At 72.6% G+C, this 55,414-nt stretch carries 51 protein-coding genes, 3 tRNA genes and 1 riboswitch (1 of these 55 only partly in view); of the genes, 22 read left to right on the top strand and 32 right to left on the bottom strand.

The features are described 5' to 3' along the window. From ABD785_RS14850 to ABD785_RS14840, 3 genes are all read left to right on the top strand, one after another. On the top strand, positions 1-499 hold the 3' portion of the coding sequence (locus ABD785_RS14850; protein WP_344828038.1) for a ParB N-terminal domain-containing protein. The gene continues 404 nt to the left of window position 1, outside the view; 499 of the gene's 903 nt are visible here — the last part of the coding sequence; its start codon lies beyond the left edge, outside the window; it ends in the stop codon at positions 497-499. Between the two features lie 105 nt (positions 500-604). Then, on the top strand, positions 605-1,687 hold the full coding sequence (gene aroF, locus ABD785_RS14845; RefSeq protein WP_344828035.1) for a 3-deoxy-7-phosphoheptulonate synthase: 1,083 nt from the start codon (positions 605-607) through the stop codon (positions 1,685-1,687). Between the two features lie 240 nt (positions 1,688-1,927). Further along, entirely contained in the window at positions 1,928-2,398 is a 471-nt protein-coding gene (locus ABD785_RS14840; protein WP_344828033.1) for a DUF4232 domain-containing protein, read from the top strand. A gap of 20 nt (positions 2,399-2,418) precedes the next feature. On the opposite strand, the gene ABD785_RS14835 is transcribed toward ABD785_RS14840, so the two are convergent. The 4 genes from ABD785_RS14835 to ureA all read right to left on the bottom strand — a co-directional run bounded on the left by ABD785_RS14835 (position 2,419) and on the right by ureA (position 6,166). After that, positions 2,419-2,664, bottom strand: coding sequence for a hypothetical protein (locus ABD785_RS14835; RefSeq protein WP_344828030.1), 246 nt, complete (start codon positions 2,662-2,664; stop codon positions 2,419-2,421). Positions 2,665-2,774: 110 nt separating this feature from the next. Beyond that, positions 2,775-3,791, bottom strand: coding sequence for an agmatine deiminase family protein (locus tag ABD785_RS14830; protein ID WP_344828028.1), 1,017 nt, complete (start codon positions 3,789-3,791; stop codon positions 2,775-2,777). A gap of 9 nt (positions 3,792-3,800) precedes the next feature. Further along, a complete protein-coding gene (locus ABD785_RS14825) occupies positions 3,801-5,486 on the bottom strand; it encodes an urease subunit alpha (RefSeq protein ID WP_344828025.1) in 1,686 nt (561 codons plus the stop codon). After that, a complete protein-coding gene (gene ureA, locus ABD785_RS14820; protein WP_344828022.1) occupies positions 5,483-6,166 on the bottom strand; it encodes an urease subunit gamma in 684 nt (227 codons plus the stop codon). The genes ABD785_RS14825 and ureA overlap by 4 nt, the downstream gene beginning before the upstream one ends. A 69-nt stretch (positions 6,167-6,235) precedes the next feature. Here ureA and ABD785_RS14815 point away from each other — a divergent pair, with 69 nt between their 5' ends. Both ABD785_RS14815 and ABD785_RS14810 read left to right on the top strand, forming a co-directional pair. Continuing rightward, positions 6,236-6,859 carry a TetR/AcrR family transcriptional regulator gene (locus ABD785_RS14815; RefSeq protein WP_344828018.1) on the top strand — a complete coding sequence of 208 codons (624 nt, stop codon included), beginning with the start codon at positions 6,236-6,238 and terminating at the stop codon, positions 6,857-6,859. A gap of 13 nt (positions 6,860-6,872) precedes the next feature. After that, positions 6,873-7,412 (top strand): GNAT family N-acetyltransferase, encoded by a 540-nt coding sequence (locus tag ABD785_RS14810; RefSeq protein WP_425547769.1) that lies wholly within the window; start codon positions 6,873-6,875, stop codon positions 7,410-7,412. On the opposite strand, the gene ABD785_RS14805 is transcribed toward ABD785_RS14810, so the two are convergent. Genes ABD785_RS14805 through ABD785_RS14790 form a run of 4 tightly spaced genes read right to left on the bottom strand, consistent with a single transcriptional unit; the run spans position 7,413 to position 11,006 of the window. Next, entirely contained in the window at positions 7,413-8,645 is a 1,233-nt protein-coding gene (locus ABD785_RS14805) for a sulfotransferase family protein (protein WP_344828008.1), read from the bottom strand. Next, positions 8,642-9,694 carry a DUF1214 domain-containing protein gene (locus ABD785_RS14800; protein ID WP_344828006.1) on the bottom strand — a complete coding sequence of 351 codons (1,053 nt, stop codon included), beginning with the start codon at positions 9,692-9,694 and terminating at the stop codon, positions 8,642-8,644. Before ABD785_RS14800 ends, ABD785_RS14805 begins: the two co-directional genes overlap by 4 nt. A 56-nt stretch (positions 9,695-9,750) precedes the next feature. Beyond that, entirely contained in the window at positions 9,751-10,344 is a 594-nt protein-coding gene (locus ABD785_RS14795) for a TetR/AcrR family transcriptional regulator (RefSeq protein ID WP_344828005.1), read from the bottom strand. Further along, positions 10,341-11,006 (bottom strand): DUF998 domain-containing protein, encoded by a 666-nt coding sequence (locus ABD785_RS14790; RefSeq protein WP_344828002.1) that lies wholly within the window; start codon positions 11,004-11,006, stop codon positions 10,341-10,343. The genes ABD785_RS14795 and ABD785_RS14790 overlap by 4 nt, the downstream gene beginning before the upstream one ends. A gap of 255 nt (positions 11,007-11,261) precedes the next feature. Between ABD785_RS14790 and ABD785_RS14785 the strand changes: the two genes are divergently transcribed. The 3 genes from ABD785_RS14785 (at position 11,262) to ABD785_RS14775 (ending at position 15,361) form a co-directional block, all read left to right on the top strand. Continuing rightward, on the top strand, positions 11,262-11,588 hold the full coding sequence (locus ABD785_RS14785) for a YciI family protein (RefSeq protein WP_344827999.1): 327 nt from the start codon (positions 11,262-11,264) through the stop codon (positions 11,586-11,588). Next, positions 11,588-13,513: a DUF6596 domain-containing protein gene (locus ABD785_RS14780; protein ID WP_344827996.1), complete on the top strand. Its 1,926-nt coding sequence runs from the start codon at positions 11,588-11,590 to the stop codon at positions 13,511-13,513. The genes ABD785_RS14785 and ABD785_RS14780 overlap by 1 nt, the downstream gene beginning before the upstream one ends. A gap of 165 nt (positions 13,514-13,678) precedes the next feature. Beyond that, positions 13,679-15,361, top strand: coding sequence for an alkaline phosphatase D family protein (locus ABD785_RS14775; protein ID WP_344827993.1), 1,683 nt, complete (start codon positions 13,679-13,681; stop codon positions 15,359-15,361). A gap of 354 nt (positions 15,362-15,715) precedes the next feature. On the opposite strand, the gene ABD785_RS14770 is transcribed toward ABD785_RS14775, so the two are convergent. The 6 genes from ABD785_RS14770 to ABD785_RS14745 all read right to left on the bottom strand — a co-directional run bounded on the left by ABD785_RS14770 (position 15,716) and on the right by ABD785_RS14745 (position 18,143). Continuing rightward, positions 15,716-15,787: transfer RNA gene (locus tag ABD785_RS14770), tRNA-Val, on the bottom strand. 18 nt (positions 15,788-15,805) lie between these two features. After that, positions 15,806-15,879: transfer RNA gene (locus ABD785_RS14765), tRNA-Cys, on the bottom strand. A 24-nt stretch (positions 15,880-15,903) separates the two neighbouring features. Continuing rightward, positions 15,904-15,975 (bottom strand) — tRNA-Gly (locus ABD785_RS14760). A 61-nt stretch (positions 15,976-16,036) separates the two neighbouring features. Next, positions 16,037-16,837 carry a TIGR03084 family metal-binding protein gene (locus ABD785_RS14755; RefSeq protein ID WP_344827990.1) on the bottom strand — a complete coding sequence of 267 codons (801 nt, stop codon included), beginning with the start codon at positions 16,835-16,837 and terminating at the stop codon, positions 16,037-16,039. Further along, complete coding sequence (locus tag ABD785_RS14750; protein WP_344827987.1) at positions 16,834-17,787, bottom strand: alpha/beta hydrolase; 954 nt, start codon at positions 17,785-17,787, stop codon at positions 16,834-16,836. The genes ABD785_RS14755 and ABD785_RS14750 overlap by 4 nt, the downstream gene beginning before the upstream one ends. Before the next feature lie 86 nt (positions 17,788-17,873). Continuing rightward, positions 17,874-18,143, bottom strand: a complete 270-nt coding sequence (locus ABD785_RS14745; protein WP_344828523.1) for a lysophospholipid acyltransferase family protein — start codon at positions 18,141-18,143, stop codon at positions 17,874-17,876. Positions 18,144-18,316: 173 nt separating this feature from the next. Here ABD785_RS14745 and ABD785_RS14740 point away from each other — a divergent pair, with 173 nt between their 5' ends. Continuing rightward, on the top strand, positions 18,317-21,181 hold the full coding sequence (locus ABD785_RS14740) for an AMP-binding protein (protein ID WP_344827982.1): 2,865 nt from the start codon (positions 18,317-18,319) through the stop codon (positions 21,179-21,181). A gap of 14 nt (positions 21,182-21,195) precedes the next feature. Here ABD785_RS14740 and ABD785_RS14735 read toward each other — a convergent pair whose 3' ends face one another. Genes ABD785_RS14735 through ABD785_RS14725 form a run of 3 tightly spaced genes read right to left on the bottom strand, consistent with a single transcriptional unit; the run spans position 21,196 to position 26,175 of the window. Continuing rightward, a complete protein-coding gene (locus tag ABD785_RS14735) occupies positions 21,196-24,843 on the bottom strand; it encodes a tetratricopeptide repeat protein (RefSeq protein ID WP_344827978.1) in 3,648 nt (1,215 codons plus the stop codon). 37 nt (positions 24,844-24,880) lie between these two features. Next, complete coding sequence (locus ABD785_RS14730; protein ID WP_344827974.1) at positions 24,881-25,636, bottom strand: SGNH/GDSL hydrolase family protein; 756 nt, start codon at positions 25,634-25,636, stop codon at positions 24,881-24,883. Beyond that, complete coding sequence (locus ABD785_RS14725) at positions 25,633-26,175, bottom strand: TIGR03086 family metal-binding protein (protein ID WP_344827969.1); 543 nt, start codon at positions 26,173-26,175, stop codon at positions 25,633-25,635. Before ABD785_RS14725 ends, ABD785_RS14730 begins: the two co-directional genes overlap by 4 nt. A gap of 81 nt (positions 26,176-26,256) precedes the next feature. Between ABD785_RS14725 and pdxR the strand changes: the two genes are divergently transcribed. Then, complete coding sequence (gene pdxR, locus ABD785_RS14720) at positions 26,257-27,648, top strand: MocR-like pyridoxine biosynthesis transcription factor PdxR (RefSeq protein ID WP_344827966.1); 1,392 nt, start codon at positions 26,257-26,259, stop codon at positions 27,646-27,648. Position 27,649: 1 nt separating this feature from the next. On the opposite strand, the gene ABD785_RS14715 is transcribed toward pdxR, so the two are convergent. The 3 genes from ABD785_RS14715 to ABD785_RS14705 form a co-directional block, all read right to left on the bottom strand. Beyond that, positions 27,650-28,657, bottom strand: coding sequence for an ADP-ribosylglycohydrolase family protein (locus tag ABD785_RS14715; protein ID WP_344827963.1), 1,008 nt, complete (start codon positions 28,655-28,657; stop codon positions 27,650-27,652). A gap of 69 nt (positions 28,658-28,726) precedes the next feature. Further along, positions 28,727-29,299: a class I SAM-dependent methyltransferase gene (locus tag ABD785_RS14710; protein WP_344827959.1), complete on the bottom strand. Its 573-nt coding sequence runs from the start codon at positions 29,297-29,299 to the stop codon at positions 28,727-28,729. A gap of 15 nt (positions 29,300-29,314) precedes the next feature. Next, the gene (locus tag ABD785_RS14705) at positions 29,315-30,220 is read right to left on the bottom strand and encodes a phosphotransferase (protein WP_344827954.1); all 906 of its coding nucleotides are present in this window, start codon (positions 30,218-30,220) and stop codon (positions 29,315-29,317) included. Between the two features lie 143 nt (positions 30,221-30,363). Here ABD785_RS14705 and ABD785_RS14700 point away from each other — a divergent pair, with 143 nt between their 5' ends. Continuing rightward, positions 30,364-31,137 carry an ArsR/SmtB family transcription factor gene (locus ABD785_RS14700; protein WP_344827951.1) on the top strand — a complete coding sequence of 258 codons (774 nt, stop codon included), beginning with the start codon at positions 30,364-30,366 and terminating at the stop codon, positions 31,135-31,137. A 54-nt stretch (positions 31,138-31,191) separates the two neighbouring features. Continuing rightward, complete coding sequence (locus tag ABD785_RS14695) at positions 31,192-32,151, top strand: phosphotransferase family protein (RefSeq protein WP_344827948.1); 960 nt, start codon at positions 31,192-31,194, stop codon at positions 32,149-32,151. Positions 32,152-32,186: 35 nt separating this feature from the next. Here ABD785_RS14695 and ABD785_RS14690 read toward each other — a convergent pair whose 3' ends face one another. The 3 genes from ABD785_RS14690 to ABD785_RS14680 form a co-directional block, all read right to left on the bottom strand. Continuing rightward, positions 32,187-32,867: a bactofilin family protein gene (locus ABD785_RS14690; RefSeq protein WP_344827944.1), complete on the bottom strand. Its 681-nt coding sequence runs from the start codon at positions 32,865-32,867 to the stop codon at positions 32,187-32,189. A gap of 54 nt (positions 32,868-32,921) precedes the next feature. Then, a complete protein-coding gene (locus ABD785_RS14685; protein WP_344827939.1) occupies positions 32,922-33,119 on the bottom strand; it encodes a hypothetical protein in 198 nt (65 codons plus the stop codon). 96 nt (positions 33,120-33,215) lie between these two features. After that, entirely contained in the window at positions 33,216-34,379 is a 1,164-nt protein-coding gene (locus ABD785_RS14680; RefSeq protein ID WP_344827936.1) for an AAA family ATPase, read from the bottom strand. A gap of 63 nt (positions 34,380-34,442) precedes the next feature. Between ABD785_RS14680 and ABD785_RS14675 the strand changes: the two genes are divergently transcribed. Beyond that, positions 34,443-36,047, top strand: a complete 1,605-nt coding sequence (locus ABD785_RS14675; protein WP_344827933.1) for a DHA2 family efflux MFS transporter permease subunit — start codon at positions 34,443-34,445, stop codon at positions 36,045-36,047. 59 nt (positions 36,048-36,106) lie between these two features. Then, on the top strand, positions 36,107-37,468 hold the full coding sequence (locus ABD785_RS14670; protein ID WP_344827930.1) for an SPFH domain-containing protein: 1,362 nt from the start codon (positions 36,107-36,109) through the stop codon (positions 37,466-37,468). Here the strand turns inward: ABD785_RS14670 and ABD785_RS14665 are convergent, their stop codons facing one another. Continuing rightward, complete coding sequence (locus ABD785_RS14665) at positions 37,469-38,254, bottom strand: DUF1206 domain-containing protein (RefSeq protein WP_344827927.1); 786 nt, start codon at positions 38,252-38,254, stop codon at positions 37,469-37,471. A gap of 74 nt (positions 38,255-38,328) precedes the next feature. Further along, positions 38,329-39,246 (bottom strand): anti-sigma factor RsbA family regulatory protein, encoded by a 918-nt coding sequence (locus ABD785_RS14660; RefSeq protein WP_344827924.1) that lies wholly within the window; start codon positions 39,244-39,246, stop codon positions 38,329-38,331. Positions 39,247-39,381: 135 nt separating this feature from the next. Between ABD785_RS14660 and ABD785_RS14655 the strand changes: the two genes are divergently transcribed. Then, the gene (locus ABD785_RS14655) at positions 39,382-39,723 is read left to right on the top strand and encodes an STAS domain-containing protein (protein ID WP_344827920.1); all 342 of its coding nucleotides are present in this window, start codon (positions 39,382-39,384) and stop codon (positions 39,721-39,723) included. Between the two features lie 2 nt (positions 39,724-39,725). Here ABD785_RS14655 and ABD785_RS14650 read toward each other — a convergent pair whose 3' ends face one another. Further along, positions 39,726-40,835 carry an MBL fold metallo-hydrolase gene (locus ABD785_RS14650; RefSeq protein WP_344827917.1) on the bottom strand — a complete coding sequence of 370 codons (1,110 nt, stop codon included), beginning with the start codon at positions 40,833-40,835 and terminating at the stop codon, positions 39,726-39,728. A gap of 64 nt (positions 40,836-40,899) precedes the next feature. Next, positions 40,900-44,475, bottom strand: coding sequence for a cobaltochelatase subunit CobN (gene cobN / locus ABD785_RS14645; protein ID WP_344827914.1), 3,576 nt, complete (start codon positions 44,473-44,475; stop codon positions 40,900-40,902). Between the two features lie 60 nt (positions 44,476-44,535). After that, positions 44,536-44,596: riboswitch (cobalamin riboswitch) on the bottom strand. A 66-nt stretch (positions 44,597-44,662) separates the two neighbouring features. Between cobN and ABD785_RS14640 the strand changes: the two genes are divergently transcribed. From ABD785_RS14640 to ABD785_RS14630, 3 genes are read left to right on the top strand one after another with little or no spacing between them, the layout of a single operon-like run. Further along, positions 44,663-45,916, top strand: a complete 1,254-nt coding sequence (locus ABD785_RS14640) for a precorrin-3B synthase (RefSeq protein WP_344827911.1) — start codon at positions 44,663-44,665, stop codon at positions 45,914-45,916. Beyond that, positions 45,916-46,533, top strand: a complete 618-nt coding sequence (locus ABD785_RS14635) for a precorrin-8X methylmutase (RefSeq protein WP_425547768.1) — start codon at positions 45,916-45,918, stop codon at positions 46,531-46,533. Before ABD785_RS14640 ends, ABD785_RS14635 begins: the two co-directional genes overlap by 1 nt. Next, complete coding sequence (locus tag ABD785_RS14630; RefSeq protein WP_344827903.1) at positions 46,530-48,044, top strand: precorrin-2 C(20)-methyltransferase; 1,515 nt, start codon at positions 46,530-46,532, stop codon at positions 48,042-48,044. The genes ABD785_RS14635 and ABD785_RS14630 overlap by 4 nt, the downstream gene beginning before the upstream one ends. 60 nt (positions 48,045-48,104) lie before the next feature. Here ABD785_RS14630 and ABD785_RS14625 read toward each other — a convergent pair whose 3' ends face one another. After that, positions 48,105-48,860, bottom strand: a complete 756-nt coding sequence (locus tag ABD785_RS14625) for a cobalt-precorrin-6A reductase (protein WP_344827898.1) — start codon at positions 48,858-48,860, stop codon at positions 48,105-48,107. Between ABD785_RS14625 and ABD785_RS14620 the strand changes: the two genes are divergently transcribed. Then, complete coding sequence (locus ABD785_RS14620; RefSeq protein WP_344827893.1) at positions 48,859-50,475, top strand: cobalt-precorrin-5B (C(1))-methyltransferase; 1,617 nt, start codon at positions 48,859-48,861, stop codon at positions 50,473-50,475. The genes ABD785_RS14625 and ABD785_RS14620 overlap by 2 nt on opposite strands. Before the next feature lie 40 nt (positions 50,476-50,515). Here ABD785_RS14620 and cobM read toward each other — a convergent pair whose 3' ends face one another. Further along, the gene (cobM, locus tag ABD785_RS14615; protein WP_344827890.1) at positions 50,516-51,259 is read right to left on the bottom strand and encodes a precorrin-4 C(11)-methyltransferase; all 744 of its coding nucleotides are present in this window, start codon (positions 51,257-51,259) and stop codon (positions 50,516-50,518) included. 37 nt (positions 51,260-51,296) lie between these two features. Then, a complete protein-coding gene (locus tag ABD785_RS14610; RefSeq protein ID WP_344827885.1) occupies positions 51,297-51,671 on the bottom strand; it encodes a PPOX class F420-dependent oxidoreductase in 375 nt (124 codons plus the stop codon). Positions 51,672-51,858: 187 nt separating this feature from the next. On the opposite strand from ABD785_RS14610, the gene ABD785_RS14605 reads away from it, so the two are divergent. Next, a complete protein-coding gene (locus tag ABD785_RS14605) occupies positions 51,859-52,335 on the top strand; it encodes a hypothetical protein (protein ID WP_344827881.1) in 477 nt (158 codons plus the stop codon). 713 nt (positions 52,336-53,048) lie between these two features. On the opposite strand, the gene def is transcribed toward ABD785_RS14605, so the two are convergent. Continuing rightward, entirely contained in the window at positions 53,049-53,582 is a 534-nt protein-coding gene (def, locus tag ABD785_RS14600) for a peptide deformylase (protein WP_344827876.1), read from the bottom strand. A 116-nt stretch (positions 53,583-53,698) separates the two neighbouring features. On the opposite strand from def, the gene ABD785_RS14595 reads away from it, so the two are divergent. Then, the gene (locus ABD785_RS14595; RefSeq protein WP_344827873.1) at positions 53,699-54,262 is read left to right on the top strand and encodes an RNA polymerase sigma factor; all 564 of its coding nucleotides are present in this window, start codon (positions 53,699-53,701) and stop codon (positions 54,260-54,262) included. A gap of 178 nt (positions 54,263-54,440) precedes the next feature. On the opposite strand, the gene ABD785_RS14590 is transcribed toward ABD785_RS14595, so the two are convergent. Continuing rightward, the gene (locus ABD785_RS14590) at positions 54,441-54,563 is read right to left on the bottom strand and encodes a hypothetical protein (RefSeq protein WP_344827868.1); all 123 of its coding nucleotides are present in this window, start codon (positions 54,561-54,563) and stop codon (positions 54,441-54,443) included. 369 nt (positions 54,564-54,932) lie between these two features. Here ABD785_RS14590 and ABD785_RS14585 point away from each other — a divergent pair, with 369 nt between their 5' ends. Continuing rightward, positions 54,933-55,259: a hypothetical protein gene (locus ABD785_RS14585; RefSeq protein WP_344827863.1), complete on the top strand. Its 327-nt coding sequence runs from the start codon at positions 54,933-54,935 to the stop codon at positions 55,257-55,259. The last annotated feature ends 155 nt before the right edge of the window (positions 55,260-55,414 follow it).

Raw genomic sequence — 55,414 nt, 5'->3', positions numbered from 1 at the left:
CCGGCAGCTCGCCTACGCCCTCATCGCCGAGGATCCCAGCCTGTCCCTGCGGCAGGTCGCCCGCGCCGCGGGAATCTCCCCGGAGACGGTCCGCGACGTCAGGAACCGGCTGAGCCGCGGGGAGGGCCCGCTGCCCGAGGGCCGCGCCAGGCGTCCGTTCCGCGCGGGCCGGCCCGGCCGCCCCATGGTGCCGCCGTCGCCCACCATCACCCGGCTCGGCGCGAACGGGAGCACCGCCGAGTCCAGGCCCCCGGTACGGCCGCCGGCGGTGTTCGTCGCCCGGCTGAAGGCCGACCCGGCCCTGCGTTTCAACCAGGACGGCCGTTTCCTTTTGCGGCTGCTCAACATCCACACCATTCGCGCGGAAGACTGGAACGACATCATCGCGAGTGTTCCGCCGCACTGCCGGGAGATCGTCGCCCAGCTCGCCCGCGAGTGCGCCGATTTCTGGAAGGATTTCGGAACCCGGGTCGAACTCAATATGCCCACGATGACCTAGAGATCGCTTCTGGACCGGCGCGTTCATGAGCCGAATATGCGCGGCTGGACGTTTCCGGATCTCATGATGTTCGACGTAGAAGAACGCCGAGAAAGTGGGGAACCCATGGTCGTGGTCATGTCCACCGACGTCACCGAAGCCGAGATCACCGAGGTCGTCGACGTGGTGCGAGCCGTAGGCGGAGACGCCTTCGTCAGCCGCGGGGTGTCGCGGACCATCATCGGGCTGGTCGGCGATGTCGCGGCCTTCGGCATGCTGAACCTGCACAACCGATCGGGGGTGGCGGAGGTCGTCCGGATCTCCGTTCCCTACAAGCTGGTCAGCCGGGAGAACCATCCGGAACGGTCGGTCGTCGAGGTCGGCGGGGTGCCGATCGGCCCGGACCACCTCGTGTTGATCGCGGGTCCCTGCGCGGTGGAGACCCCCGAGCAGACCCTCGCCGCCGCCCTGATGGCGAAGTCCGCGGGGGCGCGGCTGCTGCGCGGCGGCGCCTTCAAACCGCGGACGTCCCCCTACGCCTTCCAGGGCCTGGGCGAGGCGGGACTGCGGATCCTCGCGGATGTCCGGGCCGAGACCGGGATGCCGGTCGTCACGGAGGTCATCGATCCCGAGTCGGTCGAGCTGGTCGCCTCCTACGCCGACATGCTCCAGGTCGGCACCCGGAACATGCAGAACTTCGCGCTGCTCCAGGCGGTCGGAGCCGCACGGAAGCCGGTCCTGCTCAAACGCGGCATGAGCGCGACGATCGAGGAGTGGCTGATGGCCGCCGAGTACATCGCCCAGCGAGGCAACCTCGACATCGTCCTGTGCGAGCGCGGCATCAGGACCTTCGAGCGGGCCGTGCGCAACACCCTGGACATCAGCGCCGTCCCGATCGCCCAGCGGCTGTCGCACCTGCCCGTCATCGTCGACCCGTCGCACTCCGGCGGGCGCAGGGACCTCGTCCTCCCGCTGTCGCGGGCGGCGATAGCCGCCGGCGCCGACGGCCTCATCATCGACGTCCATCCCGAGCCGGGCATCGCCCTGTGCGACGGTGACCAGGCGCTCGTCGACGCCGATCTCGAAGAACTGGGCGTGGTCACCCGCGACCTCGCCGCCCTGATGGGCCGGACGCCCGCCTCCGCGACCGGCCGTACGGCCGCGGAGGCGGCGGAACGAGTGCCGGAAGCCGCCAAGAGCCCGACGTGATCGTGACCGGCGGCGGGTCCGGGTGTCCGGCGCCGCACGTACCCTGTTCCCCGTCGACCGGCGGAGGGGAACGGGCACGTGAGCGATGGACACCTTCACGATCGGCACCTTGACGATAGGCGCCGGGCCGGCCGGAGCCCGGCCGGCCGGCGGCGCGCGGTAGCGGGGCTCCTGGCGGCGGTGCTGGGCGCGTCGGCGGCCGGGTGCGGCGCGGAGCGGCCCGCACCGGTGGCGGTTCCCGTGCCGCCGGTACCCCTGAAGACGCCGACGGCGGCCCCCGCCTGCCCGCCGGAGGGGGTCGTGGTGTCGGCGGACGAGGGCGACGCCGCGATGGGGCTGCGGGTCATCGGCGTGCGGCTGCGGAACTGCGGCACCGAGCCCTACCGGGTGAACGGCTATCCGGGCCTGCGGCTGCGCGACGCCGAGGGAACAGCGCTGAAGGTCGACATCGGGCACGGGTCGGGCGGCGTCTCGCGCGTGGAGAGTCTCGGCCACCCCCCGCGGCCCCTCGTGCTCGGGCCGGGGGAGAGCGCCACCGCCGGGATCATCTGGCGGAATCTGGTGACCGACGCGACCGTCACCGCGACCCTCGTCACCTCCCTCGACGTCGTCCCGGTTCCGGACACCCCCGCCCAGACCGTCGCGGTGCACATCGACCTCGGCAACACCGGGCGGATCGGCGTGAGCGCCTGGCGGCGGCTCCCGGGCTGACCCGCCCGGTCCGCACCGGGTCAGGCGGCCTCCTCGCCCCGGTTGCGGGGATGCCGCGGCGAGCTCCAGGCCGACAGGTCGTCATGGAAGACCTCCGACAGGGTCACCGCGGACCCGGCCCGGTCCAGCCAGGTGCGCAGGCACGACGGCTCCCGGCAGGCGAGGATGCGATCCCGCCTGCGGGGCGAGACGTGCAGCCCGCGGGAGCCGAGGGTGGACAGCAGGGCCTCGCCGAGGGCGATCGCCAGGGTTTCTGCGGTGTGCATGTGCGGCTCCGGAGACGGTAGCGGCGGGATCGCCCCGCCGTGTCGGCTGACTGCCCTCCGAAGCTACGGGACCCCTCCGACGTTCCGCGGACCCCCTGTGGACGGTTCTCCTACGGCCGCGGTTCCTGCTGGGTGATGCAGTGGATGCCGCCGCCGTAGGCGAAGATCGTGCGGGCGTCGCAGAACTCGATCGCACGCCCGGGGAAGAGCCGCGAGAAGATCGCTGCGATGTCCTCGTCGCGCGGATCGCCGAACGAGCAGAGCAGGGCGAGCCCGTTGGCGAGGTAGTGGTTGATGTAGGAGTAGTCGCAGATCTCACCGTCGACCTCCTTCACCGAGGGCGCGAGCAGCTCGACGACCTCCAGCGCACGTCCCCTGGCGTCGGTCGAGGCGCGCAGCAGGGCGAGGTTCTCCCGGCTGGTCTCGAAATCGGGATGGGCCGGATCGTCCTGGACGTGCGCCACGACCAGGCCGGGACGGACGAACGCGGCGAGCAGGTCGACATGCCCGTTGGTGCCGTAGCCGCCGTAGTCCCCGGCCAGGCCGCGCGGCAGCCAGATCACCTTGCTGACCCCGATCATGGCCCTGAGCTCGGCCTCGACCTGCTCCTTGGTCCACCCGGGATTGCGCCGGTCGTGCAGCTGGACGGTCTCGGTGATGATCACCGTGCCCTCGCCGTCGACATGGATGCCGCCGCCCTCGTTGACCATCGCCGACACGTAGCGGCGCGCCCCGGCCCGCTCGGCGGCGAACGCGGCGATCGCGTCGTCCTTCTCCCAGGGCTGGCTCGTCATGCCCCAGGCACGGAACCGCCAGTCGACGGCCGCGAGCCCGCCCCTGCCGTCGACCAGGAAGGTCGCGCCGTTGTCGCGGTGCCAGGCGTCGTCGAGCGGCCGTTCCACGATCTCGATCCGGGGATCCAGCCAGGTGCGCGCCAGGGCGGCGCGCGAGGGATCGGCGACCATCGTCACCGGCTCGTACCCGGCGATCGTGTTCGCGACGGCCGACCAGGCCCGGCACGACTCCTCGACGTCCATGAAACCGATCACGGGGAACGACATCCAGGTGCGGCTGTGCGGCCGCCATTCGGCGGGCATGAAGTAGCCGTCCGCGGCGGGAGTGGACATACGGGACTCCTAGAGGAAGTAGAGGCGGCTCAGCGAGACGGACTCGGCCGGCTCCGAGGTGATCGGCTCGCCGTCGAAGGTGACGAGCCCGGCGGGCGTCACCCGGACGTCCCCGAGCGTGGTGTTGCGGACCATCGCGGCGTTGCCGATGTTCCGGGTGCCGCGGACCGCGACCCGGCGGCGCCTCGTCGGCAGGGTGTCGTCCGCGATTCCGGCGACGAACGCCACCGATATGTCGGCGGCGGTCGCCCCGTGCCCGCCGAACTGCGGCCCGATGACGAGCGGCTCGCACAGGTCGGTCGCGGCGTTCGGATCACCGGTCACGCCCCAGGCGGGGAACCCGTTCTTGATGACGAGCTGCGGCTTGGCGCCGAAGTAGGCGGGCCGCCACAGCACGATGTCGGCCATCTTGCCGACCCCGATCGACCCGACCTCGTGCGCCAGCCCGTGCGCGATCGCCGGGTTGATCGTCAGCTTGGCCAGGTACTGGAGCACCCGCGCGTTGTCGTCGCCCTCGGCGGACGGCGTCCTCATCTTGGCCGCGAGCTGGAAGGTCCGACGGACGGTCTCTCCCGCCCTGCCCATGCCCAGGGCGTCCGATGAGGTGATGGGGATGACGCCGAGCTCGTGCAGGACGTCCTCGGCGCCCATGGTCCCGGCCCTGATCCGGTCCCGGGCGATGACCTCGTCCGAGGGCAGGTCGGGCTTCAGCCCGTGCGCGGAGACGATCATCCCGTAGTGCTCGCCGAGCGCGTCCCGGCCGAACGGCAGGGTCGGGTTGGTCGAGGAGCCGATGACGTTCGGCACCCCCGCCAGCCTCAGGACGTCCGGCACGTGCCCGCCGCCGCAGCCCTCGATGTGGAAGGCGTGGACGGTCCGCCCGTCCAGGACGGCGAGGGTGTCCTCGGCCGACAGGCACTCGTTCAGCCCGTCGGTGTGCAGTGCGACCTGCACGTCGTGCTCCTCGGCGACCCGCAGCGCGGTGTCCAGGGCGCGGGTGTGCGCGCCCATGTCCTCGTGGACCTTGAACCCCGAGGCCCCGCCGGAGACCAGGGCCTCGACCAGCGGTGCCGGATCCGACGACGAGCCTCGCGCGAGGAACCCGATGTTCACCGGCCAGGCGTCGAAGGCGTTGAAGGCGTGGTGCAGCGCCCACGGCGAGTTCACCCCGACGCCCCACACGGGCCCGAACTCCTGGCCGATGATCGTCGTCACGCCCGAGGCCAGCGACGCCTCCATGACGCGCGGCGCCAGCAGGTGCACATGGGTGTCGATCGCCCCGGCGGTCGCGATCAGCCCCTCCCCGGAGATGATCGTGGTGCCGGTCCCGACGACGACCTCGACCCCGTCGAGGGTGTCGGGATTGCCCGCCCGGCCGATCGCGTGGATCCGCCCCGCGCGGATCCCGATCGAGGTCTTGCGCACCCCGAGCAGCGGGTCGAGCACCAGCACGTTGCTGATGACGACGTCACAGGTGGCGGCCACGGACGCGGCCTTCAGATGCATGCCGTCCCGGGCGGTCTTGGCGAAGCCGGTGAGGAACTCCTCGCCCGGCCGCTGGGAGTCGTGCTCGACCCGGACGACGAGCCCGGTGTCGCCGAGCCGGATCCGGTCGCCGGTCGTCGGCCCGTAGACGGAGGCGTAGTCGTCGTGCGAGCCCACGCTCCTGTTCCCGTGGCAGCCGGTCTCGCTCATCGTTCCTCCATCAGGTAGCCGCACGCCCGCGCCCGTTCCATCGCCTGCTCGAACGCGCCGGGCGCGTCAAGCGGGCCGTCGACGAGCCCCGCGAACCCGATCGCGATCCGCGCCCCGCCGATCGGCACGAGCCCGACCTCGACGGTGGCGCCGGGGTCGAACCGCACGACCGATCCGGCCGGGATCGCCGCCCGGCGGCCGTAGGCGAGGGCCCGCTCGAACGCCAGCCGCGGATTGGCCTCGAAGAAGTGGAAATGGGAGGTCACCGACACCGGCACGGCCGCTGTGTTGGTCACCGTGACGGTCACGACGTCCTCGAAGACGAAGGTCCGCGGTCCGGGCAGCACCGCGCCGGGGGCGTCGTCGCCGAGACCGCCGCCGCCGATCGGGTTCGTGAGCACGGCGAGCCGGGTGCCGTCGTCGAACACGGCCTCGACCTGGATCTCGTCCAGCACGTCGGCGACGCCGGGCAGCACGTCGCCGGGGCCGAGCACGGACAGCCCGGCCGCGACCGCCTCGGCCAGGCGGGCCCCGTCGCGGGCGGCCTCGCAGACGGTGTCGGCGATCAGGGCGGTCGCCTCGGGGACGTTCAGCCGCAGGCCGCGGGCCCGGCGCGCCCTGGCGAGCTCGGCGGCCGTGAACAGGAGCAGGCGGTCCTGCTCGGCGGGCGTCAGCCGCATCGTGAGCTCCTCCCGGGATCAAGAGTTAGAACGGTACTCAATATTTGAGCAGTACTCTAGATTATGTCCATGACCGCCAAGCCCAGGAAGCTCGCCCTCGAACGCCCTGACATGCGCGCCCACGTGCTCAGGGCCGCTCTGCTCGCGATCGAGGAGGTCGGCCCGGCCCGGGTGCGGGTCCAGGACATCGCCGACCGCGCGGGGATGAGCACGGGGCACGTCCTCTACTACTTCGGCCGCCGCGACCGGGTGATCATCGAGACGCTGCTGATGTCCGAGCAGGAGCTGATCGCCCGCTGCCGGGCGGAACTGGCCGGGATCGAGGACCCGGAGGCCGCAGTGGCCCGGTACGTGACCGTCTACCTGCCCGACGGGCACGACGACATCCGCTGGCGTCTGTGGTCGCAGGTCATGGCCGCCCCGCCCGCCGACGAGGAGACCCTGCTCAAGCTCAAGGAGGGCCTGGCGTCCTGGCACGCCATCCTCGCCGGGCTGGTCGAGACGGGCGTCGCGGCGGGCGTCTTCGTGCCCCTGGACGATCCCGCGTTCGTCGCGATGCGGGCCTGCCGCATGATGGACGGGCTCGGCACCGACCTCATGATCGGCATTCCCGGCCACGGCACCGCCTGGGCCGTCGAGGCCGCCCTGGCGGCGCTCCGGCGCGATCTCCTGCCCCCGGGCACGGGCTCCTGACCCGCCTGGCAGCATGGAAGGCATGACCAAGCTCGAGCTGCTGCACACCTCGGCCCTGGACGCGCCCACGCTCATCGCCGCCCGGAGCCTTCTCGACGGCGCCTTCGACGGCCTCGACGAGCACGACTGGAACCACGCGCTCGGTGGCATGCACGCGCTGGTCTGGGAGGACGACGGCCTGATCGGGCACGCCTCGGTCGTCCAGCGGAGCCTGCTGCACGGCGGCAGGGCCCTGCGCGCCGGCTATGTGGAGGCCGTCGCGGTGCGGGGCGACCGGCGCTCCAGCGGCCACGCGACCACCATGATGAACGCCCTGGAGACGATCATCCGGGACGCCTACGACCTGGGCGCCCTGTCGGCCTCCGAGGCGGCGGGCGACTTCTACGCCCACCGGAACTGGCACCGGTGGAAGGGCCGCCTGCACGCCCTCACCCCGCAGGGGACGGTCAGGACCGAGGACGACGAGGGCTCCGTCCACGTCCTGCCCGCCGGTGCACCGCTCGACCTCACCGCCGATCTGGTCGCCGACTTCCGCGACGGCGACCTGTGGTGATCATCTCTGGTCGGCGGGAAGCCCGAACCGCTCGCTGTAGGGCGTGAGCTCCCGGCGCAGCTCCCGTTCGTCCAGCCCGAGATCGTCGAGCCGGTAGTCGACCTGGCCGTGCCTGCCGCGCCCGTGGCCCGCAAGGAACGCCGCGAACGCCCTCTCGCTCGCCGCCCCGAGCGGCTGGTCCGCGACCTCGTAGATCCGCCGGACGGCCGCCATGTTGTCGGTGGTGAACTCGTGGAACCGCACGTCCACGACCTGGTCCGGCGGCACGAGCCCGTGGTCGCGCATGCAGCCGTTCAGCAGGTCGGCGCTGCGGTCCGCCCAGTAGCGCCCCACGGCGTGCGGGTCCATCTCGGCCCGCGACATCCGGTAGGCGTAGCAGATCATGGTCGCCATCGAGGCGGTGCAGGCGACGGGGTCGCGGTGGGTGAACACGACCGTCGCGTCGGGGAAGATCCGCAGCAGCGGGCCGAGCTGCTCGAGATGCTGCGGGGTCTTCAGCACCCAGCGGCGCCGGTCGCCGCGCAGCCACGCCAGCGCCTGGAGCGCCTTCCTCAGGTAGGCGTAGGCCGGGGTCTGGTCGGCCGACAGGTACCAGTCCCGGTAGGACGGCACCAGCGCCTGCACCTCGAAGTGCATGGAGGAGAACTCCATGGCCAGCAGGTTGATGTCCTCGTGGGCGTGGGTCGGGGTGATGTCGAACATCGAGCGGAAGTGCGGCATCGCGCGGTACACGAAGTCCAGGGCGGCGACCGTGCGGTCGAGCCTGCCGGTGTCGCCGGGCAGCGGGAAGGGCTCGACCGCCTCCCAGTAGGGCAGATGGGTCAGCGCGGGGTCGGCCGCCAGGAGGTTCTGCAGATGGGTGGTGCCGGTGCGCGGCATCCCCGCGATGATGATCGGGGCCTTCACCTCGACGTCGAGGATCTCCGGGCGGCGGGCGACGAGGTCCTCCAGCCGGAGCCGGTTGACCAGGAGCTGGGTGAGCTGGACGTGCTGTGCCACCAGGCCGTACGGGCTGAGCGCGTCGTCGTCGCGGTAGGCGTCGCACAGGGCGGTCAGCCCCGCGAGGAACGACGGGTCGCCGAATTCCGACAGGCCCGCCTGCTCGGCCGCCCCCTCCATCAGCGCCTCGGGGGTGAGGGAGAACCCGGGGGCCATCGCCGACATGGCCTTGAGCACCTCGGCGGCCTCGGGGGAGAAGCACGGGACGGCCAGATCGGCGAGATGGACCTTCATCGGGCGGCCTCCGCGAGCGGCACGACCCTGACCTCGGGACGTCCGGGAGTCTCGGCGGGCAGGAACCAGCGCATCCAGATCCGGCCCCGGTCGTGGCCCGCGGTCGACACCCAGTTGGGATGGCCGGGATCGGTGGCGGCGATGACGATCGTCCAGGAACCGTCGTCCTCGGGGACGATCTGCTCCCCGTTGATCGTCACCCGTTCCCGGTCGTAGTCGTAGGTGTGCAGGAAGGGGTTCCACAGGCACAGGTTCCAGAACGCGGACTCGGGGGAGCGCCCGGTGATCACCAGGGCCTGGCCGGGACCGAGGGCGAAGCAGCCCATCGCGTACGCCGCGTCGCCCGCGGCCCAGCCGAAGGTCTGCTGCGGCACCGGATAGGGGTCGTCGATCCGGTTGTCGTCCTCGAGCGGCAGCAGCAGCCTCGACTGCTCGCGCAGCCAGTTGAGGGCCGCGCCGAACCGGGCGGCGCTGGAGGCGTCGTCGTCGGGGCGCGGGCCGCCGGGGGAGTCGAGGCACTCGATGGTCCACTCGGCACGGCGCCCGGTGGCGGGGTCGGCGAGGTAGTCGCGGGTGAGGGCGCAGACCGCGTCCGGGGCGAGGCGCAGGTCGGCGTCGTCGCCGGGGCCGATGACCAGCTCGAAGGAGCCGTCCGGGGCGAAGCTGAGGCCGCGGTCGTTGACGGTGCCGACGATGCGCTCGGAGTAGCGGCCGTCGGAGGGGCCGCCGTAGACCGTCAGGGAGAGGTAGACGGTGTCGCCCCGGCGGCCGCGGACCCGGTAGGTGCGGGCGGGGTCGATCGGGGCGTACTGGTAGAAGGCGTCGGAGTTGTCGCCGCCCCACTTGTTGGACGGGCCGACGATGTCGACGAACCTCGGGTGGTGCGGATCGGCCCAGACCTGAGTCTCGACCCCGGTGCGGAGCATGGAGAGGATCCAGCGGTGGCCCTCGACGCGGCTCCGCTCGTCCAGGCCGGGATCGTCCAGCAGCCGCTGCTGCACCGCCAGCACCTCGGCCACGAGTTCCCGGAAAACCTCGGCAGTCCGCACGGCACGACCTCCTCGACGCGATTACGAGTCAGTGTGTAGCGGAATCCCGCATTTGGTCAAGCGCTTGGTTCGCACAGGGCGGCGGCCAGCAGCGCGGTGAGCTCCTCGGTCAGGGCGGGCAGTTCCTCGGGGCCCCACGCCACCATCCGGAACAGGAAGGCGCCCGCGACGAGGTGCATCACGGTCCCCGCCGAGACGTCCGTCCGCAGTTCGCCCCGCTCCCGGGCGGCGTCCAGCACGACCGTCAGCTCCCGGCGGGCGGCCGACTCCAGGCCGTCCCGGAAGGCGGCGCGCAGCCGCCCGTCGACGGCGGCGTCGGCCATCAGTCCCGGCATCGCGGCCCGGACCTCCGGCCGCGAGAACAGCGCGAGCGCCCCCGCCACCATCCCCCGCAGGTCGCCGCGCAGCTCCCCGCAGGAGACCAGGTGGACATGCCGCTCGGCGGCGGGGAACACGGCCTCGTGGATGATCAGCGCCTTGGCGGGCCAGCGCCGGTAGATCGCCGTCCGGCTCACTCCGGCCCGCTGGGCGATCCTCTCGACGCCGGTTTCCGCGTAGCCGATCTCGCAGACCAGCTCACGGGCGGCCACCAGCACCGCGGCGTCCACCCGCGGATCCCGCGGCCGCCCGGCCTCGCCGTCCCTCTTCACCCCTCGATCCTCTCCCACCCCGCGCCCGCCCGCGCCACGGCGACCACGGAGATCCAGAGCATCGCGGTGATGACGCCGACCGCCAGGGTCAGCGATCCCGCGGCACCGCCGGTCATGGCCCAGAGGTTGCCGAGCAGGGCGGCGGTGCCCGCGACCCGGGAGGCGGCGGCGAATCGGCGGTTCCCGGCGCGGGAGTACATGCGGCCGAGGACGTAGCAGGCCGCGATCAGGACGGCGAAGGCGATCGAACCGCAGACCATGTGCAGGACGCTGTGCCAGCTCATCGTCGAGGGGATGCCGTCGGGCGTGCCGACGGGGAAGCCGTCGGCGGGGTCCATCCGGAAGACGCCCGCGGCGGCCATGCCGACGCCGTTGACGAGCACCAGGCGCGGCGCCCACGTGCTGTCCAGGACGCGGCGCAGGCCGAAGGAGCCGGCGATCGTCAGCAGGCCTCCGACGAGGAAGTTCGTGATCTGGAGCCAGCCCAGGTCTCCGGTGCTGAGCTGGCTCAGCGGGTGCCGGGTGAGGTCGAAGCCCTCGCGGGTGAAGGCCTGAGCGAGGGAGACGGCCGCCCAGAGCGGCGACGCGACGGCCGCGCAGGTCAGCAGGGTGCGGGAGGAGACGCGGGAGGGGGTGGTGGCGGGCGCGGTGATCGTGGTCATCGGGTTCTCCTTGTCGGTGTGCTCTCGCTTCCGCGTCGTCCGGGTGGCCGCCGATCCGACCGGGACGGGCGGAACCGCTCCGGCCAGCGCTTCCTCCCCGATGTGACAGGGAATCAGGCGATTCCCCGTCACCTGTGGGAGGATCGCCCTGCTGGACCGGGGTCTCGCGGACCGGTGTCGGATCGGGACGGGCCCGTTCGACGCCCTGGCGAGCCCCGGACGACCGGTCCGGCGCACCCGGCGAAGGAGAAGACGATGCGATTCCTGATGACGAACATGGGCGGCGGCAAGGAGCCGGACGAGCAGCTGTTCGCCGACATGGCCGCCTTCGTGGAGGAACTGACCAAGGAGGGCGTCCTGCTGGCGACCGGGGGACTCGGCCCGGCCAGCAGGCTGTCCTCCGGAGACGACGGGCGGATCACCGTCACCGACGGCCCGTTCGCCGAGGCCAAGGAGTCGGTCGTCGGCTTCGCCCTGATCGATGTCCGCTCCCGTGCGGAGGCGCTGGAGCTGTCCGAGCGCTTCGTCAGGATCGTGGGCGGCGGCGTCACCTACATGAGCGAGGTGTTCGGGCCGGAGTGATGGCGGGGGACGCCCACGCCGCGATCGACGCGGTGTGGAAACGGGAGTCCGCCCGGATCGTCGCGGGACTGACCCGGATGGTCCGGGACGTCGGGCTGGCCGAGGAGCTGGCGCAGGACGCGCTGGTCGCGGCGCTGGAGCAGTGGCCGCGCGACGGAGTGCCCGGCAATCCCGGCGCCTGGCTGATGACCACCGCCAAGCGCCGGGCCGTCGACGGGATGCGGCGGGGCGAGCGGCTCGAGCGGAACCACGAGCGGCTCGCCCACGCCCTGCGGACCGCGGAGGAGACCGGACCGGAGGCCGACGACGACGTCCTCCGCCTCATGTTCGTCTCCTGCCATCCGGTCCTGTCACGGGAGGCCCGCGCCGCCCTGACCCTCAAGCTGCTGGGCGGGCTGACCACCGAGGAGATCGCCCGGGCGTTCCTGACGCCCGAGGCGACGGTCGCCCAGCGGATCCTCCGGGCGAAGCGGACCCTCGCCAGAGAGCGGATCCCGTTCGAGATGCCGGAAGCGGGGGAGCGGGCCGAGCGGCTGCGCTCCGTCCTGGACGTCGTCTACCTGGTGTTCAACGAGGGGTACACCGCCACGGCCGGCGACGATCTCATCAGGGCGGATCTGTGCCGTGAGGCGCTGCGGCTCGGCCGGATGCTCGCGGCGCTGGTCCCCGGGGAAGCCGAGGTCCACGGCCTGGTCGCGCTCATGGAGCTGACGGCGTCGCGGGCGGCCGCGCGCACGGGGCCGTCCGGGGAGCCGGTTCCGCTGCACGAGCAGAACCGCGGCCGCTGGGACCTCCTGCTCATCCGCCGCGGCTTCACCGCCCTGCTCACCGCCCGCTCCCTGGGCGCCCCACCCGGCCCCTACGTGCTCCAGGCCGCGATCGCCGCCGTCCACGCGGGCGCGCGCGGAGCCGACGACACCGACTGGGCGCGGATCGTCGCGCTCTACGAGCGGCTCGAACGGGTCCTGCCGACCCCGGTCGTCCGGCTCAACCACGCGGTCTCCGTCGCCAGGGTGGCCGGTCCCGAGACGGCCCTCGCCCTCACCGACACGCTCGACCTGGGCGACTACCATCTGCTCCCGGCCGTCCGGGCGGACCTGCTGTCGCGGCTCGGCCGCCATCCCGAGGCCGCCGCCGAGTTCACCCGGGCCGCCGCCCTGACCCGCAACGCCCCGGAACGCGCCCTGCTCCTGCGCCGCGCGGAGGCCAGCGCCGCGGCCGTCCCGTCCTTCGCCGCCGCGGTCGAGTCCTTCCTCGCCGGGCTCGACGCCCCCGCAGCCCGCTCCTACGGCCGGACGCTGCGCCGCCTCGCCCGCGACCTGGGCGATCCGCCACTGACCGAGGTGACCCCGGCCCTGGCCGCCGCGGCCTTCACCGCCGCCTGGCACGGCGCGGCCCCCCGCACCTGGAACCGCCACCACTCCGCCCTGCGGACCTTCTCCCGCACCGCCCCCACCGGCGATCTCACCGCCGCCCTGCCGCGCAGGAAGGTGCCGCCCGGACACCCCGAGCCCCTGGACCGGGGGACCGTCGAGGCCCTGCTCTCCCTCGCCACCGCCGCGCCGCGTGAACGGGCGCTCTGGCGGATCGTCTACGAGAGCGCGGCCCCCGCCGCCGTCGCGCTGTCCCTGAACGTCGAGGACCTCGACCTCGCGGCCGACCGGGCCGTCATCGCCGGGGGCCGTGAGCTCCGCTGGTATCCGGCGACCACCGACCTGCTCCGCTCCCTCGTCGGCTCCCGCACGTCGGGGCCGCTGTTCCTGGCCGAGCGCCGCCCCGCCCCGGCCCGCGGGGCCACCGGCCTGTGCCCGCGCACCGGCCGGGGCCGCCTGTCCTACGAACGCGCCGAGCTCCTGTTCAAACGGCACACCGGCCACACCCTGCACCGCCTCCGCGAGGCCCGCAGGCTGCATCTCGGTTTCTAGGGATTCCCGGAAACGCTCCGGCGGTTCGCGACCGCCATGCTGGTGCCGAGCGCGTCACCCGAAGATCGATCTTGTTCGCCCGCCCGTCACCTCCGGGGCCACAGGGATACATCCGCCTTGGCGAGGCTGCTGTCACCCGAGAGTCAGCGGAAAGGCAGCCCCCCGATGGTCGAAACGCATGCGCGGTACAACAGACGAACCTTCCTGGTCGGCAGCGGTACGGTCGTCGGGGCCGCGGCCCTCGTCGGCGCCGCCCCCCGGCGGTCGTCGGCGCGAGAGGGCTCGGCGGCCCTGCCGGCCGACCCCTTCACGCTCGGCGTGGCCTCGGGCGACCCGGAGCCGGACGGCTTCGTCCTGTGGACCCGGCTGGCACCCTCCCCTCTCGCCGAGGACGGGCTGGGCGGCATGCCGAACCGCTACTTCCAGGTGGAGTGGGAGGTCGGACGGGACGAGTCCTTCAGCCGGATCGAGGCCAGCGGCAGCGAGACGGCCAGGCCGGAGACCGGGCACAGCGTCCATGTCGAGGTCGGCGGGCTGCGTCCGGGCCGCGACTACTGGTACCGCTTCCGCACCGAAGGCCACGTCTCGCCGGTGGGCCTGACCCGCACCTCGCCCAGGCTCGACTCGTTCGGCCCCGATCTGGCGATGGCGTTCGTGTCGTGCTCGCAGTTCGAGCACGGGCTGTTCACCGCCTACCGGCGGCTGGCGGAGGAGCGCCCGGACATCGTCCTGCACCTGGGCGACTACCAGTACGAGTACACGAAGAACTCCTACGTGATCCCGGGCGGGAACGTCCGTGACCATCTCGGTCCCGAGACCGTCGACCTGGCGACCTACCGGCTGCGCCACGCCCAGTACAAGTCGGACCCCGACCTCCAGGCGGCGCACGCCGTGGCCCCGTGGCTGGTGGTCTTCGACGACCACGAGGTCGAGAACAACTGGGCCGACGAGATCCCCGAGGCGGGCTCCGACACCCCGGATCCGGCCGCGTTCCTGCGCCGCCGCGCGGCCGCCTTCCAGGCCTACTACGAGAACATGCCGCTGCGCCGCACGTCCGTGCCGAACGGCATCGACATGCAGCTCTACCGCCGGATCCGCTGGGGCAAGCTGGCGAACTTCCACATGCTCGACACCCGGCAGTTCCGCGCCGACCAGGGCTGCGGCGACGGCTACCGGACCGGCTGCGCCGCGGCCGTCGACCCGTCCCGCTCGATCACCGGCGACGCCCAGGAAGCCTGGCTGCTGGACGGTTTCCGCGGTTCTGACGCCCGCTGGGACGTCCTGGGCCAGCAGGTCTTCTTCGCCCAGCGCGACGCCGACGCGGGCCCGCTGCTCCGCACGAGCATGGACGCCTGGGACGGCTACGTGGCCTCCCGCGACCGCATCACCCGCGGCTGGATCGACGCGGGCGTCCGCAACGCCGTGGTCCTGACCGGCGACGTCCACGCGCACTGGGCGAGCGACCTGAAGCTGGACTACGCCGACCCGTCGTCGGCGACGGTGGGATCGGAGCTGGTCTGCTCCTCGATCACGACGGGCGGCGACGGTGCCGACTCCGACCCGTCCACCCAGTCCTATCTGAAGATCAATCCGCATCTGAAGTTCTACAACAACCAGCGTGGCTACGTGCTCACGACGATCGGCCGTCACGAGTTCAAGGCCGACTTCAAGACCCTCCCGACGGTCAAGACGTCGACGGCCGCGGCCACGACGAAGGCGACCTACGTCATCGAGGACGAGGTTCCCGGCCTCAACCAGACCTACCTGCGCCCGTTCCTGCAGGGCCGTTCGTCCCCCGCCCAGAGCGACCCGCAGTCCGTCATCGACGCGGAGACCCTCCGCCCCTGACCCGGGTACGGGGGAGGCCCAGCCCATTTCCTGGCAAGGCTTCCCCTACGCCCACTCCATAGCCCCCGGCGCCACCGGCTTCCGCCTGACCCCCACCCGCACCGTCGCCAAGGCCAAACTCAGCCAGGACAAGCCCCCCGAGCTCATCCCCAGGATCCTCACCCACCTCACCACCGACCCCACCCACCCCAACCCACCCCTGGCCGCCGCGATGGGCACCCTCACCAGAGCGACGAGAACCCAAGCCGAGGACCGGCGAAAGACGGCGGCTGGCGGAACATCCCCCGGAAAAACGCCGAAAGGCCCGCCGCGTGCGGAAGCTGAGCTTCCGAACGCGACGAGCCTCGGGACCGGTGGACGATACTGGGATTGAACCAGTGACCTCTTCCGTGTCAGGGAAGCGCTCTCCCGCTGAGCTAATCGTCCGGGCACCTGGATGGTGCTTGGAGGTGGAGACGGGATTTGAACCCGTGTACACGGCTTTGCAGGCCGTTGCCTCGCCTCTCGGCCACTCCACCGTGAGACGTCGGGACGTCTCTCCGAGCGGAAGACGGGATTCGAACCCGCGACCCTCACCTTGGCAAGGTGATGCTCTACCACTGAGCCACTTCCGCGTGTCCCGGGGGGCTTTCCGGCCTCCCTGGCGACGTCGTTAACCCTACAGGAACTCGGGACTCAATGCGTACTCGGCGCGTGGGCCGTGTCCTGGCCAGGGCGGCGTCCGGGGCCGGGTGGTCCGGCGAAGGCCTGCGCGATGGTGAGCCAGTGGGCGGCGGCGGGGCCGGTGGCGTGGAGGTCGAGGTCGTCGGGGTGGCGGCGGCGGACGGCGAGGAGGCAGAAGTCGAGGGCGAGGCCGGTGATCTTCTCGGGGGCGTCGCCGGGGCCCCAGGTCCATGTCTCGCCGGTGGGTGCGGTGAGTTCGACGCGGATGGGGATGGCGGGGGGCGGGGTTCCGTTGACGTGGTGGGCGTAGTCGCGGGCGCGGACGGCGATGTGGGCGACGTGGCGGAGCCGGTGGGTGGGTTCGCGGGTGGTGCGGAGGGCGTCGGCGACGTCCTGGCCGTGGGCCCAGGTCTCCATGAGGCGGGCGGTGGCCATGGAGGGGCCGGCCATGGGCGGGCCGAACCAGGGGATGCGGGCGCCGGGCGGGAGGGCGCGGAGCGCGTCGACGACCTCCTCACGGGAGCGGCGCCAGGGTTCGAGGGGGCCGTGGGGATGGGCGGCGGGGTCGGCTCCGGCGGCGACCATGGCCATGGGGTCGGTGGTCTCGGCGATGAGACGGGTGAAGGCTTCGGGGTCGGTGGCGGCGAGGGCGGCGTGCCGGTCGGTCCAGCTGAGGTGGGCGATCTGGTGGGCGATGGTCCATCCGTCGGCGGGGGTGGGGAGCGCCCATCCGGAGGGGGTGAGGCCGCTGACGAGGGCGTCGAGGTCGGCGCATTCGGCGAGGAGGTCGTCGTAGACGGCGGTGGCGGTCATGCGGGGAGGCTGGCGGTGACCCAGCGGCCGAAGTCGGCGATGGCGGCGCGGGATTCGGGGAGCGCGGACCCGAACATCTGGAAGACGTGGAGCTGGTCGTCCCAGAGCTGGAGGGTGCAGGGGACGCCGGCGGCGGCGAGGCGTTCGGCCATGATCTCGGCGTCGCAGGCGAGGATCTCGGTCGTCCCGGCGCTCATGTAGCAGGGCGGCAGCCCGGCGAGGTCGGCGTAGATCGGTGAGATGGCGGGGTCCTTGGCATCGAGGTCGGCGAGGATCTCCTTGACGAAGTTCTGGAGGACCGGCATCACGTTGGTGGGGTCGAGCCTGCTGTTGGCGTGGGCGAGCTTGGCTTCGAGGTCCATGTCGAGCATGGGGGAGAGCGCGATGATCGCTGCGGGCAGGGGGAGCCCGGCGTCGCGGATGAGGAGGGTCGAGGCGAAGGCCATGTAACCGCCGGCGGAGTCTCCGGCGACGACGATGTTGGAGGCGGGGATTCCGCTGCCGAGCAGGTGCTCGTAGGCGGCGACGCAGTCGAGGACCTCCTCGTTGAAGGTCACCTCGGGGAGCATCCGGTAGTCGACGGAGAAGGCCGGGACGCCCGCGGCGGCCGACAGCCGGGCGATCATCCGGCGGTGGGTGTTGAGCCCGCAGGAGATCCATCCGCCGCCGTGGAAGTAGAGGACGACCTTCTCGCGGGACCGGCCGACGCCGGGGCCGTGGACCCATTCGGCACCGAAGCCGTCGAGCCGGACGGGCTTCACATGGGTGCCGCGCGGCGGCCGGAACCGCGCGGCCATCTTGTCGAAGGAGGCGGCCTTCGCGTAGTCGATCGGCCCGGCGGAGGCCCGGCCGATCGCGGGCCGCAGGAGGGCGCGCATGCCGCGGGCGAGGGCGCGGGCCCGCAGGCTGGGCCGCGCGTGACGTTCGATGGTGAGTGTGACGGTGTCCATCCGGGCCTCCTCGGGGGCGGTGCGCGGTCGCGACCGGGTGCCTACCCACTGCTGTTGTAATTCACTACTTACAGAACATGGTTCTGTCAATGACGTCCACGGCCGAGGACGCGCCCCCACGGACGGCGTCCTGGATCGCCCGCCTGCTCGGCGAGCAGCCCTTCCAGCAGTCCGGCGACGGCTTCGCGGGTCCCGTCGACGCAGCCGCCGAACCGCAGGAGGTCGCGCCGGCCCGGCACGGCGAAGTGGACGTGGTCGGCGATCGACCTGATCCACACCCCGGTGCGCCGGTGGACCTCGGTCATCATCACCGGGACGTCCAGGAAGGGCGTCGTCGTGTGGTTGCCGACGAGCAGGGCCGGTCCGGGGCCCGGGCGGCGGTTTCCACGCGGTGGGGGAGCGCATGGTCCGGAACTCCAGGGGCATGTATTGACATATTGTCAATACGCGGGGGTGTGGTTGATCACGGAAACCGGCAACGTTGACTGTAAGAAGCGAATGCCGCGACGATGGTGAGGTGATGGGCGAAATGATCGGATTCGGAACGAGGCTGGCGCGCGGCTTGAGCGCGACCGCACAGAACGCTCTGGAGGTCGCCAGGTTCGGCGGCCTGCGGACCGACGAGCAGGCCAGCCCCTATCAGGTCGTCGCCGAGCAGCCCGTCTACCGGCTGCGCCGTTACTTCCCCGACGTCCTCGAAGACCGTCCGGTCATGCTGCTGATCCCGCCGCTCATGCTCACCGCGGAGATCTACGACATCGCCCCGGCGGCCAGCGCCGTCGCCGTCCTGCACGACCTCGGCGTCGATCCGTGGGTCGTCGACTTCGGGCACCCCGAGAAGGAGCCGGGCGGGCTCGAGCGGACCATCACCGACCACGTGCTGGCGATCAGCGACGCCATCGACCGGATCCGCGAGGTCACCGGCCGCGACGTCCATCTGTCGGGCTACTCCCAGGGCGGCATGTTCGCCTACCAGGCCGCCGCCTACCGCCGCAGCGACGGCATCGAGTCCCTGGTCACGTTCGGCAGCCCCGCCGACCTCGACGCCGCCAACCCCTTCGGCGTCCCCGACTGGATCCCCAAGGACCCGGTCGTCCAGCTCGCCGACCACATTCCCGAGTTCGCGGTCCCCGGCTGGGTGACCCGGCTCGGTTTCCAGGTGCTGAGCCCGACCAAGTCCGTCCGGAACCGGATCGAGTTCCTGCTCCAGCTGCACGACCGCGAGGTCCTCGCGCCGCGGGAGCGGCAGCGCCGGTTCATGGCCAGCGAGGGCTGGGTGGCCTGGCCCGGTCCCGCCCTCATGGAGTTCCTGCGGCAGTTCGTCGGCCACAACCGGATGCTCAAGGGCGGGTTCGTGATCGGCGGGCGCCTCGTGACGCTCGCCGACATCTCCTGCCCGATCCTCGTCTTCGTCGGCGAGGTCGACGAGATCGCGCCGACCGCGATGGTCCGCGGGATCACCAGGGCCGCGCCGCGCGCCGACGTCTTCGAGGTGTGCGTGCGGACCGGGCATTTCGGGCTGGTCGCCGGTGCGGGAGCCGCCCGCTCCACCTGGCCGATCGTCGCCGGCTGGGTGCACTGGCGGGCGGGGCAGGGCATGGTCCCGCAGGAGGTCGGGCCGGTCCGCGAGGAGAAGCGCAAGGGCGGCCGGACGGCCTACGGGATGGATCTGGCCGTCCAGGTGGGGGTCGGAGCGGCCCGGTCGGTGACCGATGCCGCGACCTCGGCCGTCAAGGGGGCGGTCCACCTGGGAGAGGAGGCCGTGGCGCTGCTGCCGAGGCTGGCCCGGCTGGAACGGATCGCACCGGACACCCGCATGTCGCTGGCGCTGCTCCTCGACGAGCGGGCGCGCCGGGCCCCGGGCGACATCCTGTTCCTCTATGAGGACCGGGCCCACACCCAGGCGGCGGCCAAACGGCGCATCGACAGCGTCGTGCGCGGGCTGATCTCGATGGGCGTCCGGCAGGGCGACCACGTCGGTGTGCTGATGGGGACCCGGCCGAGCGCGCTGGCGGTCGTCGCGGCGCTGAGCAGGCTCGGCGCGGTGGCCGTCATGCTGCGGCCGCAGGGCGACCTGGCACGGGAGGTGGAACTCGGCCAGGTCAGGCGGATCATCGCCGATCCCGAGCACGCCCCACTCGCCGCGGATCTTCCCCGGGGGCCGGAGGTCCATCTGCTGGGCTCGGGCGAGCGCGCTCCCGGGCTCCCCGACATGGAGCGGATCGACCCGGCCGAGGTCGAGCTGCCCGGCTGGTACGAACCGAACCCCGGTTGCGCGAGCGACGTCGCCTTCGTGCTGTTCACCGGCGAGGGCGAGGCGACGAGGGCCAGCCGGATCACCAACCGGCGCTGGGCGCTGTCGGCGTTCGGGACGGCCGGAAGCGCGGCCCTGTCCCCGGCCGACACCGTCTACAGCCTCACCCCGCTGCACCACCCGTCGGCGATCCTGACGGCCATCGGCGGCGCGGTCGCGGGCGGCTCACGCATCGCGCTGGCCCGCCACTACGATCCGGCGACCTTCTGGGACGAGGCCCGCCGCTACGGCGTCACCGTCGTCTCCTACACCTGGACCCTGCTCCACGGCCTGGCCGAGGCGCCGCCCCATCCCGGTGAGCGGCACCACGCGGTCCGCCTGTTCATCGGCTCGGGAATGCCGCGAGGCCTGTGGCGGCGGCTGGAGACCAGGTTCGCGCCCGCCCGCGTCCTGGAGTTCTACGCCTCGACCTCGGGCGAGGTCGTGCTGGTCAACGTCACGGGCAAGAAGACCGGCTCGCTGGGACGGCCGCTGCCGGGCTCGGCCCGCGTCCGGATCGCCGCCTACGACCTGAAGCGGGGCATGCTCGTGCCGGGATCCGACGGCTTCGCGGTCCGCTGCGGACCCGGCGAGACCGGCATGCTGCTGGCCCGCGGCGCGACCGCCCCCGACCCGCTGCGCGGCGTGTTCGCCGCCGGCGACTCGTGGGCGCCGACCGGCGATCTGTTCCAGCGCGACCGGGACGGCGACTACTGGATGGTCGGCCGCGCGGGAGAGCTGGTGCGCACCCCGAAGGGCCCGGTCCCCACCGGCCTGGCGCGGGACCGCATCGGCGACGTCCCCGGCGTCGACCTGGCCGTGGCCTACGGCATCCCTTCGGGCCGCTTCGAGCTGCTCGCCGCCGCCGTGACGCTCCGGACCCCGGTCGGCGCCGCCGACTTCACCGCGGCCTTCCCCGACGACGGCCCCTCGCTGATCCGGGTCGTCGACGAGCTCCCCGCCAACGCCTACGCCCGCCTGCTCACCGCCGGGCTCCGCGCCGAGGGCGTCCCGGCGGAGGGCACGGCCTACTTCCGCGCCGAGGACGGCACCTACCAGCCCCTCACCGACGTGGCCCGCGAGCGCCTCCGCACCGGCTAGGGCCGGTCTCGACGTCAGTACAGGCCCTGACCCGGTTCCGGGAGGGCCAGCCAGCGGCGGAGTTCCTCGGCGCGGCGGCGGCAGCGGGCCGCTCCGGTGTCGTCGCCGAGATGCTCGTGGGAGACGGCCATGGCCTCGAGGAGAGGGATGCGGCCGCCCTGGTCATCGACGCCGACGAGGACCCGGTCGGCCTGACGGAGGGCGTCGAGGGCCTTGGCGTGGGCCTGCTCGCGCTGGTGGACCCGTCCGATGACCTTCAGCGCCGCCGACTCCGTCTGGCCGTCCCCGAGGTCGCGGGCCCGGGACAGCGCCTCGGCGGCCTGCTCGGCGGCCTCGTCGAGGCGTCCGAGCTTGAGCAGGATCGAGGCCCGCACCCGGCAGGCCTCGGCGAGGTGGAACTGGGCGGCACCTGCCCGCAGCCGGGGGAGCGCCGCGTCGACCGAGGCCAGGGCCTCGTCGAGGCGGCCGTTCCGGGACAGCACCCGGGCCCGGGTGTCGCCGAGCCGGCCGAGGCCCGCCCGGTCCCCGAGCGCGGCCCGCAGCTCCTCGGCCTCGTCGCAGGCCTCCAGCGCCTCGTCGGTGCGGCCCGCCCGCAGATGGATGCGGGCGATGCCGCCCAGGACGGTCGCCATCCCCCGCCGGTGGTCGAGGGACCGCCAGGCCTTCAACGCGATCTGGCTGAAGATCATCGCATCCTTGAGCTGGTCGAGGCGGCGCAGCGTCGTCGCGAGCTCCTCCAGGGCGCGGGCCTCGCCGGTCCGGTCGCCGATCTGGCGGGCCAGCGACAGGGCCTGCTCGAGATGGCTGCGCGCCTCGTGCAGCCGCCCGCGGCGCTGCAGGACGATCGCGATGCCGATGCGGGCGGCGACCTGGCCGCGCGGATGGTCGATCTCGGTGTGCGCCTGGAGCGCCGGGTCGAGCTGGGCGAGGGCGCCGTCGAGGTCGGCGCAGTCGATGAGCAGGCGGCCCAGGCCGATCCTGGCCCAGCCCTCGCCGTGCCGATCGCCCGCGCCCCGGCACAGGTCGAGGGCCTTGCGGCCGTGTTCGAGGCCGTCGAGGTAGGCGCCCAGCGGACGGCTGATCCGGGCGAGCATGATGTACGCCCAGGCCTCGCCCACCCCGTCCTGCGCCTGCTCGCTGATGGCGAGGGCCTGGTAGACGTCGCGTTCGGTGTCGACCCACTGGTGGCGTTCGCAGCGGACGTCGGCGCGGGCGCGCAGCGCGTCGGCCTCGCCCCTGCGGTCACCGGCCGCGCGGTAGAGATCGAGCGCGAGCTCGGCGCACTCCAGCGCCTCGGCGTAGCGGCCCTGGGTGCGCAGGCTCGTGGTCAGCCGGACCAGCGCGGTGGCCTCGCCGCGTCCGTCGCCCGCCGCGCCGTGCAGCTTCCGCGCGTACTCGGCCCCGGCGAGCGCCTCGGTGTGCCGGTCGAGGACCTGGTAGACGGCCGCGATCTGCTGGTGCACGACGGCCTCGCCGTGGGTGTCGCCACGCTCGGCGAACACCTGGGCGGCCATCCACTCGTAGGCGATCGCCTCGAGGTTGCGGCCGACCGCGAAGCTGACCACGCCGAGCTGGTGCAGCATGTGCCCGATGGCCCGCTGGTCCCCGACGAGCTGCGCCGACCGCAGCCCGATCCGGTGGATCTCCAGGTTGCCCCGCCCGAACCGCTGGAGCTCCAGGACGTCGTAGCAGGCGTCGGCCAGGCCGTAGGCGACCGCGTGGCGTCCGGTCTCCGCCGCCACCCTGACGGCGGCGATCAGGCAGAGCCGCTCGCGCTCCAGCCACTCCAGGGCGCCCATCCGCCCGTCCGGATCTCCGGTCTCGAGATCGCCGGGCAGGCCCGCGCCCCGCGAGGACTGCCCCCATCCGCCGTCGGGGAGGGGGTGGTGAAGCGCCCGGCGGTGGCGGCCGAGGACGTCGCCGTGGTGCTGGGCCCCGGTGAGGTAGTAGCCGAGCAGCCGCTCGACGGCCTCGTCGCGGTCGCTCTCGTTGTTCTCGAGCCGGACGCGCTCCAGCGCGAAGCGCCGCAGGAGCCCGTGCTGCCGGAAGCGCCGGTGCCCGGTCCTGGTGACGAGGTTGACGTGGGCGAGCTCGGCCAGTTCCTCGGAGGCGCGCTGCTCCGGCCAGCCGAGCAGCGCGGCGAGGGCCTCGACGGAGAAGTCGGGCCCGGTGGTGAGGGCGGCGAACCGGAAGAGATGGCGCCGGTCGTCGGGCAGGCGCCGGTAGGCCATGATCAGGGCCGAGCCGAGGCCGGAGGAGTCGGGGGCCCGCGGCGGGAGTCCCTGGAACCCGGGTGCGGCGACGGCCACCGCCAGCGGATGGAACTCGCACAGCCGCGCCAGGTCGGCTCCGGCCGTCTCCGACGCGCTGGGAGCGATCTTGTGGACGAGGGCGACGGCGTCGTCCTCGCTCAGCGGTCCGACCGGCACGTTCTCCGCGCCGACGCCGTGCAGGGGCTCCGGCGAGGTGACGATCACCGCACAGGACGGGGTGCGCGGCAGCAGCCTTCTGACCTGCTCGGCGTCGCCCGCGTCATCGAGGACGAGCAGGATGCTCCGGTCGGCGACCAGCCTGCGGTAGAGGTCGGTCAGCTCCTCCTCGCCGCGTGGGACTGTCTCGCCGGGCACACCGAGGGCGCGCAGGATGGCACCGAGCGTGGTCGCGATCGAGTGGTCCCGGACGTCCACGGAGATCTGGCAGTCGGGGAAGTGCTCGGAGAACAGCTTGCCGAACCGGGCGGCCAGCGCGGTCTTCCCCGAGCCGGACGGCCCGTACAGCACCGCTACGCGCGGTCCGGGGGTGCGCAGCAGCACCTCGCGCATGTGCCCGAGCTCGGCCCGGCGGCCGGTGAAGTGCCGCACGTCGCCCAGGATCCGCGACGGCCGGGGCCACCCGAGCCCGGAGGGCAGCGCCGCGGGTTCGAGGGCGAGGTCGGCGGGCTCGTCGTAGGGGTCGCGGCGGCCGCGCGTGACCGACCAGAGGTCGTCGTAGGCCCCGGCGAGATGGCGCAGGCCCTGGAGATCGGCGATGTAGCGCCAGTTCGCGCCGAGCAGGCCGCGCTCGCGGAAGCGGCTGAGGGTCCGGTTCGTCCGTGACCGCGTGACGCCCGCGTACCGGCCGAGCTCCTCCTGGGTGAGGCCGACGTCGAGGACCGCGCCGCCGGCCTGGAGCCGCCCGAACCGCTCGGCGAGCTCCACGAGATGGACGGCCAGCCGCTGGTCGGCGCCCACGTCGGGGGACAGGGCGAGGGCCAGCCGCAGCCCCTCGTGGGTGTGCCGGTCATCCGTGGTCCGCAGGACGGCGGCCGTGACCTCCCGGTGCTCCTCGGCGAGCTGCCGGAACCTGGCCTGCGGGATCCGCAGCACCTCGAGCCCGCCCCGCCCCACCCCGACGATGTCCGCCCGCTGCGGATGCCCCGACAGCACGTGCAGCCCGGCCGCGTCCCCCGGGCCGAGCAGGCCGATCACCGCGGGCTGCCCGTCGCGGCCGGTCCTGCGCAGCTCCAGCGCGTGGCCGCCGCGGAAGACGATGACGTCCTCGGCGAGCATGCCCTGGAGCTGCAAAGCGCTCCGCGCGGGATGGGTCTCGACCCGGTGCTCGGTCAGCAGCCGCTGCCGCACGTGCCCCGGCAGCCGGTCCCAGAAGCGAAGAGGAGGCGTCATCCCCCCATCCGACCACGGCCGGGGCCCCCGCACTGTGTCACCGGACTCCGGTTTGTCCTCCCGAGAACATCGGGGCGGGTTCGGGCCGCTTCGCACCGAGGCCGTCACCGGAGGAGCGGCCGCGCAGCCGCCGTCCCAGCCACGGCCGCAGATGGTCGAGGGCCCACCGCAGATCCGAGCCGCCCGAACCGGCCGGGGCGGCCGGGACGGTGGCGGGTTCCGGTTCCACGCCGTTCAGCACGGCCAGGACGTGCTCGGCGACCCGCCGGTGGCCCGCGGCGTTCAGATGGATCCGGTCCGCCGACCAGAGCGCGGGGGAGTCCAGCGCGGGATCGGCCGCCAGGTCCACGACGAGCGCGCCGTGCCGACGGGCCAGCGCGGAGATCGCCTCGTTCATGGCGGCGATCCGCGGCCGCAGGATCCGGCGCAGAGGCAGCCGGGCGCTCAGATCGGGGAAGCGGAACAGCAGCACGGTCGCGCCCGAGGTGGTTAGGAGTTCCACCGCCGCCTCGAACCGGTTCATGAGGTCGGCGGCGTCGAACCCCGGCCGGAGCGCGTCGTTGCCGCCGGCCGTCAGCGACACGAGATCGGGCCCGAGCTCGATCGCCGCCCCGACCTGTGACCCGACGATCTCGTCCAGCCTCCGCCCGCGCACCGCGAGGTTGGCGTACCGGATCCCGAGGCCCCCGGCCACGAGATCCGCCCAGCCTCGAAGGCTCCCGTCGGCGAGCGGATCCCCGACCCCTTCGCTGAAGCTGTCGCCGAGCGCGACATAGGACGTCCAGCCCGTCACCGGGGGTCGCGTCCGGTGTAGGCGAGGAAGCGGTCGGCGGCGGAGGCCCCGGCGGGCAGGTCCACCTCCGCGGCGAACGCCTCGCCGGGACCGCGGCTGAGCGGAAAGGCCAGGACGGTCGTCAGGGCCGCCTCGGCGAGGCCGGCCTCGGGCGACCAGGGAAGGTCCAGGGCCCTGGCGACGTCCCAGGAGTGGGCGACGTTGTCGATGAAGTGCATGCGGATGGCGATCTTCCCCGGGAAGGTCCCGAACTCCCGGACGCTCCACTGCCGCTCGAGGTCGGTGAAGACGCCGACGACCTCGCGGGCCGTCTCGGCGAAGGTCTCGGCGGGGTCGTCACCGAGACGGTCGTCGGTCCAGTCGCCGGGGCCGCCGATCGCGGAGGCGAAGCCCCGGTTCTCCGCGACGAGATGTCCGATCAGGGCACGGAGGTCCCATCCCGCGCAGGGCGTCGGGGCCGCGAGGTCGGCGGGCTTGGCGGCGAAGACGAAGGCGCCGAGATCCTCCAGGGAACGGCGGTGCAGATCGTTGAGGTCCATGATCTCGAGGCTAGAACGGTGAGTGGCTCCGCGGCAGATCCGATTCGAGGGGATCCGCACTGGGCCGATTAGGGTGGTCGCGTGGATGTTCACGTCGTGCTGGGAGACCGGCGGGATCTGTCGGGGCAGATCTACCGGCAGCTCCGAGACGCGATCCTGGAGGGACGGCTGCGGGCGGGGGCCGCGCTGCCCGCCACGCGCGAGCTGGCCGCGGGGCTCGGGGTCGCGCGGAACACGGTCAGCGCCGCCTACGACCGGCTCGCCGCCGAGGGCTTCCTGACCACGCGGATCGGTTCGGGGACCTTCGTCGCGCCGGGGTTCGCGGGGCGCCCGGCGCAGCCCGTGCCGGGTGCGCTGAGACCGCTGCCCGTCTGGGACTCCCTCACCGCGCCGATCGACCTGGCCGAGCGGCCCCGCTACGACTTCCGTCCCGGCCATCCCGACGTGCGGATGTTCCCGTGGGCGACCTGGCGGCGGCTGCTCACCGCCGAGCTCAGGGCGGGAGCGGTGGGCACCGGGATGTACGGCGATCCGGCCGGGCACCCGGGCCTGCGGGAGGCGATCGCCCGGCATGTGGCGGTGGCGCGCTCGGTGCGGGCCGACCCGCTCGACGTCCTGGTCACGGCCGGTGCACAGCAGGCGGTCGGCCTCATCGCCCGGGTGCTGCTCCCACCCGGCTCGATCGCCGCGGTGGAGGATCCGGGTTATCCGCCGGTCCGGCACGCGCTGACCGCCGCGGGCATGACGGTCGCCAGGGTTCCGGTCGACGGCGAGGGCCTGGTCGTCGACGCCCTTCCCGACGACGCCCGGCTGGTGTTCCTGACCCCGTCCCACCAGTTCCCGCTGGGCATGCCGATGTCGGCGGGGCGGCGGGTGGCCCTCCTGGCCTGGGCGGAGCGGCACGACGCGGTGCTCATCGAGGACGACTACGACAGCGAGTTCCGCTTCTCGGGCCGTCCGCTGGAGGCCCTGCACTCCCTGGACCCCTCCGGCCGGGTGGTCTATGTCGGCTCGTTCTCCAAGTCGATGCTGCCGATCCTCCGCCTGGGCTTCCTCGTCGCGCCGCCCTCCCTGCGGCGTGCGCTGAGGACCGCCAAGTACGTCACGGACTGGCATGTCCCGCTGCCCGAGCAGGCGGCGCTGGCCGCGTTCCTCACCGAGGGCTCGTTCATCCGCCACGTGCGGCGGATGCGGCGCGAGTACGCCGTGCGCCGCGGGCTGCTGCTGGCGGGGCTGCCCCCGGAGCTCACTCCGGTGCCGACCGCGGCGGGCCTCCACCTCAGCGCGCGCCTGCCGCCGGGCACCGACGACACCGCCGTGGCCGCGCGGGCCGCCGCGCTCGGGGCGGCGGTCTTCCCGCTGTCGATGTTCGGGTCCGCGGCGGGGCCGGGACTGACCCTGGGTTTCGGCGCGATCTCGGCGGCCGACCTCCGTCCGGGGCTCGAGGCGCTGGCCCGGGCGGTGTCCGGCTGAGTCAGGCCTCCAGGGCGGCGAGCTCGTCGGCCAGCCGGACGGTCGTGGCCGCGCCCTCGACCGCGTCCGCCCACGCCCGCGGAAGAGCGGACTCGCCGAGCGCGGTGCCGAGGAGGTTGCCGGTGATGGCACCGGTGGAGTCGCTGTCGCCGGAGTGGTTGACGGCCAGCAGCAGCGCGTCCCGGACGCTCCCGGGATGGGCGAGCGCGCAGTAGACGGACATGGCCAGCGCCTCCTCGGCGATCCAGCCGGCGCCCAGGGTCTCGAGCAGCTCAGCGGACGGCTTGTCACGCGGAGCCTCGAGGGCGCGGCGCAGTGCCCCGGCCGTCTCCTCGTGGCCGGGACGGGTGGCGAGCAGCCCGAGGGCCACGTTCACGGCCTCCTCGAGCGTCAGGCCGTCCAGGAGGAGACGGGTGAGGGCGGCCAGCGCCCCCGCCGCGAGATGGCCGGACGGATGGCCGTGCGTCTGGGCCCCGCACTCGGACGCCAGAGCGAAGGCCTCTCCGGGAGTCCAGGCGGGAACCAGCCCGAACGGCGCCGACCGCATGACGGCCCCGCAGCCCTTGGAGTCGGGGTTGGCGGGCTCGTCGAGGGTGGCCCGGCGCCCGGAGCGCAGGCCCGACAGACAGGCGTTGCCGGGGGCTCGGCGGGCGTAGAGCCACGCCTCGTCGCCGAGCCCGCCGTCGAGCAGGACGTCGCCGACCGGCAGATCGATCCGGCCGCGGGAGGGGAACGGCAGGATCTGGGTGGCGTACCAGCGGCGGTGCGCGGCGAACACCGACGCGGGGACGTCACCGGCGGCCCGCAGGATCCCCTCGACGGTGAAGAGGGTCATCTGCGTGTCGTCGGTGACGACCCCGAGCCGTCCGCTGTCGTGCCAGACGAAGCTCTCGACGCCGTTCTCGCCATGGATCCGGCGGATCTCCGCCAGGCTCTGGAACTCGATCGGCGCCCCCAGCGCGTCGCCGATCGCGCCGCCGAGCAGGCAGCCCCGTATCCGCTCTCTCATGCGCGTTCCTCTCACTATGAGCACTACTAGAGCTTAGAGTGCCCCGCGGACGGAACGGTTCCCGCCGTCTCACTCCCGGACGGCCCGCACCAGCGTGTCGACGGCCGTCCGATCGCCCACCGGACGCCTCACCCGCTCGGCACGCTCGATCCTGAGCCCGGTCAGCGCGTCCGCGACGGAGCCGGGGGAGTGCAGGATCGCCGGATCCTGCGGCCCGCCCACGCCCTCGGTGAGATTGGTCCGGTCGTGCCCGACGAAGAAGAGGGTGCCGCCGGGCGCGACCGCACGCGCCGCCCTGCCGAGCACGGCGGCCATCTCCCGCTCGGGGAGGTGCAGATAGGCGACGAGCACGAGATCGGCCTCGGGGAACTCCCAGGTCGTCAGGTCCTCCACGCGCCACTCGACCAGGCCGTCCGGGTCGAGTTCGCGTCCCCGCCCGACCGCGACGCCGGAGAAGTCGGCCGCGGTCGCCCGCCAGCCGAGCGAGGCCAGCCACAGGGCGTTCCTGCCCTCGCCGCAGGCGAGGTCGAGCGCCCTGCCCGGCGGCAGCGCGGCGAGTTCCTCGGCCACGAACCGGTTCGGCTCGACCGACCACAACAGATCCTGTGCCGCGTACCTGCGGTCCCACGCTTCGGCGTCCATCGCCCCATTGTGACGTCAGGCGGTGACACTCCGTCCGATCCCGGCGATCGCCTCCTCCAGGAGGGCATGGCGCTGGGTGGCCTCGGCGTAGCCGGCGAGCGTCACGCACAGGTAGAGGGCGAGGACCCGCGCCGTGGTCTCCTCGTCCTCCGTCAGCGGGCCGTACTCGGCGAGCAGCGCGGCGCGGGCCGTCCCGGTGAACCCCGCGTAGGCGAGGGACAGGTCGACCGCGGGGGAGGCCACGCACAGGTCGCCCCAGTCGATCACTCCGGCGGCGGTCCCGTCGGAGCCGACGAGCAGATGCCGCAGGTGCAGGTCACCGTGGGACAGCACGGTCCGGGCGCCGCCCCCGGGATGGCTCTCCCCGGCGGCCAGGAGGTCCTCGATCGAGCTGTCCGCCTCGTAGACGCCCCGGACGGCCGGCGAGCCGAGGGTTCTGCGGGCCATCGCCGCGCGCTTGCGGGCGTCACCGCGGCCCATCGGGTCGGCGGGCAGTCCGGGTGCGGGGGGTGTGGCGTGCAGCGCGGCCAGGAACCGCCCCACCTGAACGCCCAGCTCCTCCCGTGATCCCTCCGGTACGGCCGCGTCGGCGAGCTCCCTGCCGGGAACCAGCCGCCCGCCCCACCACGGCCGGGGGAACCGGCCCGTCGCGGTCCCGACCAGCTCGGGAACGGGGATCGGCAGCGGCAGCGAGGGCGCGAGGCCGGGCAGCACGTCGATCTCCCTGGCCACCCCCGCGAGCGCGATCTCCCGCCGGGGAAAGCGGAACACCCACGCGTCGCCGACCAGGTAGACGACGTTGTCCCAGCCCACGCCGAGAAGTCTGATCCGCTCCCGCGCGACCTCCGGAAACTGCTCGGCCAGCAGCTCTCCCACCAGCGACGGGCTGACGTCCCACTCGGGCTCCCACGGATCGCTCATCCCCCCACCCTGCCAGCCGCCCCCGCCCCCCGGCCCCCGGAACGCGCCGCTCGGCTCGGCCGGAGCCCAGCGGTTGACATGCAGCCTTCCGGCTGCCTAAATTAAAGGCAGCCGGAAGGCTGCATGTGGAAGGTGGGAGAGACGTGGACCTGGTCTTCAAGGCGCTGGCCGATCCGAGCCGTCGCAGGCTCCTGGACGGGCTGAACGCGCGGGACGGCCAGACTCTGGGGGAGCTGTGCGACGGCCTGGACATGACCCGCCAGTCGGTCAGCAAGCACCTGGCCGTCCTCCAGGAGGCCAACCTGATCACCACGCTCCGGCGCGGCCGGGAGAAGCTCCATTTCCTCAACGCCGCCCCCATCAACGAGATCGCCGACCGCTGGATCCGCCGCTACGACCGCGAGCGCGTCCAGGCGCTGTCGACCCTGAAGCAAGCTCTGGAGGAGCCCAGCATGTCCAAGCCCGAGTTCGTCTACACGACCTACATCACCACGACCGCCGAACGGCTCTGGCGCGCCCTCACCGAGCCGGCGTTCACCCAGGACTACTGGGGCCACACCCTCGAGTCGACCTGGGCCGAGGGCGCTCCCATCACCTGGCGCGCCAACGGCGTCACCATCGACGACGGCGGCAGCAGGGTCCTGGAGTACGACCCGCACCGCCGGCTGTCCTACTCCTGGCACACCTTCACCAAGGACTGGTCCGACTCCTTCGAGATCGACCCCGACACCCTCGCGAAGATCACCGCCGAGCCCCGCTCCCGGGTCACCTTCGCCCTCGAACCCGACGCCGATCGCGTCAGGCTCACCGTCACCCACGACGGCTTCGAGGAGGGCAGCACCCTCGTCACGATGGTCTCCGGAGGCTGGCCCTCCTACCTGTCCTCCCTCAAGACCCTCCTGGAGAAGACGGCCTGATCGCCCGCGCGCAAATCCGTTGGCCGGACGGGCGTCCGGTGCGATCATGCCCTCATGGACGAGGTGGAGGTCGGACCGCCCGCCACCGGAGTGCGTCTGGCCTGGTCGGAAGTGCCGGGATGGTTGCACGAGGAGGTCGCGGAGCTGCTCGGGGCGCGGGTCGCCGAGGCGGTCACGCAACGCGGGGGCTTCTCTCCCGGGGTCGCGGCGCGGCTGCGGCTCACGGACGGGAGCCGGGCGTTCGTGAAGGCCGTGAGCGCCGAGGCGAACCCGGACTCGCCGGACATCCACCGGGCCGAGATCCGGATCGCCTCCGCCCTCCCGCCGGAGGTGCCCGCGCCCCGGCTGCTGGGCTCCGTCGACCGCGACGGCTGGGTGGCCCTGCTCTTCGAGGACATCGACGGCAGGATGCCCGCCCAGCCCTGGGATCCCGCCGAGCTGGACCGCGTCCTCGACGCTGTGACACGCCTCGCCGAGACCCTCACTCCCGCTCCCTTGGCGGCGCCGCCGACGGCCGAGCGCGTCGGGGCGGGTTTCCACGGTTGGCGCACCCTGCTCCACGCCTCGCCCGATGAGCTGGGCCGCGTCGATCCCTGGGCGCGCCGCCACCTCGCGGAGCTGGCGGAGGCCGAGGAGACCTGGGCCGACGCGGTGGCGGGGGACACTCTCGCCCACGGCGACCTGCGCGCTGACAACCTGCTGCTCACCGGCGACCGGGTCTATGTCGTCGACTGGCCGTGGGCCGGGCTCGCCGCCCCCTGGTTCGACCTGATGGCGATGCTCCCCAGCGTCCGTATGCAGGGCGGACCGGCCCCCGAGACGATCTTCGACGCCCATCCGGCGGCCCGCGGCGCCGACCCCGCCGGGGTGACGGCCGTCCTCACCGCCCTCACCGGCTTCTTCGTGCGGCAGTCCCTGCTGCCGCCGCCTCCGGGCCTGCCGACCGTCCGCGGGTTCCAGGCCGCGCAGGGCCGCACCTCCCTGTCCTGGCTCAGAACCCGCTGGCCCGAGTGAGATGCGGCCCCATGGAGATCAGGGCCGGTTGAGGATCAGACCCTGATGAGGGGCTGACCGTCGATGACGCGTTCGCGGAGGGTGGCGCCGCGGACGCCGATCTCGGTGAAGTCGCGTTCGCCGGGGTCGGCGGTGACGAGGAGCTCGGGGACGAGGAGGTCGGCGAGGGGAGCGGCGGGCGCGGGGTCGACGACCCGGCCGATGGGGGCGTCGGAGAGGTCGAGGTAGCCGGGGGTGAGGGCCCTGCCTTGCAGGGTGCCGCCGATCAGGTCGGGGCAGAACTCGTTCCAGAAGATCGCGACGGTGGCCCGCAGATCGCCGTGGATCATCACGAGCTTGTCGGTCATGTCGCCGACGAAGGCGTCTGCGGTCACGTCGCCCATGACGATCAGCTTGATGTCGCCCTCGAGGTAGACGTTCCTGGCCCGCAGGTCACCCAGGACGATCAGCGCGGCGGCGCCGTCGTCGATGTCGACCAGGTCTCCGTCGACGGACAGATCACCGTCGACGATGTACCCGGTCGCACCGTCCGGGGTGTCCCCAGCAGCCCACGGCGTCCGCTCGTGGTCGTCCATCGGGAGCTCCCCGCTCACCGCGGCCGGGCCGGACACGAGGATGTAGTCCTCCTCGTACAGGTTCCGGTACGTGCTCTCCGGCACTCCCCGCGCCTCGAAGAGGGTGACCGCGTCATTCCAGGCAAGGTAACTGGTTGGCATGCGCGGGACCGTAGCAGCCGCCACCGACCGAACCGGCGCGGATGCGAACATCCTTCAGCGCCGGGAGGCGCCCGTTCCGGCCGGGATCCGCTTCTCGCGTTCGGCCCTCCTGGCGGCGGCCCGGTCCGCCTCGATGCGGAGTTCGAGCTTGCTGGGGTGGGCGTAGTGCCAGACGGGAAGGATCGCCGCGACGAGGATCGCGATGACGATGGCCATGAGGCAGAGGATCATGCCTGCGGGTATCTCGACCATGAGACTCCTCTTTTCTCCGGTATCAGGGGGAGTGTCGCCGGAATTCCGCCTGGCCAGCCACCCGAACATGCCCTTATTCGGCAAAACCGGTGGAAATCAGCGCTTGGGCCAGTGCCACAGCGGTTCCTCCAGGGGGAGCTGGTCGCGGAGCCGGGTCTCGCCGTGGTCCTTGTACAGCTCTAGGACCCCGTGATCGGGGTCCTTCGCCAGCGCCTCCACCAGGCGCGGGGCATGGGTGACCACGACGATCTGGGTCCGGCCCGCCGCGACCGCGATCAGGTCGGCCAGCGCCTCCAGCAGGTCGGGATGCAGGCTCGTCTCGGGTTCGTTCAGGACCAGCAGCTCGGGCGGCCTGGGGGTGAGCAGGGCCGCGCACCACAGCAGGTAGCGCAGGGTCCCGTCGGAGAGCTCGGGCGCGAGCAGCGGCCGGAGCATCCCCGGCTGCCGCAGGCCCACCTGGAACCGGCCGCCCTCGATCGCGATCTCCAGCCGGCATCCCGGGAAGCCGCGCTCGACGGCCCGGCCGAGCGCGGTGTGATCACCGATCTCCGCGATGGTCTCCAAAGCGGCCGCCACGTCCGAGCCGTCCGCGCTCATCACCGGGGTCCGCGTGCCGACCTGCGGAACCCGGGCGGGGGCGCCGGAGTCGGTCCGCACATGGTCGTAGAACCGCCACGACCGCATCTGCTCGCGCAGGTCCAGCAGATCCGGCGCGCGCTGCGGATCGGAGACCTCGCTGAGCATCGAGTCGAACGGCTGCAGGCCCGTGTGCGCCCGGTACCACTGCCCGCCCCGCTCCCTGACCTGGACCACCTGGCCGTGCCGCTGGGCCAGGAGCGCCGCGGGACGCAGCACGGGCCCGCTCCAGGACGCCTCGACCTTGATCAGCGGATCGAGGGCGAACACGGAGTCGCCGGGTGCGGGCAGCCCGAGATCCATCGCGTAGCCGAACGTGTCGCCGGAGAAACCGAGCCTGAGGCTGACCGGATTCTTCCGGACGGTCCCCTGGAGGGGCCGCTCGCCCCTCCGCACCGCCCCGCCGATCACCTCGGGCCCGGCCCAGAGCGTCGAGGCGAGCCCGCCCTCCCGTGCCAGGGCCGCCACCGAGCCGTTCCGCGAGGAGTCGGCCAGCAGCCGCAGCGCCCGGTACAGGCTGGACTTCCCGCTCCCGTTGGCCCCCGTGACGACGTTCAGCCGCCCCAGCGGCAGCACGAGATGGCGCAGCGACCGGTAGTTCTCCACGGCCAGAGTCCGGATCATGTGTTTCACACTAGGGGCGGCCCCCGGGACGCCGATTAGGGGACGTAGGCGTATCGTAATGCCGTGACCTCCCTGATACGACGCTGGCACGGCAACCCGTGGGCGATCCTCATCACCCTGTCCCTCGGGTTCTTCATGACCCTGCTCGACCTCACGATCGTGAACATCGCGGTCCCGAGCATGTCCGAGCACCTCGACGCGGGCATCGACGAGGTGCTCTGGGTCATCAACGGCTACGTCCTGATCCTGGCCGTCATGCTGATCACGACGGGCCGCCTCGGCGACATGCGCGGCCAGCGCAAGATGTTCATGCTCGGAGTCGCGGTCTTCACCGTCGCCTCCCTGCTCTGCGGGCTCTCCCAGGAGGCCTGGCAGCTGATCGCCGCCCGGGTCCTCCAGGGCGGCGGCGCGGCGCTGCTGATGCCGCAGACGATGGCACTGATCATCGCGACGTTCCCGGCCGAGCGGCGCGGGGCGGCGATGGGTGTGTGGGGCTCGGTCGCGGGCCTGTCCACGGTCGCGGGGCCGACCCTCGGCGGGCTGCTCGTCACGGCCTTCGACTGGCGCTGGATCTTCTTCGTCAACGTGCCGATCGGCGTGCTCGTGCTGGTCATGGCGTGGGCGTTCATCCCCGACGTCCGGCACAACCGCCAGCACAAGCTCGACTGGACCGGCGTGGCCCTGGTGACGGTCGCGCTGTTCTTCCTCGCCTTCGCCCTCACCGAGGGCCAGCGCTACGAGTGGAACGGCTGGATCCTGGCCTCGCTGGCGCTTTCCGCGGTGGTGTTCGCCGCCTTCGTCCTCCAGCAGCGCTCCCGCCAGGACAACGAGCCGCTCGTCCCGTTCTCCCTGTTCCGGCAGCGCAACTTCACCGTCCTCAGCATGGTCGGGCTCGCGGTGTCGATCGGCATGATCGGGCTGTTCCTGCCGATCTCGATCTACCTCCAGTCGGTGCTGGGCTTCTCGGCCATCAAGGCGGGCCTGGTGCTGGCGCCGTCGTCGCTGGTGTCGATGTTCGTCGCGCCGTTCGCGGGCAAGCTGTCGGACAAGCTCGGCGGCCGCAACATCCTGATCTTCGGCATGACGGTCTACGCGGTCGCCATGGCCTGGCTGCTCGCCGTCTTCTCCGTCGACGCCGACTGGACCGCGTTCCTCGGCCCCTTCCTCGTCTCCGGACTCGGCATCGGCTGCGTGTTCGCCCCGATGGCCACCGAGGCGATGCGGGGCGTCGCCCCCGCCCAGGCCGGTGCGGCCTCCGGGGTGAACAACACGATCCGCCAGATCGGCTCCGTGCTCGGCGGGACGGTCGCCGGCGCGATCCTGCAGAGCCAGATGGCCGCGAGCCTCGCCGAAGAGGCCCAGAAGCGGGCCGGAGCCCTGCCCGAGCAGGTCAGGCAGCCGTTCGTCGCCGGGATCAAGGACGCCGCGAAGGGCGGGCTGGAGATCGGCGGGCAGCGGACCGCCGAGGCGCCCGCGGGAGTCCCCGCCGACGTCGCCGCCCAGATCCAGAAGATCGGGCACGACGTGTTCACCCACGCCTTCGTGACGGCCGTGCGGCCGACCATGCTGTTCCCGATCATCGTGATGCTGGTCGGCGCCGCGGCATGCCTGCTCGTCCGCGACTCGGGCGCCAAGTCCGTCCAGCCGGCCGAGAAGGTGGCCCCCTAGACGGAACCGATCATGTCCCGGGGGTGTCACACACCTTGAGAGAACCCCCGGGAGGCGACATGGCCAAAGAGGCCGGCAACACCTATCTCGAACAGGTCGTCGCGCAGCAGGCGATGCTGGAGGGCGACCTGCGCGCCCGTCCCGCGGCGCCCGCGATGGCCCCGGCGCCCGGCGGCGCGCCCGACGCCTTCGCCAAGCGCGGCAGGGCGCTGGGCGTGGCGCCCGCGCCCGTCCCCAACGCGGTCGACGTGCGCGTCAGCGGGTTCTGGCGGTGGAAGACCGTGCTGGTCCCGCCGAACGCGTTCGTCGTGCACACCCGCAGGGGCCGCGCCGAGCCGCTGCACCTCGGCCTCGGGGTGTCGTTCCGCTTCAACCCCGCGACCGACACCTTCCTGGTCGTGCCGGGCGCGACCCAGACGATCCTGATCAACGCCTACTGCATCTGCCGCGAGCTCCAGGGCGTGCTCGTCCAGGGATACGTGCAGTGGATCATCCAGGACTTCGGGACCGCCTACCGCAAGCTGGACTTCAGCGACGCCGACGACCCGATGCGCCTGGTCAACCTCCAGCTGAAGGAGCAGGCCGAGGCCGCCATCAAGGACAAGGTCGCGACGCTCGGCGTCCACGACGTCCTGTCGGACAAGCAGCCGATCATCGAGGAGCTGACCGCACGGCTGAGGGCCGTCGCGGACGGTCTCGGCGTCGGGATCGTCACCGTGCAGATCAAGGAGGCCGTGGTCAGCTCGTCGCGGCTGTGGGAGAACCTGCAGAAGCCCTACCGCTCGGAGCAGGCCCGCATCGCCCGTCTGGCGGAGCTGGAGGCCGAGGAGGTGATCTCGGAGAAGGAGATGACCGCCGCCCGGCTCAAGGAGACCCGCCGGATCGAGCACGCCCGCGAGCTGACCGAGCTGAAGCAGACCAACGACGCCCGGCTGTTCGACGTCGAGTCCGCGGAGTCGGCCCGGCGCTTCGACGCCGAGACCGGTGAGTCGGGCCGCCGCTTCGACACCGAGGCGGCCGAGGCGAGCCGCCGGTTCGACACCGAGACGGCGGAGAAGCTGCGGCGGCACGACGTCGAGCTCGAGACGTCCCGGCTGGCGGGCGAGCTGGAGGCCCAGGAGCAGCTCGCCAGGATCGAGCTGGAGGTGACGAAGGCGCGCGGCGCGCACGACGTGACGCTGCTGACCCTGGAACGCGACCGGATCCGTGCCGAGATCGCCAACGAGCGCAGCCCGGCCAGTCTCCAGGCCGAGCTGATCAGGACGCTGCCGGAGATCGTCGCGAAGCTGCCCAAGCCCGACGAGCTGCGGACCGTCAACCTCACCGGGAACGACCGCACCACGCTCGCCGGGCTGGCCGCCGAGCTCGGTGCGGTCGTGCACGCCATCAAGGACGTCACCGGGGACGACGCGCCCCGCTGATCAGCCCGGATTGTTGCCCGGGGTGACCTGGCGCCACTTCGCCTCGCAGGCGGAGTAGACGCCGAACGTCACGAGGCCGAGGGCGACGGCGACCAGCAGCCAGGGTCCGGCCGGGGTCGTGGCGAACTCGCGCAGGGTTCCGTCCACGCCCTCGGCCTTGTCCGGGTCGAAGGAGATGCCCGCGTAGGCGAGGAAGACGCCGGCGGTGCCGTAGACGAGGGCGCGGGCGGTCCGGCCGGTCATGCCGAGCTTCTCGACGACCTCGCGGGCGTGCCCGGTGACCGTCAGCTTCTCCATGAACTTCTTCTTCGCCAGCGCCCGCCAGGCCATCCCGATCCCGACACCGACCAGGACGAGCCCGGCCAGCAGCACCAGCCACCGGCCGCCGGGCACGTCGTGCATGGCCCGGCCGGTCAGGTCCTTCGACTTCTCGTCGCTGGACTCCTTCTCGCGCGCGCCGATCGTGAACAGCAGCGTCGTCACGAAGAAACCGATGTAGAAGACGCCGCGCCCCAGCGACAGCAGCCGCTTGGACGGCTTGTGCCCACCGGGCCCGGCGGCGCCGAAGGCCGCCTCGGCCAGCCGCCACAGAGCCAGCCCCGCCAGCCCGACCACGATCAGCCACAGCAGGACGATGCCGCCGGGCTTCTCGGCCAGCGTCTGGACGGCGCCCGAGCTGTCGGCCTCCTTCTCACCCGATCCGAAGGCGATCTGCAAGGCGATGATCCCCACCAGCACGTAGAGCAGCCCGCGGGCCGCGAGCCCGGTCCGTGCGAGCCCCGTCATCCATCGGCTCTGCGCCGCTTCTCTTGTTTCCTGCTGGGCGTCCATGGGCCCCGGAGTTCCCCTGGCACAAGAGGTCAAACGCGGCGGAAATAGGCGCGCGTGGTCGTGCCCGCGGGGCCGGTGTGGGTGCGCACGAGGTCGGCGATCAGATTGACCATCAGCACGCCGCGGCCGCCGCGGACCGAGTCGCCCGCCGGTCTCCTGCCGACCAGCGGATCGGTCATGCGGCCCTGGTCGGAGACCTCGCAGACGACCTGGCCGTAGTGCCGCCAGATCCGCACGACACCGGAGCCGCCGCCGTGGTGCACGGAGTTGGCGGCGAGCTCGTTGACCACCAGTTCGGCGTCTCCGGCCCGGTCACGGCCGAGCCCCGCCCGGAGGGTCTCGGCGACGGTGAACTCGCGGACCAGCGGAAGGGCCGCCTCGTCGAAGGGGAGGACCCGGACGGTGCCCACAGGCTCGGGCAGCGGCGTGTTGTAGTCGGCGACGAGCCGCTCGGGGGCGAAGCGATCGCTCTTGCGCTCACCGTCGGCGTCCCACAGCACGGGATGGGAGACCGCGGCGTCGGCCAGCGCGCGGCGGCCGAGCCGGGACGCGTCGTAGGGGCACATGATCGCGATGCTGCGGCCCGCGAAGGCCAGGTTGATCAGGGCCTCGTGCTGGGCGCAGGCCGGGTACTCGGTCTCCGTCCTGCCGGGCCAGATCGGCTCGCCGATGATGTGCGGCGTCGCGTGGGGGTGGGCGTCGGCGAAGGCGCTCAGGACACCGGGGAGGATCCGGCCGGGATTGCGGCCCGCCTCCCGCATGTCGATCATCTTCACGGAGCCGGCCGCGGAGCCGAGCCCGGCGCGGATCTCCTCCAGGCGCGGCCCGGGGACCGCGACGGCCACCGGCTGCCCGGCGGAGAGCCCCGCGTGCACGAACGCCGTGGCGCCCGCGAGGTACTCCTCGGGCGTGCGGTAGAAGAACGCCGGATGCCGGAAGTCAGACATGATCACAGGGATCGGCCGGCTGTGCGATCACGATCCTTCCTCCACTAATCTGTTCCCGTTGCGTACCGGTCTTTCAGATTACGGTAGTGGTACCCGTGCGGGTTCACCTGACGGAGAGCTTTGGGGGGATGTCCGGTGCCGGATTTCTCGTTCTCGTTCGCCGAGACCGAAGGGCAGACCGTCATCGCTGTGCACGGTGATCTCGACTCCGTCAGCCATGTGGCCCTCGACGATGCCCTGGAGGAGTCCGTCGCCGACGACGCCCGGGTGATCATGGATCTGGCCGGGCTGACCTTCCTCGACTCCCGCGGCCTGGGCACCCTGGTGGCCCTGTGGCGCCGCCTCGAACGCGGCGGCGGTGCCCTCGTCCTGGCAGGAGCCCGCTACAACGCCGCCCGCGCCCTCTGGGTGACCGGCCTGGCCGACCGCTTCACGATGGTCGACGACCTTCCCGCGGCCCTGGCCCTCCAGGGCTGACCCTAGGCGAGCTCCTCCCACCAGCCGTCCGGCTTGGGCGGTGCGGCGACCTCGACGCGCTCGCCCGGCCGGGGGATCGCGACCGTGACCCCGCGGGCCTCGGCGTCCTCCAGCAGGCGGCGGGCGGGCTCGGCCCACGGGTGCATGGCCAGCACGAAGGTCGCCCAGTGCACGGGGACCAGCAGCCCGCCGCGCAGGTCGAGATGGGCCGTGACGGCCTCCTCCGGCGTCATGTGGATGTCGGACCAGGCGTCGCTGTAGGCGCCGACCTGCATCAGGGTCAGGTCGAACGGCCCGTGCTGCTCCCCGATCCGCGCGTAGCCGTCGAAGTAGCCGGAGTCGCCGGTGTAGAAGACCTTCGTCTCGGGTCTGCCCGGCTCCGTACCGGTCGCGACCACGAACGAGCACCACAGCGTGGGATTGCGCTTCAGGCCGCGGCCGGAGAAGTGATAGGACGGCGTGGCGGTGATCTTGAGCCCGGCGACGACGGCGTGCTCGTCCCAGTCGAGTTCGACGATCCGCCCGGCCGGCACGCCCCACTTCTCCAGATGCGCCCCGACGCCCAGCGGGACCACGAACGGGGCGTCCTGGGTCTGGAGGAGGGTCCGGACGGACGGCAGGTCGAGATGGTCGTAGTGGTCGTGGGAGATCGCGATGACGTCGAGGCGGGGCAGGTCCTCGGCCCGGACCGGCACCGGGTGGACCCGCTTGGGCCCGACGATCCCGCTCGGCGAGACCCGGTCGGAGAAGACGGGGTCGAACAGCACCCGGCGGCCGTCGATCTCGACGACGGAGGTGCCGTGGCCGAGCCAGTGCACGCTCAGCTCCGCCGGATCCGACGCGTCCGCCGCCGGGGCGGCGAACTCGGGGGTGCGCAGGGGCACCGGCCGGAGCGGCTGCCGCTGCTCGCGCCGGAGGAACTCGCCCGGCACCAGCCCCGGCCGCGCCTTGTTGGGGCTGACCCCCTGGTTGTGGAAGGTCCCGTCGCGATAGTGCGGGGAGCGCTTGACCCTGTCGCCAGGGGAGAGGGCGCCGAGTGCGGGCAGGACGTCGCGGAACGCCCAGGCCGCGGCGGCGGTGGCCGCCGCGAGGCCGATGCGGATCTTCGTCACGGTATCGACACTAACCGACATCGGCCCCGGTCATCCCGGCGTTGGTGAGCTGTTGATCACTTGATCACCCGGTGCCCGCCTCGAGATCTCCCTCGGTTTCGAGGAAGGCCTGCTGGACGCCGGAGAGCACCTCGGGGTCGGGGTTCTCCCACATGCCGCGTCCGGCCGCCTCCAGCAGGCGTTCGGCGATGCCGTGCAGGGCCCACGGGTTGGACTCGGTGAGAAAGGCCCGGTTCTCCTCGTCCAGGACGTAGGTCCGGCCGAGCGTGTCGTACATCCAGTCGGCGACCACGCCGGTCGTGGCGTCGTAGCCGAACAGGTAGTCGACGGTCGCCGCCAGCTCGAAGGCGCCCTTGTAGCCGTGGCGGCGCATCGCGGCGAGCCAGCGCGGGTTGACGACCCTGGCCCGGAAGATCCGGCTGGTCTCCTCGGTCAGGGAGCGGGTGCGGATGGCGTCGGGACGGGTGGAGTCGCCGATGTAGGCGGTGGGCGCCTTGCCGGTCAGGGCCTTGATCGTGGCGATCATGCCGCCGTGGTACTGGAAGTAGTCATCGGAGTCGGCGATGTCGTGTTCGCGGGTGTCGACGTTCTTGGCGGCGACGGTGATCCGGCGGTAGGCGTTCTCCATGTCGCCGCGGGCGGGCATCCCGTCCAGGCCGCGGCCGTAGGCGAAACCGCCCCAGACCGCGTAGACCTCGGCGAGATCCTGCTCGTCGCGCCAGTTGCGGCTGTCGATGAGCGGCAGGATGCCCGCGCCGTAGGAGCCGGGCTTCGAGCCGAAGACGCGCAGGGTGGCGCGGCGCCGGTCGCCGTGGTCGGCGAGGTCGCCCGTCACGTGCGCCCTGACGAAGTTCGAGGTGTCCGGTTCGTCGAGTTCCGCGACCAGCCGGACGGCGTCGTCGAGCATCGCCACGACATGGGGGAAGGCGTCCCGGAAGAAGCCGCTGATGCGGACGGTCACGTCGACGCGGGGCCGGCCCAGCTCGTCCAGGGGGACGGGTTCGAGGCCGGTGACCCGGCGGGAGGCGTCGTCCCAGACCGGCCGGACGCCCAGCAGCGCCAGGACCTCGGCGATGTCGTCGCCCGAGGTGCGCATCGCGCTGGTGCCCCAGATCGACAGGCCGACGCTGCGGGGGAACTCGCCGTGCTCGGCCCGGTAGCGCTCCAGCAGCGAGTCCGCCATCGCCTGGCCGGTCGCCCAGGCGAGCCTGCTCGGGATCGCCTTCGGGTCGACGGAGTAGAAGTTGCGGCCCGTCGGGAGCACGTTGATCAGGCCGCGCAGCGGGGAGCCGCTCGGGCCCGCCGGCACATAGCCGCCGGCGAGGGCGTGCAGCGTGTGCTTCATCTCGTCGGTGGTCCGCTCCAGGCGGGGGACCACCTCGGTGGCAGCGAACCGGAGGATCGCCGTGACCTGGGCGTCGTCGTGGCCGAGGACGTCGCGGACGACGGCGGCGGCCTCCTCGCCGGCGGGCCAGCCGATGGCGTCCATGGCCGCGACCAAGGCGCGGGCGGTCGTCTCCGCTGCGTCGGTGGCCTCGCGGGAGGCGGTGCCGTCCTCGGCGAGTCCGAGGGCCTCGCGCAGGCCGGGCAGGGAGTGCTCGCCCGCCCAGAGCTGCCGGGCGCGGAGCATGGCCAGGACCAGGTCGACGCGGGCCTCGCCCAGCGGGGGCTCGCCGAGGACGTGGAGGCCGTCGCGGATCTGGACGTCCTTGACCTCACAGAGCCAGCCGTCGACGTGCAGGATCAGGTCGTCGAACTCGGCGTCGTGCGGGCGGTCCTCCAGGCCCAGGTCGTGGTCGAGCTTGGCGGCCTGGATGAGCGTCCAGATCTGGGCGCGGATCGCGGGCAGCTTGGCCGGGTCCATCGCGGCGATGCTCGCGTGCTCGTCCAGGAGCTGTTCCAGCCGGGCGATGTCGCCGTAGGACTCCGCGCGGGCCATCGGCGGCACGAGATGGTCGACCAGGGTGGCGTGGGCGCGGCGCTTGGCCTGCGTGCCCTCGCCCGGGTCGTTGACCAGGAACGGGTAGATGAGGGGGAGGTCGCCGAGCGCGGCGTCCGGGCCGCAGCCGGCCGACAGCCCCGCGCCCTTGCCCGGCAGCCATTCGAGGTTGCCGTGCTTGCCGACGTGGACGACGGCGTCGGCGCGGAAGGTGTCCTGGAGCCAGCGGTAGGCGGCCAGGTAGTGGTGGCTGGGGGGAAGGTCGGGGTCGTGGTAGATCGCGACGGGGTTGTCGCCGAAGCCGCGCGGGGGCTGCACCATGACCACGACGTTGCCCGCCTCGAGCGCGGCGAGCACGATGTCGCCGCCGTCGACGAACAGCTCGCCGGGGGCCGCCCCCCAGTGCCGTTCGACGCCCTCGCGCAGGTCGTCGGGGAGGGTCTTGAAGAACTCCGTGTAGGCGGCGCCGTCGATCCGGACGGGGTTGGCGGCGAGCTGCTCCTCGGTGAGCCAGTCGGGATCCTGGCCGCCCGCGGCGATGAGGGCGTGCATCAGGGCGTCGCCGTCCTGGTCGGCGACCCCGGGCAGGTCGTCGAAGCGGTAGCCCGCCTCCCGCATCGCCCTGAGCAGGCGGACGACGCTGCGGGGCGTGTCGAGGCCGACGGCGTTGCCGATGCGGGAGTGCTTGGTCGGATAGGCCGACAGCATGATCGCCACACGCTTGTCCGCCGGGGCCACATGGCGGAGAGCGCCGTGCCTGCACGCGATCCCGGCGACGCGGCGGGCCCGCTCCTCGTCGGCGACGTAGACCGTCAGGCCGTCCTCGTCGACCTCCTTGAACGAGAACGGCACGGTGATGATCCGGCCGTCGAACTCGGGGATCGCGACCTGGGAGGCGGCGTCGAGCGGGGTCAGGCCGTCGTCGTTGGCCTCCCAGTCGGCGCGGCTGCTGGTCAGGCAGAGGCCCTGGAGGATCGGGACGTCGAGGGCGGCGAGCGCGCCGACGTCCCAGAGCTCGTCCTCGCCGCCGGCGCCGACCGCGCCTGGGCGGGTGCCGCCCGCGGCGAGGACCGTCACGACCAGCGCGTCGGCGGTGCCGAGGAGCTCGAGGAGATCGGCGGGCGCCTGGCGGAGCGAGGCGCAGAAGACGGGCAGGGCCCGGCCGCCGTGGTGCTCGATCGCCGCGCAGAGCGTCTCGGCGAAGGCGGTGTTCCCCGCGACGTGGTGGGCGCGGTAGTAGAGCACGGCGACCGTCGGGCCGTCGGTCGCGGCCGCCTCCCGGTCGAGGACGCCCCAGGCCGGAGCGGCCTGCGGCCCGGCGAAGCCGTATCCGGTCAGCAGGACCGTGTCGGACAGGAACTTGTGGAGTTCGCCCAGGTTCGCGGCGCCGCCGTGGGCGAGATAGGCGTGCGCCTCGGCGACCACGCCCTTCGGGACGGTCGACAGCTCCATCAGCTCGGCGTCGGCGGCCTGCTCGCCGCCCAGGACCACCACCGGGACACCGGTCGCGAGGAGCGCGTCGAGGCCCTCCTGCCAGGCGCGCCTGCCACCGAGCAGCCGGACCACGGCCAGGTCGACGCCGCCGGTCTCGGCGCGGTCCATCCGGGCGGGATTGCCGAGGCGGTAGGCCGCGCCGCTGGCCCGGGCGCTCAGGAGGTCGGTGTCGGACGTCGACAGCAGCAGGATGACGGGTTCGCGCACGACGGCGGTTCCTCCCCGGGGTCCGCGCCCCGATCAGTCGGATGGTTGGACGGCCGGTTCGTTCCTGGCTTCCCTCGCGGGTTCACAGTTGCGGGACAGCGCCGGATTCCCACCGGCTTCCTCCCCGATCGTCGCGGTGAGACTATCGGTTTCTTCCCAGATGCGAGGAAGTGGCATCATCAGCCGAATGCCGACCGACCGCAGCCGACCCGACGCCTGCCCCGGCGCCCTCCAGCTGCACCAGGCCGCTGACGGCGCCCTGGCACGCGTCCGGCTGCCCGGCGGGGCGATCGGAGGAGACCAGATCGCGGCCCTCGCGGAGGCGGCGCGGGACCTCGGCTCGGGGATGATCGAGCTTACTTCGCGAGGGAATCTGCAGGTCAGAGGGCTGCGGGACGGCTGCTCCGATGAGCTGGCCGAGCGGCTCTCGGCGGCGGGACTGCTGCCTTCGCGGACGCATGAGCGGGCCCGGAACATCATGGCCTCGCCGTTGTCCGGGCTCGACGGGCTGGGGGCCGCGGACGTGCGGTCGCTGGTCCCGGCGCTCGACGAGGGGCTGTGCGCGCGGCCGGTTCTGGCTGGGTTGTCGGGGCGGTTCCTGTTCGCGCTCGACGACGGGCGGGGGGACGTGGTGCCGCGGTTCCGGGCGGATCTCGGGGCCAGGGCGGTATCCGGGGATCGGTATGAGGTTCTCGTGGCGGGGCGGGGCCGGGTCACCGGGGTGGGCGGGGGAGAGGTCGTCGCGGCGCTGCTCGCGGGGGCCGGGGCGTTTCTCGCCCTGCGGGAGCGGGGCGGGTCCGAGGCGTGGCGGATCGCCGAGCTGGACGGTGCCGTCCCGGCGGTGGTGGCCGCGGTGCGGGGGGTTCTCGGCGGAGACGAAGACCGGGGAAGACCCGATGTGGCGGCATCGCCGAAGAGCGTCGAAGAGGGTTCGGGCGGGGTGCGGGCCGGTGTGGCCGGACGGCGGACGAGCGGCGGGCGGGAGCTCGTCGCGGTCGCCGCGGATGCCTCGCTCGGGCGCATGAGCGCCGGCCAGGCGCTGGTCCTGGCGCGGTTCGCGCGGATCGTCGTGACACCGTGGCGCGGGATCGTGGTGCCGGACGTGCCCGGAGGCGAGGCCGCCGCGCTGCTGGCCGAGCTGGCCGCCGCGGGTTTCGCCGTCGACCCGGAATCGGTGCTCGCCGGGGTGACCGCCTGCACGGGACGGCCGGGCTGCGCGAAGGCGCTCGGCGACGTTCAGCGGGACGCTCCCGCCCTCGTCGTCACCGGCGGGGGAGCGGTGCACCTGTCGGGCTGCGAACGGCGGTGCGGCAAGCCCTCCGGACGGTTCGTGGATGTCGTGGCCGCCATGGGCGGTGGCTACCGGGTCGGCGGGGGAGCGGTACTGTCCCGGCGCGAGGAGATCGGCGCCGCCGTCGCGGCGGCCAGGGAAGGGTTGTGATGGAGTACATCCGGGACGGGGCCGAGATCTACCGGAGGTCGTTCGCGACGATCCGGTCGGAGGCGCGGCTGGACGGGCTGCCCGACGACGTGGCGCGGGTGATCGTCCGGATGATCCACACCTGCGGGATGGTCGACCTCGTGCCGGACGTCGCCTGGTCGCCCGGCGCGGTCGCCTCGGGACGGGCCGCCCTGCTCGGCGGCGCGCCGGTGCTGTGCGACGCCACCATGGTCGCCTCCGGGATCACCCGGCGGCGGCTGCCCGCGCGGAACCCGATCGTCTGCACCCTCGACGACCCCGCCGTGCCGGAACTGGCCGGAAAGCTCGCCACGACGCGCAGCGCCGCGGCGCTCGACCTGTGGCGCGACCGCCTCGACGGCGCCGTCGTCGCCATCGGCAACGCCCCGACGGCCCTGTTCCGGCTGCTCGAACTGGTCGCCGAGGGCGCGGGACGCCCCGCGCTGGTGATCGGCGTCCCGGTCGGCTTCATCGGCGCAGCCGAGTCCAAGCAGGCGCTGGCCGACAGCGACCTCCCCCACCTGGTGGTGCACGGACGGCGCGGCGGCAGCGCCATGGCCGTGGCCGCCGTCAACGCGATCGCTAGCGAGGAAGAGTGACGGGCAAGCTGTACGGCGTCGGGCTGGGACCCGGCGACCCCGAACTGGTGACGGTCAAGGCGGCGCGGATCATCGGCGAGGCCGGCGTCATCGCCTACCACTCGGCGCGGCACGGGCGGAGCATCGCACGCTCGATCGCGGCCCCCTACCTGCGCGAGGGGCAGATCGAAGAACTCCTCATGTACCCGATCACCACCGAGACGACCGACCATCCCGGTGGATACCGGGGCGCACTGGACGACTTCTATGCCGACTGCGCGTCCCGGCTGGCGGCCCATCTCGACGCGGGCCGTGACGTCGTCGTCCTCGCCGAGGGCGACCCGCTCTTCTACGGCTCCTACATGCACATGCACAAGCGGCTGGCCGGCCGGTACGAGGCCGAGGTCGTCCCCGGCGTCACCTCGGTGTCCGGCGCCTCGGCCGCGCTGGCCCGGCCCCTGGTCGAGGCCGAGGAGGTCCTGACGGTCCTGCCCGGAACCCTCCCCGAGGAGGTCCTGGCGGCACACCTCGGCTCCGCGGACGCCGCCGCGGTCCTCAAGCTGGGCCGCACCTTCCCCAAGGTCCGTGCCGCGCTGGAGTCCGCGGGCCGCCTCGACGAGGCCTGGTACGTGGAACGCGCCAGCACGGGAGACGAGCGCGTCCTCCCGCTGAAGGACGTCGACCCTGCCTCGGCCCCCTACTTCTCGCTCGCCCTGATCCCCAGCCCCCTCAACGCCCCCGCCGCCCGGCAGGCCCCGGCCGACGAGGCCACGGTGGACGCGGCGGGTCCCGGCGAGGTCGTCGTGGTCGGCCTCGGCCCGGCCGGACGCCCCTGGCTGACCCCCGAGGCCCAGGAGGCCCTGACGGCCGCCGACACCCTGATCGGCTACGGCCCCTACCTGGCGAGAGTCCCGGAGAACCCGCGGCAGCGACGCTTCCCGACCGACAACCGGGTCGAGGCCGAACGCGCCGCCCACGCCTTGGACCTGGCCAAGGAGGGCGCCCGGGTCGCCGTGGTGTCCTCGGGCGACCCGGGCGTCTTCGCGATGGCCAGCGCGGTGCTGGAGGTGGCCGCCGAACCCCGCTACGCCGAGGTCGGCGTCCGCGTCCTGCCCGGCCTGACCGCGGCCCAGGCCGTGGCCAGCCGTGTCGGAGCCCCCCTGGGCCACGACTTCTGCATCCTGTCCCTGTCCGACATCCTCAAGCCCTGGGACGTCGTCGCCGCCCGCATCACCGCCGCGGCCTCCGCCGACATGGTCGTCGCCCTCTACAACCCCGCCTCGAAGTCCCGCCTCTGGCAGGTCGACGCCGCCCGCAAGCTGTTCCTGGAGCACCGCGCCCCCACGACCCCGGTCGTGCTCGGCCGCGACGTCGGCGGCCCTGCCGAGCAGGTCACCGTCACCACCCTGGCCGACCTCGACCCCACCCAGGTGGACATGCGGACTCTCCTCATCATCGGCTCCTCCACCACCCGCGCCCTCCACCGCCACGGCCGCCCCCTCGTCTACACCCCCCGCCGCTACCCCGCCTGACCCCCGGTACCTCCACGGCGATTCCGCGAAGGCGCAGGCCAGGCACCGGGCGGCCGTCTGTCAGACGTCCCGTGCGCTGGTCCGCTCGAGGACCCAGGCGGCCGCTTCCTCGGCGGTCCCGACGCAGGGAACGCCGGGAGGAACGGGCGGCCGCCGGACGATCACGACCGGGATGCCGAGCCGACGCGCTGCATCGAGCTTCGCCGAGGTCATCGGCCCTCCGCTGTCCTTGGTGACCAGCACGTCGATGGCGTTGTCGCGCATGAGCCGCAGCTCGTCCTCGACCTCGAACGGACCCCGATCGAGCACCACCCGAAGCTCCCCGGGCACCGCCCCAGCGGGCGGATCCACCGAGCGCGCGAGAAACCACACCCCGTCCACCCCGGCGAACTCCCCGATGCTCTGCCGCCCGGTCGTCAGGAACGCCCGCCTCCCCACCGACGGCAGCACCCGAGCGGCCTCACCCACGCTGCCGACCCAGTGCCACACGTCCCCCTCCCTCTCCGTCCACCCGGCCCTGCGAAGCACGACCAGCGGCACCCCGGCCTCCCGCGCGGCCTCGGCCGCCGAGGCGCTCATCCCGGCCGCGAACGGATGAGTGGCATCGACGACCATCCCGATCCCCTCCTCCACCAGCCACGACACCAGCCCCCGAACCCCACCGAACCCCCCGACACGCACCTCCCCGACAGGCAAGGCCGGTTGCGCCACCCGCCCGGCGAGAGAGGAGACTGTCCGCAACCCCTCCACCGACTCCAGCAGCCCAGCCAGCCTCCGCCCCTCACCGGTCCCACCCAACACAAGTACGGATCCCATGCCACCCACCCTTCCACCCGACCCCACCCCACCGCCCACCACCGCGCCCACCCCCTCCCGCCCCCTGCGCTACGGCTGGACCACCGGTGCCTGCGCCACCGCAGCCGCCAAGGCCGCCTACACGGCCCTCCTCACCGGCGACTTCCCCGACCCGGTCCGGATCCACCTCCCCAAGAACCACCAGCCCGCCTTCGCCCTGACCCGAGAACACCTGACCCCCGCCCACCCCGCCCCCACCTCCCCAACGACCACGGGGTCCGCAGACACTGCGCCGGAGGGCGTCGCGTCCGCGGGGCAGGCGCCGGAGGAGACCGGTCACCCGGGCCTCGAGCCCGCGAGCACCGGCTCCGGGAGCATCGAGCGTGTGGCGACCGAGCGTGTGGCGACCGAGCGCGCGAGAACCGAGCACGTGACGACCGAGCACGTGACGACCGAGCGGGTGGCGACCGAGCGCGTGACGACCGGACCTGTGGACATCGAGTCCTCGGGCGTCGGGCCTGCGGAGGGCGATGCTCCGGCAGAGCCAGGAAGCGGGTCGGCGAGCGGGGGAGAGCGGGTGGCAGGGGCGGGCGAAGGAGCTCCGGGGGCTCCGTCGTTCTCGGCTCGGGACTCCGCTCACGGGGCGGGAGGCGCGTCGTCGGACACCGACGAGAACGGGCGAACCGCGCAGGCGGATTCTCCGGGAGGCGGGACGGCGGGCCTCGGCGAATGGGAATCGGCGATGGCGGGGGTCGTCAAGGACGCCGGCGACGACCCGGACGTGACCCACGGGGCTCTGGTGATGGCGACGGTGCGGAGAGGCGAGCCCGGGAGCGGCGTCACCTTCCGGGCCGGGCCGGGGGTCGGGACGGTCACGAAGCCGGGACTGCCCTTGGCGGTAGGCGAGCCCGCGATCAACCCGGTACCGCGCAGGATGATGCGCGAGCACATCGAGGAGGTCGCCGCACTCTACGGTGACCCCGGCGACGTCGTCATCGAGATCTCCATCGAGAACGGCGAAGAGCTGGCGCGGCACACATGGAACCCGCGCCTGGGCATCCTCGGCGGCCTTTCCGTGCTCGGCACCACCGGAGTGGTCGTCCCGTACTCGTGCTCCGCGTGGATCGACAGCATCCGCCGGGGCATCGACGTGGCACGCGCCGCGGGCCACACCCACGTCGCCGGATGCACGGGCAGCACATCAGAGCTCGTCGCGAAGAACCTCTACGACCTCCCCGACGACGCCCTGCTCGACATGGGCGACTTCGCCGGCGCCGTCCTCAAGTACCTACGGCGGCACCCCGTTCCCCGCCTCACGATCGCCGGTGGCGTGGGCAAACTGGCCAAACTCGCCGACGGACATCTCGACCTCCACTCCGGTCGCTCCCAGGTGAACAAGGATTTCCTCGCCACCCTGGCGATGGAAGCAGGTGCCACCGACACTCTCGCCACCGAGATCCGCACCGCCAACACGGCCCTGGCCGCCCTGCACCTCAGCCAGGCCGCCGGCGTCCCCCTGGCCGACAGGATCGCCGCCCACGCCCGCCGCACGGCCGAACACGTCCTCCGCGAGGCCCCGGTCACCGTCGACGTCATCGTCATCGACCGCGCCGGAACGATAGTCGGCCGCGCCTGACCCCCTGTGACGCGCGCCCTGCCGACTGTCGTGGGCGGGCTCAGGTGCGGCAGCGTTCGTTCGAGTAGAGGTGGCTGTCGGGGAAATCGTGGGCGGTGAGGACCCGGCCGACGATGATGACCGCTGTGCGCTTGATGCCTGCGGCGCCGACCTGGGCGGGCAGGGTGGCGAGCGTCCCGCGCAGGACCGTCTCCTCCGCGCGGCTGGCATGGGCGACGACGGCCGCGGGGCAGTCGTCGCCGTAGTGCGGCAGTAGTTCCTCGACGACGGCGTTGATCCGCTGGACCGCCAGATGCAGGACGATCGTGGCGCCGCTGCGGCCGAGGGTCGCGAGGTCCTCGCCCTCCGGCATGGGCGTCGCGCGGGCGGACGTCCTGGTGAGGATCACCGTCTGACCGACCCCCGGAACGGTCAGCTCCCGCTTCAGAGCGGCCGCCGCCGCGGCGAACGCGGGAACACCCGGCACGACCTCATAGGGAATCCCGGACGCCTCCAGCCTGCGCATCTGCTCCGCCATCGCGCTGAAGATCGACGGATCTCCGGAATGAAGCCGCGCCACGTCGAGACCGGCCTCGTGCGCCGCGACGAGCTCGGCGATGATCTGGTCGAGGGTGAGATCCGCCGTGTCGACCTTCCGTGCCCCGGGCGGGCACGCGTCGAGGAGCTCGACCGGGACCAGCGCCCCCGCGTACAGGCACACCGGCGAGCGCTCGATGATCCGCAGTGCCCGGATGGTGACGAGATCGGCCGCTCCGGGCCCGGCGCCGATGAAATGTACCGTCATGTCCCCTCCGGGTCAGCGACATGTTCGTTCCGCAAGCTCATCGCACGGTCCCCAGCAGCCGATCGACCTTGATCTCGATGACGACCCGGTTCGGGTTCACCCGCGGCTCCCGGTAGCGCTCGGTGTAGCGCCGGACCGCCTCGGCGACGGAGCCCGGATCATCGCGGACGGTCGCAGGCCCCTCGAGCGTCGACCACCGTGCCCCGTCCACCTGGCAGACCGCGACATAGGCCCCGGGCCGGCGCGCATGCTTGGCCTTCTGCGATCCGCCGTCGCAGATCACCCGGGCGATCCCGGCCTCGGCGTCCAGCGTGACGCCCACGGGCACCACGTGCGGCGTCCCGTCGGCCCTGATCGTCGTGATCGTGCACAGATGACGCTCCCGCCAGAACGCCAGCAGCTCCTCGCCCACTTCGCCTGCCTCTCTAGAAGTCGATCACGGCACAGTTTTCCGCAGCATCCCCGGATCGCCTAACTGACCTGCGGCAAGCCCGTCCTCCACGCCCGGACGGAAGTTGTCCACAGATTGGAGCCCGGCCCGTTCCCAGGGCTTCCGGACCGACACGATGAAGGTCCCTGCGGACCTTTCAGGAGGCGGAATGCGTGCCAACAACTTCGGAATCGACGTCCGGACGCTGCAGCGGGTGCTCGCGGTCCTACGCACGGAGGGAGAGTTCCGCCCGCCCGAACGCGATGCCGCCTTCCTCGTCGGACGCCTGCTCGCGACCGTGGAGCTCGCGGCGGGTTCGGGGGGCCGCAGCCGCGACTGGGCCTCCTTCGACGAGGGCTACCGCTCGGCCCTCGACCCCGCCGAGCCCCCCGTCGTCGCGCTGAAACGGCTGATGCGCACGGCCCGCCAGCTCACCGACATGCCGGGCAGCGCGGCCCGAGGCGCCGCCACCGGCCTCATCGCCACATCATCGATCCTCTTCGCCGAAGTCCTGCTCCACGACGACGCCGCGCCCCTCAACGCGGCCCTCGACCAGCTCGTAGAAGCCCGAGCCCTCTTCAACCGAACCCTGGAGCTCCTCGACAACCTGGAACGCATGCTCACCGAAGCCGTTCCCCCGGGTTGACCCCGCCCCGGACCACAGATCATCGCCCGCACCGCACCACCGCCGCATGATCACGGCAACCGGACACCCGCTCCCACCCTCACGAACCGTCCGGCCCAGCGTGCTGACGGCCCTGCCGCACGAACATCGCCTCCTCCCAAGATGTACGGATCTCCGGCAGTCCGTGGAAGGCCGGCCAGGGCATGTCCGAAACGGGTGAGTGATCGCGGAGTTCGGCGGATCACCGTGGCTCAGCGGGACGGCCAGGTGATCCGCCACACCGATCACACCGTTCCCGACGCACTCCCTGTCCGTCCGCCCCTCATGGTCAGGTGTCCTCGGGCACGGTGCTGTGGTTCCGGCGACCGATCATCAGGTGCCGGGGAGCCAGCGCGAGGGCGGCGTCGGTGGACGCTGCGGCTGCGCGAGTGGAGCGTGCGAGGACGGTCCGACGTCCTGCGCGAGCGCATCGGGTCCGGAGACGCGAGTGGAGGAGGCGAGGACGGTGCGGTGGCGAAGAGGCGAGGCGGTGAGGCTCGCGTGTCGGTTCAGGATCCGAGGGCGCGGTCGAGGTCTGCCGTGAGTCCGGACTCGGGCTGGGACGGTAGCGGCGGCGAGGGCGCGCGCCGACGTCAGAAGCGATGTCGCGTCGACGGTTTGAGGAAGGTGCGACCTTCGGGGAAAGCCGCGCTCGTCCCCCGAACGGGTGGGCTCGGGGGACGGTGGCCGGGTGGTCAGCTTTCGGCGTCGGCCTTGGCCTTGAGGGCCTCGTACTCCTTGAGGACCTGCTTGCGGGCCTTGGAGGTGAGGCGGTCGACATAGAGCTTGCCGTTGAGGTGGTCGGTCTCGTGCTGGAAGCAGCGCGCCAGCTGGCCGGTGCCGTGCAGCGAGATCGGGTTGCCCTCGAGGTCGAAGCCGTTGCAATGTACGTGGTCGACCCTGGCGACGTCGGCGTAGGGGCCGGGGACCGACAGGCAGCCCTCGGAGTCGTTGTCGAGGGTGCGGTTGCGGTCGGGGTACTCGACCGTCGGGTTCACCACGACGCCCTTGTGCTGCTCGCCGTCCTCGTCCGTGCAGTCATAGACGAAGATCCGCAGGTCGACGCCGATCTGGTTGGCGGCCAGGCCGACGCCGTTCGCCGCGTACATGCTCGCGAACATGTCGTCCGCCAGTTCCTTGAGGGCCGCGTCGAACTCGGTGACCTCCTTGAGAGACCGATGGAGCACCGGCTCCCCGATGAACGTGATCGGCCGCACAGTGCCCGACATGCCATTTCCTCCCAGAGACTCGATGGAGCCATGCTATTGCAGCCCGCACCCTCCTTTCCGCCTTCCGCAGGCCGCCGTCCCCTCCTCATCACGAACCGGTCTGGAACCTTTCGGCCGTGAGCGGTGTAGTAGATCCGGTGGCGGATGACGAGGAGCTGATCGCTCGGGCACGAAACGGTGATCTCGAGGCCTACGGGGCCTTGATCGCCAGGTTCACCGCGCCCGCACACCGCCTGGCCGTGCTGCTCGGAGCCGGTGCCGACGCCGACGACGTGGTCCAGGAAGCCTTTGTCAAAGCTCATGGGAGCCTGAACCGCTTCCGTCCCGGTGCCCCGTTCCGTCCCTGGCTGCTGCGGATCGTCGCGAACGAGGCCAAGAACACGGTCAGATCAAGGGGGCGCCGCGAAAGCCTGGCACTCCGCGTGCCGGAACAGCGCGTCGCCCCCGACGACCCCGAAGCCGAGATCATCGCCGCCGAGCGTCGCAAGACCCTCCTCACCGAGATAGAGAAACTGCCCGAACGAGAACGTCAGGTCCTGCTCTGCCGCTACTTCCTGGACCTGTCCGAAGCCGAGACCGCCGAGATCCTCGCCTGCCCCCGAGGCTCGGTGAAGTCCCGCACGTCCCGAGGCCTCACCCGCCTCCGCAACGCCCTGGGAGAGGAGGCCCACCGTGGATGACCCCCTGGAGTCCGAACTCCGCTCCCTCTCCGCCCACCTCAACGTCCCACCGCCCCCGAACCTGAACGCCGCGATCCTCGCGCGCCTGACCCCGGCCCGAAACGAAGATCACCCCAGCCAGGCCGAGCCATCGCACACCCTCAACCGGCTTTCCCCCGAAGCTGAAACGCCGCATCCATCAGGCACGAACCCCCCTGCCGAGCCTGCCGAGCCTGCCGAGCCTGCCGAGCCTGCCGAGCCTGCCGAGCCTGCCGAGCCTGCCGAGCCTGCCGAGCCTGCCGAGCCTGCCGAGCCTGCTCATGACCCGAACATGCCCCGCCCCGGTGGCAGTTCTGCGGGGCCCGCCCGTCGGCTGCGGGGTCGGAGGGGCAGGGCTTCGCGCCCGCCGGCCGGATCGCGTTCCCGCCCCGCTTGGCGGGCGAGAGGGAAGCGGACGGCCATCGCGCTGGTCGCCGTGCTCGCGCTCGCGATGGCGACTCCGCAAGGCAGGGCGACCGCGACGCAGTTCCTGCGGTTCGCCGGTGTGGAGTTCAGCAGCGAACCCGGTCCGGCTCCGAACGAGACCCCGAGCCTTCCGGGAGAGGTGCGAACCTCGCTCGATCAGGCCCGGCGTGCCGCGCGTTTCCCGATCCTGGTCCCCAGCGCTCTCGGAGCCCCGAAGGAGGTCACAGTGGCAGACGACGGACGTGTGGTGAGCCTCGGCTACGGCGACGTCCGCCTCGACGAGTTCGACGGACGCGTCAACGAGATCTTCTTCCAGAAGTTCCTGCACGCGGACACCAGGACCTACCGCTCCGCCAAGGTCGACGACACCGACGCGATCTGGATCAAAGGCCCCCACGAGATCTGGTACATCGACCACCAGGGCCTGGAGCAGTCGGCCTCCGCCCATCTCTCCGGCAACACCCTCATCTGGCAGTCGGGCCCCACCGCCCTCCGCCTGGAAGGCGTCCCCACCCTCCCCGAAGCACTCCGCATCGCCGAGTCCACCCGCTGACCCGATTACAGGGAACAGACCACAGGGCAACGGACAACAGCAGCCTGTTGGCGACGGGCGACGGGCGACGGGCGACGGGCGACGGGCGACGGGCGACGGGCGACGGGCGACGGGCGACGGGCGACGGGCGACGGGCGACGGGCGACGGGCGACCT

The sequence above is a fragment of the Actinocorallia longicatena genome (assembly GCF_039534125.1).
Lineage (GTDB): Bacteria > Actinomycetota > Actinomycetes > Streptosporangiales > Streptosporangiaceae > Actinocorallia > Actinocorallia longicatena.
Note: the sequence above shows the minus strand (reverse complement) of the source record. Positions and strands in the feature narration are given on the sequence as shown.

What these genes read in the sequence shown, in the direction of transcription:
- ABD785_RS14620 (WP_344827893.1), top strand. Translation starts at nt 48,859, where the DNA reads ATGCCACCCACCCTTCCACCCGACCCCACCCCACCGCCCACCACCGCG.
- ABD785_RS14660 (WP_344827924.1), bottom strand. Translation starts at nt 39,246, where the DNA reads ATGTCTGACTTCCGGCATCCGGCGTTCTTCTACCGCACGCCCGAGGAG.
- ABD785_RS14665 (WP_344827927.1), bottom strand. Translation starts at nt 38,254, where the DNA reads ATGACGGGGCTCGCACGGACCGGGCTCGCGGCCCGCGGGCTGCTCTAC.
- ABD785_RS14625 (WP_344827898.1), bottom strand. Translation starts at nt 48,860, where the DNA reads ATGGGATCCGTACTTGTGTTGGGTGGGACCGGTGAGGGGCGGAGGCTG.
- def (WP_344827876.1), bottom strand. Translation starts at nt 53,582, where the DNA reads ATGTCGGGCACTGTGCGGCCGATCACGTTCATCGGGGAGCCGGTGCTC.
- ABD785_RS14785 (WP_344827999.1), top strand. Translation starts at nt 11,262, where the DNA reads ATGCGATTCCTGATGACGAACATGGGCGGCGGCAAGGAGCCGGACGAG.
- ABD785_RS14670 (WP_344827930.1), top strand. Translation starts at nt 36,107, where the DNA reads ATGGCCAAAGAGGCCGGCAACACCTATCTCGAACAGGTCGTCGCGCAG.
- ABD785_RS14635 (WP_425547768.1), top strand. Translation starts at nt 45,916, where the DNA reads ATGGAGTACATCCGGGACGGGGCCGAGATCTACCGGAGGTCGTTCGCG.
- ABD785_RS14805 (WP_344828008.1), bottom strand. Translation starts at nt 8,645, where the DNA reads ATGAAGGTCCATCTCGCCGATCTGGCCGTCCCGTGCTTCTCCCCCGAG.
- ABD785_RS14685 (WP_344827939.1), bottom strand. Translation starts at nt 33,119, where the DNA reads ATGGTCGAGATACCCGCAGGCATGATCCTCTGCCTCATGGCCATCGTC.
- ABD785_RS14705 (WP_344827954.1), bottom strand. Translation starts at nt 30,220, where the DNA reads ATGAGCGATCCGTGGGAGCCCGAGTGGGACGTCAGCCCGTCGCTGGTG.
- ABD785_RS14735 (WP_344827978.1), bottom strand. Translation starts at nt 24,843, where the DNA reads ATGACGCCTCCTCTTCGCTTCTGGGACCGGCTGCCGGGGCACGTGCGG.
- ureA (WP_344828022.1), bottom strand. Translation starts at nt 6,166, where the DNA reads ATGCGGCTGACGCCCGCCGAGCAGGACCGCCTGCTCCTGTTCACGGCC.
- ABD785_RS14750 (WP_344827987.1), bottom strand. Translation starts at nt 17,787, where the DNA reads ATGGACACCGTCACACTCACCATCGAACGTCACGCGCGGCCCAGCCTG.
- ABD785_RS14590 (WP_344827868.1), bottom strand. Translation starts at nt 54,563, where the DNA reads ATGAGCAGGCTCGGCAGGCTCGGCAGGCTCGGCAGGCTCGGCAGGCTC.
- ABD785_RS14710 (WP_344827959.1), bottom strand. Translation starts at nt 29,299, where the DNA reads ATGGACGCCGAAGCGTGGGACCGCAGGTACGCGGCACAGGATCTGTTG.
- ABD785_RS14740 (WP_344827982.1), top strand. Translation starts at nt 18,317, where the DNA reads ATGATCGGATTCGGAACGAGGCTGGCGCGCGGCTTGAGCGCGACCGCA.
- ABD785_RS14680 (WP_344827936.1), bottom strand. Translation starts at nt 34,379, where the DNA reads ATGATCCGGACTCTGGCCGTGGAGAACTACCGGTCGCTGCGCCATCTC.
- ABD785_RS14815 (WP_344828018.1), top strand. Translation starts at nt 6,236, where the DNA reads ATGACCGCCAAGCCCAGGAAGCTCGCCCTCGAACGCCCTGACATGCGC.
- ABD785_RS14835 (WP_344828030.1), bottom strand. Translation starts at nt 2,664, where the DNA reads ATGCACACCGCAGAAACCCTGGCGATCGCCCTCGGCGAGGCCCTGCTG.
- ABD785_RS14775 (WP_344827993.1), top strand. Translation starts at nt 13,679, where the DNA reads ATGGTCGAAACGCATGCGCGGTACAACAGACGAACCTTCCTGGTCGGC.
- ABD785_RS14755 (WP_344827990.1), bottom strand. Translation starts at nt 16,837, where the DNA reads ATGACCGCCACCGCCGTCTACGACGACCTCCTCGCCGAATGCGCCGAC.
- ABD785_RS14780 (WP_344827996.1), top strand. Translation starts at nt 11,588, where the DNA reads ATGGCGGGGGACGCCCACGCCGCGATCGACGCGGTGTGGAAACGGGAG.
- ABD785_RS14830 (WP_344828028.1), bottom strand. Translation starts at nt 3,791, where the DNA reads ATGTCCACTCCCGCCGCGGACGGCTACTTCATGCCCGCCGAATGGCGG.
- ABD785_RS14810 (WP_425547769.1), top strand. Translation starts at nt 6,873, where the DNA reads ATGGAAGGCATGACCAAGCTCGAGCTGCTGCACACCTCGGCCCTGGAC.
- cobM (WP_344827890.1), bottom strand. Translation starts at nt 51,259, where the DNA reads ATGACGGTACATTTCATCGGCGCCGGGCCCGGAGCGGCCGATCTCGTC.
- ABD785_RS14825 (WP_344828025.1), bottom strand. Translation starts at nt 5,486, where the DNA reads ATGAGCGAGACCGGCTGCCACGGGAACAGGAGCGTGGGCTCGCACGAC.
- ABD785_RS14790 (WP_344828002.1), bottom strand. Translation starts at nt 11,006, where the DNA reads ATGACCACGATCACCGCGCCCGCCACCACCCCCTCCCGCGTCTCCTCC.
- ABD785_RS14690 (WP_344827944.1), bottom strand. Translation starts at nt 32,867, where the DNA reads ATGCCAACCAGTTACCTTGCCTGGAATGACGCGGTCACCCTCTTCGAG.
- ABD785_RS14605 (WP_344827881.1), top strand. Translation starts at nt 51,859, where the DNA reads ATGCGTGCCAACAACTTCGGAATCGACGTCCGGACGCTGCAGCGGGTG.
- ABD785_RS14640 (WP_344827911.1), top strand. Translation starts at nt 44,663, where the DNA reads ATGCCGACCGACCGCAGCCGACCCGACGCCTGCCCCGGCGCCCTCCAG.
- ABD785_RS14725 (WP_344827969.1), bottom strand. Translation starts at nt 26,175, where the DNA reads ATGGACCTCAACGATCTGCACCGCCGTTCCCTGGAGGATCTCGGCGCC.
- aroF (WP_344828035.1), top strand. Translation starts at nt 605, where the DNA reads ATGGTCGTGGTCATGTCCACCGACGTCACCGAAGCCGAGATCACCGAG.
- ABD785_RS14715 (WP_344827963.1), bottom strand. Translation starts at nt 28,657, where the DNA reads ATGAGAGAGCGGATACGGGGCTGCCTGCTCGGCGGCGCGATCGGCGAC.
- ABD785_RS14695 (WP_344827948.1), top strand. Translation starts at nt 31,192, where the DNA reads ATGGACGAGGTGGAGGTCGGACCGCCCGCCACCGGAGTGCGTCTGGCC.